This window comes from Ruegeria sp. HKCCD7303 (assembly GCF_013111185.1).
GTDB lineage: Bacteria > Pseudomonadota > Alphaproteobacteria > Rhodobacterales > Rhodobacteraceae > Ruegeria.
In genome coordinates, this window is the sequence record NZ_WVRE01000001.1 from 744,516 (window position 1) to 802,186 (window position 57,671).

Below are 57,671 nucleotides of genomic sequence, written 5' to 3' on the forward strand. Positions count from 1 at the left end.
CGGCGGGACAATCCCTTGGCCCGGGCAGTGCGCATAAAGTCCTCACCCAAAATATCCAGCAAGGCTGACCGCATAACGCGAGCGAGGATAGCCGCCTGTGGCAAGGCCAGTGCGATTGCGGGCAGGGTCAGCGAATGCAATCCGGCCCATACGCCGTTGCCCCAACCGACAAACCCGCCCGCGTTGAACCAGCGCAGGTTGATGGCGAAGATCAGCACAAGCATCATCGCAAACCAGAAATTGGGCACGGCAATGCCCAACTGAGTGGCGCCCATTACCGCCAGATCCCCCGGCTTGCCCCGGCGGGCGGCGGCGTAGATCCCGGCGGGAAACGCGATCAAAGTTGACAGTGTCAGCGCGTAAAGTGCCAGCGGCAGCGATACCCATAGCCGGTCTGCGATCATCTGGGACACCGGCGTGCGGTACGTGTAGGACGTGCCAAAATCCCCCACCAGCATTCCGCCGACCCAGTTGAGATACCGGTGCACTTTTGACCCGTTCAGGCCCAGCTCAGCCCGCAACGCTGCCAGCGTATCCTCTTGCGCGTTCACGCCCAGCATGAACGACGCCGGATCGCCCGGCGCGACCTCGATCACCGCAAAGATGACGACCGAGGCGACGGCTAGGCTGATCAATAGCGAAATCAAGCGTTTAAGGGCATAGCGGAGCATTGGTACCACGTTAGGGTCACATCAGTCACGGGTCCAGCATCTAAGGCACCAGAAGGTAGGCGAAAACCGCGTAGGCCACGATTGCGGCATAGCCCAAAGGATAGATCCACTTGATCGCGTAATTGTCCAGCGTCCGCGCTGCGCCTTCTTTCCCGGACACTTTGAGTTTCCGCAACGCCACATTGAACACAATCAAGGCCCCGGTCATCAGGAACATGCATTGCAGAACAAAATCCAGAAAGGTCAGATAGCCCAGCTTAGGCAAATCTGCCGAGATCGCCCAGTTGAATGCAACAAAGACCAGCAGATTGCCGCCCGCAATCTCGATCCTGCGGCGGTATTCATCAAGGAAGAACAGCGCCCAGCCGACCGAAATCAGAACCAGCATCGGCAAGAATACCCTAATGACGTAGTAGGTCAGGTGCCGGTTGCCTTCGAAGACAAGCGCGACCTGATCGCTTTCCCTGCCGGACAGACCTGTGACCTTGGTTGCTTCCAGACGTGCATTGTCCAAAATCCACTCTTCTTCGCCCAACAAATCGCCAAGTCCCGAATAGTCCTCGAGCGGGCGGTATTTCACGTAGTCAGAGGGAAAGATTGATACGACCTCGAAGTGAAACTCCTGCGTGTCGAACGGGTATTTGCGGAAATCAAAATGCGGTGCCTGTAATGTCAGCGATGATTTCTCAACGTAAACCACGCGCCCGTCGTACCGCAGGGACGCCGCAGATTCGTGTATCCACTTGTTGGACTGCTGGTTGTGGATGACGAAGGCGGGCAAAACGGTGCCGATGTCGGCGGCATGATCCGCCAGATCCGGCGGGCTGAATACTCGGATCTCGCGCCCGATCTCGGCTTGATCAAAAGCCATCGCGGGATCCGTCCATTCGACCCGTAAAACCACGACAGCGCCATAGTTTTCCGCCTTTTGGTCGACGCTGGTGATCTGGTCGATGCGGATGCCTATGCCCACCTCAAGCGGGTTCTCCGGTGTGCCGGTCAAGGCGTCCAACCGCCCACCCAACACGTTTTGCGCCGCGGCCATGTTCGGCGCATTCGACACAAGGCCAATGGCTAGCAAAAGAAGGTAAAAACCACGAAACACGAACATAACAAGAGACACCCGAAAAGAGCGTAACACCGGGGCCGCGCCAGACAGCCCCGGTAGAAATCTTATTCAGACCAACTGATCTGTGTCAGGTCGATCGCCGCAGTGGGTGCGTTTGCCCACAATCCTTGCACACCGGCCTTTGCGACGCCCAGCTTGGCCAATTGGAACAGATAGCCGTTTACATAATCGGTGGAGATCAGACGCTGGGCCTCACCCAGCAGTCGTGTGCGTTCATCGGGATCAGTGGTGGCGTTCAAAGTATCCATCAGCGCCTGAAAATCAGTGCTTTCATACTGAAAGTAATAATCTGGCCGCGCATAAATTCCGATATCCATGGGTTCGGTGTGGCTGACAATCGTCAGGCCAAAATCCTTGCCCCGGAACACCGATTCCAGCCATTGCGCCCATTCGACATTGATGATCTCGGCTGTAATGCCGACCTCGGCCAGTTGCGCGGCAACGATCTCACCGCCCCGGCGTGCATAAGACGGCGGCGGCAGGTGAAGCGTAGTTTCGAACCCATTCTCAAAACCGGCCTCGGCAAGCAGCGCCTTTGCCTGTTCCGGGTCATAGGCAGACTCACCAGTCAAATCGACATAGGCCGGATGATGCGGTGCAAAATGGGTTCCAATCGGCGTGCCATAGCCGAACATCGCACCATCGATAATCGCCTGCCGGTCGATGGCATGAGCCATGGCCTGCCGGACAAGAATGTCGTCAAACGGCGGCTGTTTGTTGTTGGTGGACAGGATCGTCTCACCCTCGGTTGTACCAACCAGAACCTGAAAGCGCGGATCGGCGTCGAATTGCGGCAGGTTTTCCGGCGCAGGGAAGTTGTCAAATACGTCCACATCCTCGGCCATCATGGCCGCAAAAGCGGCGGTTGGATCCGAGATAAACTTGAATGTAGCAGTCTCTAACGTGGGCTGATCGCCCCAATAGTCGCGGTTGCGGTTCAGCGTGATGCTGTCGCCCTGAACCCAGTTGCCAAAGGTGTATGCCCCGGTGCCAACTGGGTTGGTCTTGATGTTTTCGATGCTGTCGGGCGCGACAATGACCGCATCCCCCCAAGCCAGGTTGAACAGGAAATTTCCGTTCGGTTCCGAAAGAGTGACTTTGACAGTCAGCGGATCGACAACCTCAACGCTTTCAATCCCAGCAAACAATGCCTTCTGGGCGTTCGCGCTGTCTTCGGCGGTGGCGCGATCAAGGGTGAACTTGACGTCCTCGGCGTCCATAGTTGTGCCGTCATGGAAGGTCACACCATCGCGCAGTCTGAAGGTATAAACCATACCATCGTCAGAAATCTCCCAGCTTTCAGCTAGGCCGGGCACGACCGAGCCATCGCCCATGAACCGGGTCAGTCCTTCGAAAATGTTTGTATAGACCACCGAGTCAATGGCCTGCGCCGCCGCGCTGGTGGGGTCCAGATGCGGGGGTTCAAGCTGCATCGCGATGGTGATGTCCGATTTGGCAAAAGCCTGCGTGGCAAGCAGACCAACGCCCACCGCCAGGGTCGACGCAAACGTCCTGAACATGAATTTTGTCATGTGAACTCTCCCTACTGAAACTGGTTGTGCCCTTGATTTCAGGGCCGTTTTATCAACAGTTTTCCTGTAAACCTGAGGTCAATCAAGGGAATGTTCGCGCAACCGGGGTTTCTTTGGACCTATCCGGTCTGCTATGCCGCACTGCAACATAATACCTGCAGGAGCGACACATGAGCGCCACCGCCCGCAAGAAAGCCCCGAATGCCGAGGATATTCGCGCCCGAAAAGGTGGCGCGCCTCTGGTCTCGCTGACCGCCTATACCACGCCCATGGCACGTCTGATGGATGCGCATTGCGACTTTGTTCTGGTGGGTGACAGCGTTGGCATGGTGCTGCACGGCCTGGAATCTACCCTTGGCGTCACGATGGAGATGATGATCCTGCATGGGCAGGCCGTCGCGCGCGGTCTGGACAAGGCCATGATGGTCATAGACATGCCCTTTGGCAGCTATGAGCATTCTCCAGCCGATGCCTTCCGCAATGCCGCGCGCCTTATGGCAGAAACAGGTGCTGGGGCCGTGAAGCTGGAAGGTGGTGTTGAAATGGCAGAAACCATCCGATTTCTGGTCAAGCGTGGTATTCCGGTGATGGCCCATATCGGTCTGACCCCGCAATCGATCAACACGCTGGGTGGCTACAAGGTACAGGGCCGTGACGGACAGGCAGAAGCAGTCATGGCCGATGCCCATGCCGTGGCCTCGGCTGGTGCGTTTTCAGTCGTTCTAGAGAAAGTTCCACAAAAGTTGGCCGACCAAATCACCGAAGAGGTTGCGATTCCGACCATCGGCATCGGTGCCTCGGCTGGATGTGACGGGCAAATTCTGGTCGTGGACGACATGGTTGGCTTTTTCACCGCCTTCAAACCCAAGTTCGTCAAACGCTATGCCGAGCTCGGCCCACTGGCCGAAGCTGCCATAGCAGAATACGCCGCCGACGTGCGTGCAAGGACCTTCCCGGCAGACGAACATGTCTTTTCCGACCAGGCTCCGACCAAAGGACCTAAGGCATGACAGCACCGATTTTGCGGTCTCTGGCCGAACTGCGCGCCAAAACCACCGAATGGCACCGCGATGACGAAATGATCGGCGTGGTTCCCACCATGGGTGCGCTGCACGAGGGGCATTTATCGCTGGCACAGGCCGCGAAAGAAGGCTGCGACCGGGTCATCGTGACGATCTTTGTGAACCCCAAGCAGTTCAACAAACCCGAGGATCTGGCAAATTACCCCCGCACTGAACATGAAGACGCCAAAAAACTGGCTCCCTACGAGGTGGACGCGATCTATGTGCCGGACCCGCAGGAAGTCTATCCTGAAGGCTTTTCCACCACGGTTTCTGTCTCTGGCCTGACCGACATGATGGAAGGCCCCTTCCGACCGGGGCACTTTGAGGGCGTGGCCACGGTTGTCGCCAAGCTGTTTCTGCAAACCCAAGCGGATCGAGCCTATTTCGGGGAAAAAGACTACCAGCAGCTTTTAGTTGTCCGCCGCATGGCGCGCGATTTGGACATCCCCGTTGAGGTTTTTGGCTGCCCGACCGTGCGCGAACCCTCAGGGTTGGCAATGTCTTCCCGTAACCTTCTGCTCTCATCTGACGGGTTGAAGATCGCGGAACATATGCACAAGGTCATGCGACAAGTCGCCCAAAACCTGGCGGAGGGCGGTGATTTCGCAACCTTGGCGCAAGATGCCAAAGCGCGCTTGCTGGCCGCCGGATTTTCCGAGGTTGAATACATTGATCTCCGCTGCGCCGAGACGCTGGAAAGCCTGCCCAATGCCAACAGGCCAGCCCGCCTGTTCGTCACTGCATGGGCGGATGGCGTCCGTCTGATTGACAATATCCCGGTCGATTCAGCCTGATTTCTGCTCTGGCCCCTACGCCGTTGTTTGCGCTAAAGTCCCGCGAAACGAGACCGGGGGAGAGCGGACATGACCTATATTCTGGCAATCGATCAGGGCACGACATCTTCGCGCGCCATTCTTTTTGACGCACAAATGCAGCCGGTAGGCACCGCACAACAAGAGTTTCCCCAGCACTTCCCACAGGAAGGTTGGGTTGAACATGACCCCGAGGATATCTGGTCCAGCGTTTTGCATGTGTGCCGCGAGGTGATGGAGACCACCGGCATTTCCGCCAATCAGATTGTCGGGATCGGGATCACCAACCAGCGTGAGACGACCGTCATCTGGGACAAACACACCGGCAAAGCGATCCACAACGCCATCGTCTGGCAGGACCGCCGCACCGCCGACATCTGCGCCCGCTACAAACAAGCCGGATGCGAGGATGACGTCACGGCCCAAACCGGCTTGTTGCTGGACCCCTATTTCTCGGGGACGAAGGTCAAATGGTTGCTGGATAACGTCTCTGGCGCCCGCGACAAGGCCGAAGCCGGGGATTTGCTGTTCGGCACGGTCGACAGTTTCCTGATCTGGCGGCTGACCCAGGGCCGTGTTCATGCCACCGACGCCACCAACGCCGCGCGCACCCTGTTGTTTGACATTCATAAAGGCACATGGAGTACCGAGATCTGCGATCTGCTGGATGTGCCGCTGAACCTTTTGCCCGAAGTGCGGGATTGCGCCTCGGACTTTGGCTCCACTGCGGAGTTCGGTGGCGAAATACCCATTCTGGGCGTTGCGGGTGACCAGCAAGCCGCCACCATCGGGCAGGCATGTTTCCAACCCGGCATGATGAAATCGACCTATGGCACGGGCTGCTTTGCGCTTCTGAACACGGGTGCACAGCCAGTTGAATCGAAAAATCGCCTGCTGACGACAATTGCCTATCAGTTGGACGGTCAGCGCACCTATGCGCTGGAAGGGTCGATCTTTATCGCGGGGGCGGCGGTGCAGTGGTTGCGTGACGCGCTACAGATCATCGAGTCGGCCCCTCAAAGCGGGGATCTAGCAACGCGGGCGGACCCGAACCAACACGTAATTCTGGTGCCTGCCTTCACTGGGCTGGGTGCACCCTATTGGAAACCCGATTGCCGTGGTGCGATGTTTGGTCTGACCCGCAACTCGGGTCGGGCCGAGATCGCTCGCGCCACGCTGGAAAGCATTGCCTTTCAAACACGAGATTTGTGGCATGCAATGCAAGGCGACTGGGGTGCCGAAACCAACGTGACTCTGCGTGTCGATGGCGGGATGAGCGCTTCTGACTGGACCATGCAAGGTTTGTCCAACTGCCTGGGCGCACCAGTGGACCGTCCGGTGATGCAGGAAACAACTGCGCTGGGTGCTGCATGGCTGGCCGGGATGAAAGCCGGAATTTTTCCGGATCAGGCCGGTTTTGCCGAAACATGGGCGCTGGACCGTCGCTTTGAACCGACGCAAGTGCAAGACGAACGCGACGCAACTTACGGCCGCTGGCAACGTGCCGTACAGGCCGCAATGGCGTTCTAGCTGTGGTCTTTCAACAAGCGCTGTTTCTGACGTGACCAATCCCGCTTGGCCTGAGTTTCCCGCTTGTCGTGAATCTTCTTGCCCTTGGCGATCCCGATCTTCAGCTTGGCCCGGCCCTTGTGGTTGAAGTACAGAACCAGCGGCACCAGCGTCATTCCTTTGCGCTGGGTCGCATTCCACAGGTTCGACAATTCCTTGCGTGACACCAGCAGCTTGCGGCGTCGGCGTTCTTCGTGCTTAAACACTTTGGCCTGTTCGTAGGGCGCGATGTAGCTGTTGATCAGCCACAGTTCTCCATCATCGACCGAAGCGTAGCTTTCGGCGATGTTCGACCCGCCTGCGCGCAGGGATTTGACCTCGGACCCTTCCAGGACGATACCGCACTCGATATCCTCTTCGATCGCGTAATCGAAGCGAGCGCGCCGGTTTTCGGCGATTATCTTATAATTCGGGTCTGTCTTCTGTTTGGCCATGACGCGTTGATTTAGGCGGCTTGCGCCGACCTTGCAAGGCAGGGTTTTCCCAACTGCGTCACGATTTGGCAGAAATGATCAGATCAGGGCCAAAAATCGTGTCAGCATATTTGTGCAGATAGATCTTGAGCCATGGCGTGAAACGATCCGGATGGCGGGCCACTTCGGCCAGAAGATCGTGATAATCGATCCAGCGAATGTCCATGACTTCGTCCGGGTTAGGCTCGATTTTCAGTGGGCCGCGAACATGGGCCAGAAAGACGTCGACAACTTCGTTCTCGACCATGTTGTTGCCCACATCTGCATGGTACTCCAGACGGTGCCGGTATTCTGGATAAAGACCCGTTATCCCAAGTTCTTCGCGCAGACGTCGCACGGCACAGGTTGACGAGCTTTCATCCCAATCCGGATGCGTGCAGCAGGTGTTCGCCCAAAGGCCGGGCGTGTGGTATTTGCCCATTGCGCGACGTTGCAGCAGAATTTCCGTTCCGCGAACAACAAACACGGACACAGCCTTGTGCTTGAGCCCTTTTTCGTGCGCTTCGAGCTTGTCCACAGGGGTCAATTGGCCATCGACCCAGGCCGGGATCATAATTCCCATCTGTCCTCTCCCGTTGCCAATCCGTCTGCCCGGCGCTGGTTTGAATTTAGCTGCCATCTGAACAGGCTGGCTGTACGACGCGATTTGACATCTCCCGTCAGTACCAAAGTGGCTTCTATTCACTTGGGTATCAATCGCACCAAAGGCCGCAGGGGCTGCGGCCTTTAGTCCATGTGCTTTAGCACCGTGCGTTAAGGCTTATTCGCCTGAAACGCTGACGATATAGGCATAGACGTCTTCAGCACCTTTTTTCAGCTTGAAGGTCATTTTCGACTTGGCAGCAGTGTCATCCAGATAAGATTTCAGGAATGCTTTGGGATCTTGCGAGTATTCGACAAAGGTCGTCTCGTCCCAAACCAGGCCTTTTTCCCCTGCGGCAACGATGCTGTCACCGTATTTGAAGCCTTCATATGTCCCAGCCGTGCGGCCCGCGATTCCATACAGGTTGGGCCCAGTCTTACCGCCTTTGACAATCACTTCACCTTCCGGGTCAGCGATCAGGTGGCAGGACTTGCATTTGTTGAAGGCTTTCTTGCCGGCTTCGGCATCGCCTTCAGCATAGGCGGGCAGTGCCAGAAGGCCGACAATTGCGGTAGCGAGGATGCGATTCATAGCTTGTGCTCCGATACAAAATGGCTGCACCGAATGGACCTTCGGCGCAAAAAAGAGTCAACGCGCAGATTGCCGCGCGGGCTTACTGTGCCACTGCGACAAAAGGGATGTCCTTAACTTATGTCATGTACCTCGGACCAGCACGGCAAAAGGTCGCCCGCTGCCGGAGTCGCCAGGTACACCGCCCGCGCAATAGCCCGCGCCAGACAAACCGAACCTGCATGACCGATGCGCCCCAGTTCAGCTTCGGTTGATAAGGGTCGAACACCGGTGCTGGCGGCAAAAACCAGATCGCCGTCGCCCGGTGTGTGGGCGGGCACAATCGCACGCGCAATGCCGTCATGGGCGGCAACGGCCATCCTCTGACATTGGGGCTTGGTCAAGGCTGCATCGGTTGCGACGATGGCAATGGTCGTATTTGTCTTAGCCGGGTCTGCAGATTTCATCGCCTGCGCCTTGAGGCTTGCTTGCGGAGTACCAAGAGCGGCATTGGTATCAGGCCCTAAACCGCCAAATTCGTTGCCGATTTCAAAAGGTGCCGCCCAGAAATGTTGATCACCCGGTGTGGTCACACTGCCCAACGGATTGGCTGCAACCAGCGCGCCAACAGTGATGCCACTGTCCAGAATTAACGAAGCAGAGCCCAGCCCGCCCTTTTGCATCGCAGCCAAAGCTCCGGTTCCCGCACCTACTGAACCGAGATCGAAGCGGTCCGAAGCCACCTCGAACGCTGTGCGACCCAGGGCACGATAGGGGTTGTCCTCCCAGTTTTTGTCACCACCGTTGAGCAGGTCAAACAAGATCGCCCCGGGAACAATGGGAACATTAACGTCACCTACTGGAAACCCTCGTCCCATTTTGCGTAGTCCGTCCGAGACGCCGGAACAGGCGTCCAGGCCAAAGGCAGAGCCGCCAGACAACACAATCGCATCCACATGTGTCACAGCTTTGTCTGATGCAAGAAGTTCGGTTTCGCGCGTTCCGGGCGCGCCGCCCATCACGTGGACCGAAGCCACAAACGGAGCCTGCGCTGTCAAGACTGTCGCGCCGGATTTCAGCGTGTCGTCCTGCGCGTTGCCGACCATCAGGCCGGGGATATCGGTGATCAGGTTTTTGGGTCCGGGGGTCATGCTTGGCCTTAAGGTTGAGGCCGAAAAGCGCGCAAGCGCGCTGCCTCCGGCGGAGGTATTTTGGGCCAGATGAAGAACGGATCAGATACAGCGGCCACCGTCAACCTCAAGTGCTGTACCGGTGATCATACTGGCCTCGTCCGAGCAGAGGAAACAGGCGGCATTGGCCATGTCTTCTGGTGTGGAAAAGCGGCCCAGTGGAATTGTCGACAGGAACTTGGCGCGCATCTCGGGCGTGTCTTCGCCCATGAAGGATTTCAGCAGCGGTGTTTCTCCGGCCACAGGACAGATCGCGTTTACACGTACACCGGTCGGGGCGAGTTCAACAGCCATGGTCTTGGTTGCCGTGATCATCCAGCCTTTTGAGGCGTTGTACCAGTTCAGGTTGGGACGCGGGGATAACCCAGCCGTTGAGGCCACGTTCAGGATCGCACCCGCCCCGCGCGCTTTCATCGCCGGGACAAACGCGCGGGCGGTCAGATAGACCGATTTCATGTTTACATTGAACACTCGGTCGAAATCGTCTTCGGCGACATCTTCGAGCGGGGTCGGCAAATGCGTGACACCTGCATTGTTCACCAGAATGTCCAGATTTTCGAACTGACGCCTTGCGGTATCTGCCATGGCTTGAACCGACGCGCCGTCTGCAACGTCAACATGGTGTCCGATTGCCTGTTCACCCAGGGTATTTGCAAGATCCAGCGCCGCTTCGCCATTGATATCCGCAATCATGACGCGCGCGCCTTCTTCGAGGAATTTTTGCACGATCCCTGCGCCGAACCCGGATGCGCCACCGGTTACGATTGCGGTTTTTCCCTCCAGCCTCATGGCGTTATCCTCCTGCCTGTCAGGGGCAGAGTAACAACGCATCGAAAAGATGCCAGATCATTCTTCCGAGACCTTGCCCCGCAGTGCTTTAACGTCGCCGCGCGCCTTCTTGGCCGCCAACCTGCGCTTGACCGACCCATAGGTCGGCTTGGTTGCGATGCGCCGTTTGGGTTTAACCAGCGCGCGGGTGATCAGTTCGGCCAGCCGTGCGCGGGCAATTTCACGGTTACGCGCCTGAGAACGGGTTTCTTCACATTGGATAATGATTGCGCCCTCTTTGGTCCAGCGCCGCCCGGCCAACCGTTTCAGCCTGCTCTTGACCGGATCCGGCAAAGAGGGAGAGCGCGCGGCTTCGAACCGCAGTTCAACTGCGGTCGAGACTTTGTTGACGTTCTGCCCACCGGGTCCGGAAGAGCGTACGAAGCTTTCGGTCATTTCCCAGTCTTGCAGGATGATATCGTCGGAGATGCGCAACATGGGCCGGACCTTACAGGGCACGGATGGAAACAGAAAGGGCCGCCCCTTTGGGACGGCCCTTCGAAAGTTCAGGAGGTCGGGTCGGTTAGATCAATCGACCAGCCGGAGCGAGCGCTCCGCCAAGGGCTGCCCTAGCAGGCTTTCCCCCCGGTTGTTCCGACACCTCTCTCCAATCTCTTTCTTGACACTGGATCACCTCCTTTTCTATCTGTTGCGGTTAACTTTGAGCCTGACACAAGATGCGCCATTCTCAAAGCACTTTTTTACGCAGCCTGTACGGCGGTCAGCCGGGCAACAATGACTTTGAACGGGATCAAAGCAATCAGCGCCAGCGACAGCTTCACCAACCAGTCCGCAAAAGCCAACGTCACCCATAACGGGGCCATTGGGCCGGACAACATGAACGGCACAGGCTCCCACGCCCAGTTGATTGCGGCGTCGGCGTTGGCTCCGAAGAAGGTGACAGAGGCCGAGAATGCGATAGTGAAGAAGATGGCGGTATCGAGCGCCGAGCCCACCAGTGTCGATACCAAAGGCGCGCGCCACCAGCGGCCACCGCGCATGGCGTTGAACACTGTGACGTCGGTCAGTTGCGCGATCAGGAAGGCTGTGCCCGAGGCGACTGCGATCCGCAGTGGAACGGCGGCGTATTCAAACCCGTCGCCTTGCAGCATGATCTGGCTGCCGATCAGCGAACAAATGATGCCGGTGACAAACCCGGCGAACACGACTTTGCGGGCTGGTCCCACGCCATAGACGCGGTTCATGATGTCCGTGACCAGAAAAGCCAGCGGATAGGTGAAAGCACCCCAGGTCAACAGACCGTCAAGGATCAGAAACTGGACCAGGATGTTTGAGGCCACAACAATGGCGGCCATGGCAATGATGCCGGGAATGTAAGCGCGTTGCATGTTTTGATGCCCGTTTTGACAAGGTAGCGGCGACTTGGCCAAGGGACCGTCCCAAGGCAAGCCGTGCGTTTAGACCCTTGGAGGCCGCGAGTCAATCGGGCAGCAGATATTCCACCAATTCGGTCCGCTGCAGGGCCAGAAAGTTGTCATCCGAGATCATCGTAGCCCGCAAACGGCCTTGACCGTCGCGCCAGACTGACACCCCTTCGAGATTGTCATGTATGCCAGCTGCGGTTTCGAACAGGGTTTCTTCGGCGCTGAGAACGTCATCCGTCACCTCCCATCGACGCAGCCGAGAGCGGAACCCGATGAATCCAAGCTTACGCTCCAGCAGATAAAATTTCCCGTCCGGGCCGAAATCAGCGCCGACTGGTTTGAAACCCTCGCGTTGTGGCAATACAAAAGGGATCGACCATGCATCGCCATTCCAACGGTAAACCGGGATGTCCCCGTCAGCGGTACGGTCTTTTTCCGGGATCGTGTAAAGCCAGCCGCGTGCATCAATGGCAAGACCTTCGAACGACCCGTTGTCGGCGAGGTCGTCAAACTCGGGCAACCGAGGCAAAACTCGCGACCTTGCCCCCCGTGCTGCATAATACGCGACCCGGTGCACCCCTTCGAACGAGATGTAAACTCCACCACTTGGCGCCAATGCGAGCCCTTCGGAGTCGCCGACACCACCCTTCATGATGTGCCCTTGGCTGGATAAGATCCGCCACTGATCCAAAACACGAATGTTGGTGATCCGACCACTGTCCCGTTCTATTTGCGCGGTCGCCATCCTGGCCCGGTCGCTCAGCACCAGAATTTGCTGACCATCATCCGAAACCTGCAATGCCGAGAACCCCCCGAACCAGGTTGCCGGATCACGCCACTCAAAGCTGTGCAGATACGTGGCGGACTTGATCTCGACCGCGGCGACTGCCGTAGCCACAAACAGAAAGGCGGTTAGTTGGATTGCAAAACAGCTGCGCATTGTTGTGGTAAATCGGCCAGAACATACTCCCGGCGTTTCTTGGGGGCTGGGGCGTTTGGATCAGGTGGCGGCGGATTGAGGATGTTGTTTACCCATTCTTGCGCCTGTGCGCAGCCATCGCCCTTGGGTGGCGGGTCTTGGTTGACGCAGCCTTTCGATCCACGAGGGCATTTCAGACGGACGTGAAAATGATAATGATGCCCCCACCATGGTCTGATCTTGCGCAGGTAGGCACGGTTGCCTTTTTCGTCGTTGCACATCTGCACCTTGGCACCGGGAAACACGAAGATGCGCGCAACGCGCTTGTCTTTTGCGGCCTCGCGCAAAACTGCATGGTGCTGTTTCGTCCAGTTCCCGTTTACAAAGGCACCGTTCGCGCGTCGCAACGAAATGGACGAGATATTCTCGCGCGCTTTGCGGCTGAGGCGCAAGTTGTTCCCCGGCAGCATCCAGATATCGATATCCAGACCCAACTGATGAGACCGATGGCCCGACGTCATCGGACCACCCCGTGGCTGGCTGATATCCCCGATATAGAGACCATTCCAACCCGGCTGTCGCGCCGCAAACTTGCTGAGGTCCTTCACGTAATCAATCGCCTCTGGGTGCCCCCAATTGCGGTTCCGAGACAGGCGCATGGCCTGCCACGTTGGTCCGGTTTCCGGCAATTGCACCGAACCGGCAGCGCATCCGCGCGAATAACTGCCGAAGGCTGCTGCTTTTTGTTGTGAACTGACCTTTTGTGCCCCAAACAACTGCTTTGCCAGAGGCTCTGCCGCCGCTGTGCTCGCAATAGTAAGCGCGGCCAAAATTATCAAAAAACGCTGTATAATCATCTGCTCTGATCCCCTTCCGGTCTGACCCAGCGCATCAGGAATAGCCCTAGAATAAACAACAGAATGATCGGTGACACCCCCAGACGCGCACTGCCGGTTGCGGTTGTTGCAATCCCGATCATCAAAGGTGCAGCAAAAGCAGTCGCGCGCCCTGACAGGCCATAGAGACCAAAGCTTTCGACCGGCGTCTCCGGATCTGTGTGGCGTACCATCATCGAGCGACTGGCCGATTGCAGAATACCGCCCGTACCACCGATCAACACACCGCAGCCGAAGAAAACGATATCCGGCAAGCTTGACCCTTCTTCGAGCTGGATGCCGTAGATTTGCGTCCGATCCATCATGACCACAGTGGCGCATACGAATATCAGAACCCAGATCGCAACGATGATCACGGGTTTGGGGCCGTATTTCCTGTCCAGCTTGCCGCCGACCCAGGAAAATGCCGCCGCTGCCAAAACGCTGACAATCCCGAAGACGCCGATCTTGATCAAATCCCACTCAAGCACGAGCCGCGCATAAACACCGCCAAAACTGTAAAGCCCGTTCAGCGCATCGCGGTAGAACATCGACGAGCCGAGGTAGCTGGCCAGACTGACGCGATGACGCAGGTTAGACACTGATTTCGCCAGTAGCCGCAGCGCTTCACCCACACTGCCCGTTTTTTCACTTGGTGCGTCATCGCGCACCCACAGGAAGTAGGGCACCATAAACAGAATGAACCAAGCAGCCGTAAACGGGCCGACAAAACGTGTGCCTTCTCGGGTCGCCGCATCAAGACCCAAGGCTGGCTCCATCCCGATCAGTGTCTTCCCGTTCGCCTGTTCAACAAACAGCGCCAACATGATGGCCAGCGAGATCAGGCCGCCAAAATAGCCAAACGCAAAGCCCGAGCCCGAAATCTCGCCCACTTCACTGTCGTCGCCCAGATCGGGCAGCTGCGAGTTGATGAAGATCAGCGCATATTCCGCGCCAACAAAACCAAGCCCAAAGGCCGACAGCATCAGCCACATGTTCGAGCCATCCGGCATCGTATACCACAACGCGCCGGACCCAACCGCATACATGACCGAAAACGCAAAAATCCACGGAATACGGCGCCCCGACACATCCGCCATCGCCCCCAACAATGGTGCACCGAAAGCAATGATCAGCCCCGTAATCGTCAGGCAGTTCGCCCAGACCGTCTGTGCCTGCGCGGCTGCGGCTTCGGCATCCAATCCACTGTTGGCATAATATCCGGCGGCCACCCCGGCGAAGTATGGGCCAAAGACAAACGTGACCAGCAGGGTGTGATATGGCTGACTGGCCCAGTCAAAGAACCACCAGCCCCAGATGCGCCTGCGTTTGGAAATCTCTGCCATCTCTGCCTCTGTTATTGTTGTGTTTATAAGACGGGGGTTTGGGTCAATTCGCAAGCGTTGAGTGTCAGGCACTTGCTCTTTGCCGCTGTGGTGCTTAGGTCTCGGCGAACAAGAAAACGGAGAACCCATGCTGTCGCTGATCCAAATCCTGCTGCTGATCCTGGACGTTGTCTGGTTCATCATTCTGGCCCATGTGATCATGAGCTGGCTGATAAACTTTCAGGTGCTCAACTTGCACCAGCAACTGGTTGCGCAAATCTGGTACGGGTTGAACCGCATATTAGAGCCTATTTACGGCCCCATCCGTCGCATCCTGCCCAATATGGGCGGGCTGGATCTAACACCTTTGGTGGTCCTGATCGGGGTCTATGCGCTGCGGATCATCCTGATCAACAATGCACCCTATTTCTACTGACCTCTTGTTCACCAAATCTTAGTATGTGATTGTCCTGTCTTAAGAGCAGACAAACCTTAAAACAGGGCAACCCCGCAGATGTTCGACTCCGCACCCCTGCTGCGAGATGTCTTTGGATTCGATGACTTCCGCCCCGGACAGGAAGAGATTGTCGATTCCGTGACCGCCGGCGAAAACGTGCTTGCGATCATGCCGACCGGGGGCGGGAAATCCCTGTGTTATCAACTTCCTGCCTTGCTGCGCGACGGGGTGACGGTGGTGATTTCACCACTGATCGCCTTGATGCGTGATCAGGTGCGCGGACTGCAGGAAGCCGGGGTTGAAGCCGGGGCACTGACCTCGGGCAACACACCCGAAGAGACCGACGCGGTGTGGGAAGCCCTGGAAGCTGGGCGGCTTAAACTGCTTTACATGGCGCCTGAACGTCTGGCCGCCGGGTCGGCGTTGGGCATGCTGCGCCGGATCAATGTCAGCCTGATCGCCGTGGACGAGGCGCATTGCGTCAGCCAATGGGGTCACGATTTTCGTCCAGATTACCTGCGGATCGGTGAACTTCGGCGCGCGCTGAACGTTCCTCTTGCAGCCTTCACCGCCACGGCGGATTCAGAGACGCAAGACGAGATTGTCGAAAAACTGTTTGACGGCATCGAACCGCGCAAGTTTCTGCGGGGTTTTGATCGGCCTAACATCCATCTGGCCTTTGCAGCCAAGGACGGGCCGCGCAAACAAATCCTCGATTTTGCAGCCGCACGCAAAACCCAATCCGGCATCGTCTATTGCGGCACCCGCAACAAGACCGAAGTGTTGGCTAAGGCTCTGCGCGACGAAGGGCACACAGCCTGCCACTATCACGGTGGCATGGACCCCGAGGATCGTCGCATCGTCGAAACCCGCTTCGCCCGCGAGGACGGTCTGATAGTTGTGGCCACCGTGGCCTTTGGCATGGGCATCGACAAACCCGATATCCGTTGGGTGGCCCATGCTGACCTGCCCAAATCCATCGAGGCCTATTATCAGGAAATAGGGCGCGCGGGCCGTGACGGAGGCCCTGCCGAAACGCTTACCCTGTTCGGCCCTGACGATATCCGCCTTCGGCGATCGCAGATCGACGAGGGGCTGGCCCCGCCCGAGCGTCGCATGGCAGATCATGCCAGGCTGAATGCTTTGTTGGGCTTGGCCGAAGCGCTGGAATGCCGTCGTCAAACCTTACTGGACTATTTTGGTGAACAGGCTGCGCCCTGTGGCAAATGCGACCTGTGCGACACCCCGCCCGAGGTCTTCGACGGCACCACCCCCGTCCGTATGGCCCTTTCCTGTATCCTGCGCACCGAGGAATGGTTTGGCGCGGGCCATCTGATCGATATTCTGCTGGGGAACGAGACCGACAAAATCCGCGCGCGTCGTCACGACGATCTGTCCACTTGGGGCATCGGCAAAGACTGGTCGCGCCCTCAGTGGCAGGCGATTTTCCGGCAGATGATGGGGCATGATCTGGTCCGCCCAGATCCAGAGCGCCACGGTGCATTGCGCATGACCGAAGCTGCCAAGCCGATCCTGAAAGGCGAGGCGCAGATTAATCTGCGCAAAGATACGATCCGAAAAGCCACGCGCCGACCCGCAGTGAAAGCCATGGTATCCGAAGAAGACGCTCCGCTGCTGTCGGCACTTAAAGCGAAACGCCGAGCACTGGCTGAGTCTGCGCGCGTGCCGGCCTATGTCATCTTCCCAGACCGCACTTTGATCGAAATGGCTGAAAACCGACCCACAACACTGGATGACATGGCTCGAATTGGCGGCGTTGGTGCCAAGAAGTTGGAACGCTATGGCGACACTTTCCTTGAAGTCATTGTAGGCGCGGTCGAGGCCGTTCACCCTGCGCGGCGCAAACTGGCCGGGCGCGATCAGGGTGAGATCTATGACCGTTTACTCGAAGTGCAATCTCAGTTGTCGCGTGGTCCCGAGGGGATTGATAAGCCACTGACCTGTTCTGCCTCGCAACTGGCAAAGGTGGCGCAAATGCGCCCCGATGACCCACGCGGGATCGAGACGGTGCTGGGTGATCGACGTCACGAAAGGTTTGGCGCTGCCTTTCTGGACGTGCTGCGTGAGGCGGGCTAGTTCGTTTTACGTTTCAATCGTGTCAAAAGACGCTGCCTCTCCCTATGGTCGACCGCGCCTTTCGACAAATGCTCTTTTGGTAACACGCAAAACGACCTAGATACACCAAAGCAGGTAAGGAAAGAGGGCGGATATGCTGGTAGTGATTTCCCCGGCCAAGCGGCTGGACTGGGCAGAGCGGGATGTCGCGGTCACACAACCCGACTTTCAGGATGACGCGATCCGGTTATCTAAAACAGCCCGCAACCTGACACTTCGCGATCTGAAAAAGTTGATGAACCTGAGCGACGATCTGGCACGCCTGAACCGCGACCGCTATCGCACCTTTTCGGATACGCCCGAGGCCGAGGCCACGCGCCCTGCCGCGCTTGCTTTTGCTGGCGACACTTACCAAGGGCTTGAGGCCAGTTCTCTAGATGCCGAGGAACTGGCGTGGGCCCAGGACCACTTGCGCATTCTGTCAGGGCTGTACGGTGTGCTGCGCCCATTGGATGCGATTCAGCCGTACCGGCTGGAGATGGGCAGCAAGCTGAAAACTCGGCGCGGCAAGAACCTGTATGAATACTGGGGCAACCAACTCAGCAAAACGCTGAATACCCAAGGAGCAGAGATTGGAAGTGACTTTCTGATCAACTGCGCCAGTCAGGAGTATTTTGGCGCGGTTGACTTGAAAGCGCTGAAACTGCGGGTCATCACACCGGTGTTTTTGGAAGACAAGAACGGGACCCCGAAGATCGTAAGTTTCTTTGCCAAAAAGGCTCGCGGTGCCATGGCGCGATATATCGTTCAGCACCGTCTGACCGACCCAAAGGCCCTGCTGGAATTTGACACTGGTGGGTATGAATACCGTCCTGACCTGTCTGAAGAGGACAAACCGGTCTTTGTCAGGCCCTATACAGCCTGAACATCATTGAAACACCTGGTCGCGGTTGCGGCCACGGAAGGAAGCGAGGGGCCAGCCCCTCGCGCTCCCCGAGGTATTTTTAGCCAGATGAAGCAGGATCCTGTTTTTGATCGCAGCGGTTTGTGATGAACTCTTCGGGTTCGGATTTATCAACAGGTCTCACGTTACTGGGTTGGTGGTTCAAGATCATCTGATGAATGAGGGTTTTGTGCAGCGGTTTGGTCAAATAGTGGTCGAGTCCTGCCGATAATATCCCCTCATCGTCCCCAGCCATCGCGTGCGCGGTCAGGGCAACGATCGGGACGTGTCGGCCGGTTTCAACTTCGAGCCTACGGATTTCGGCAGTGGCTTGTTTGCCGTCCATCTTGGGCATTGAAATATCCATGAAAATCAAGTCAGGCTCGAACTTCTGATAGATATCAACCGCCTCAAACCCATGAGATGCAAATCGTAGGTCAATGTTCAAAGTCTTGAGCATCTTTTTCAGGATCAATTGATTAGTGCGGTTGTCTTCGGCTGCAAGAATCTTCATTCGCCGGAGCGTTTTTGATCCGGAATCCTTTTTATTAGACTCTGACTTTGTCTGCTGCGGCGCTCGATCAGATTGCGGTGAGGCTTTCAGAGTCATCAACCTGGCATACAGCTCTGATCGGGGAATGGGTTTCTGAAGAACGCCACTTACGAGGTCGCGCGCCGGATGGGCGTGGATCAATGCGGGATTTGCGGACATCACAATGATCGGCAAGTCACCCCATCCCCGATCCTTGAGTGAGGTCGCAAGGTCCAGCCCATCCATGTCAGGCAGATCATGGTCACTCAGCACCAATTCTATCTGATCATTCATCAAGGACAGCGCCTCTCTGCCCGACGCGCAGACAGTCACTTCAGCACCCAGCTGGCCTAGCTGTTTCGCCAGAATTGCCCGGTTTACGGCCAGATCTTCGACCACCATCACGTGTTTGACGCAATCTGCCAGATTCGGCGGCTCGGGTTGCTTGCCTTCGGCGGTGGGCAGAGAGATGCGAAACCCGAAACAGGACCCAAGCTCCAGTTCGCTTTCCACCCAAACAGTGCCGCCCATAATTGAAATCAGCCGTTTTGTGATAGCCAAGCCCAGCCCTGTACCTTCGAATTGGCGGTTGCGCTCGTCTTCAACTTGATTGAACTCGCCAAAGATGTGACTGATTTTTTCAGCCTCGATACCGATGCCTGTATCTTCGATGGCAACATGGATGTCGCAGGTCTGTTTATCCGGGTGGGGCACACCCGTGACCCGGATTAGAACATGCCCTTCGGACGTGAATTTGACCGCGTTGCCAACCAAATTGGTCAGAACCTGTCGTATCCGTCCGGGATCACCAACAAACAGAGTGGGCAGGAACAGGTCGTAATCCACCAGTAGTGTCAGGCCCTTGTCGCGCACACTGGGTTGCAAGAGCATCGCAACCTCGAGAATGCAGCGTTCCAGATCGAAATGTTCGGGATGAAGAACAAGCTTGTCCGCTTCGATCTTCGAGTAGTCCAACACGTCATTGATGATGACCAGCAAGGCTTCACCCGAATTGCGGATGGTGTTGACGTACAGACGCTGTTCTTCGTTCAAAGGGGTTTCGTCCAACAGCTCACTCATCCCGACGATACCATTCATCGGCGTGCGGATTTCATGACTCATGTTGGCCAGAAATGCTGACTTTGCGCGGTTGGCCGCCTCGGCACGCTCGCGCGCGGCTGTCAGTTCGGTCTCATGCCGAACCGACGCCGTGATGTTGAGCGCAAGACTAACCACGTCACCACCATTTCCCCGCTGGTCAATCAGGCGGATGTATTGCCCGTTCCACAGTTGCAGTACGATGGGCGGAGGATTAGCGCGTTTCCAGCGTGCCTGCATCCTGGCGCGCCACGCATCAGCCGTGTCATCGCCGATGTCGACAATGCCTTCGGTTGTCAACAATTCTAGAATGCGGGGATATGTTATCCCAGGCAACACCTCATCCAAACCGTCAAAAACACTTAGATAAGCGGTGTTGGCTCCGATCAATCTGCCATCGCCGTCGAAAAAGGCAAACCCGTCCTGAATGGTTTGGATAGAATGCCACAAACGGCGTTCAGCCACCTCGATCTTGGCATTCGCGACGGTCAGGTCGGATTTGACCTTCTCATTCTCGTCGCGGACGGTTTCAACCTCGGCCTGAGTCTCACCAATGCGTTTGGTCAATGCCATCGCATGCTGGCCCAGTTTACGGTTGGCCGCCGAAAGCTCGGCCTGTTTCAAGGCCAGCATTCGTTCGGCCGCCAGACGTGCGCGCCGTTCCTGTGCCAGTTTGTGTGCAAGACTCATGGTAATCGATTCCGGGACGTTCCGGTCCCACCATCGCGGCAGAGAATGAAAAACTGTTTAAGCCGTTGCGTGACAGGTACGCGCCATGCAAGGTTGAGCACAAAGAGGAGGGCAACATGCACCGCTTTGTTTTTATTTCAATAACTTATATCTTTTCACTCTTGATACTGCCCGTCACCGCTCTGGCGCAGAACGCCGTGCCTGACTTCCGCTACATAACCACCCGGGACACGGACTTTTATGGGTCAGATCTGGATGCTCTGTTCGACACAGATCTGAAATCATGCATTCGGGCATGCTCGGCCAATGATCGCTGCACTGCTTTCACCTATAACACGCGATCCGATGCCTGCTTTCCCAAGGACGGGGTGACCCGGCAGGAGGCGTATCAAGGGGCGCTTTCCGCGCAAAAGGTAACGACCTCAGAACAGGCTCTGAAATTGGGCAAAACCCGTGCGGCAGCGTTGAGCGTTCTGGGTTCTGCTGATTTGAAGCGGGCGACAGATCAGGCGCGCAACCTGGGATTCCTGCATCCTGCCGGCGGTTACGACCTGAAAGCTGTGTTGGACGCAGCGCGTAGCGCGGGCAGTGCGACGCAAGCGATGCAATGGACCGGCGTTGCCGTGTCTCTCAGCGATGCGCCGGACCTGTGGGTGGAATACGCGCGACTATTGCTGATTATGAACCCCTCGGGCTGGAGCGAACGACGGGATTTGCGCAATCGTGCATTGAACGCTGCGATCAATGGCTATCTGCGCGCCGAGACCCCGGGCACCCAGATTATGGCTCTGATGACTATGGCAAATGCGCTGGAAGAAGTTGAGCGCGGGCGTGACATGGTTCCAGTGCTGCGCCTGGCCGAGCAAGTGCAACCGCGCGAGGATGTGTTGGCCGCACTCGACGATGCCATTGCAAAATATGGCTTCCGCGTTGTCGATAGCTCGGTCGAAAGCGATGCTGCCGCCCCCCGGATCTGTGTTGAGTTTTCCGAACCCCTGGTCAAGGCCGGCGTGGACTATGATCCGTTTGTGCAGCGTGGCGATGTCGGGTTGGTCGTACAGGCTGAGGATAAACAGCTTTGCGTCGACGGGGTCGCGCATGGCCAGCGATATCGCGTGACACTGCGGCAAGGGTTGCCAGCTGCCTCGGGTGAAGTACTGAACCGAAACGTTGAACTGACCCATTACGTGCGCGACCGAACGCCTTCGGTTCGCTTTCCCGGGCGCAGCTATGTCCTCCCGAAATCTGCGGATGCGGCTTTGCCGGTCGAAACGGTCAACGTCACCGAGCTGGATCTGATCCTGCGGCGGATCAGCGACCGGAACCTGTTGCGAGCCGTGCAACAGGACTTCTTTGGCCGTCCGCTCAGCGAATGGCAGGAAGAGGAATTCTCGGACCAGATTGCCGAGGATATCTGGACCGGCACTGCCGAGGTATCCAATCAGTTGAACCAAACCATGACGGCGCGCCTTCCTATGGCAGAGGCCATCGCTGGTCAGTCTGCAGGCATCTATGCGCTGACAGCCCGTGTTCCGGGGGCTGATCCTTATGACGACCCCGGCGCGACGCAGTGGTTTGTGTTGTCTGATCTGGGGATCAGCACCGCGCTTGGCACCGATGGGCTGCACGTAACGGTGCGCGGCCTCAGCGATGCGGCACCGCGTCAGGACGTCGAGGTTTCGCTGGTCACAAATGCGAACGCGGTCATTGCAACCGCGCGGACCGATGAAACGGGCTATGCCAGATTCGATCCAGGCCTGATCCGCGGAAAAGGGGCCAGTGCGCCTGCCTTGGTGATGGCCTCTGCCGGAGACAGCGATTTCAGCTTTTTGTCCCTCACCGATCCCGCCTTTGATCTGTCGGATCGCGGCGTTGAAGGGCGCGCGCCTGCGGGGCCGGTTGATGTCTTCCTGACCACGGATCGGGGTGCCTATCGTGCCGGAGAGGTCATCCATGTCACCGCGCTGTCCCGAGATGGTGAAGCACAGGCCATTGAAGCGTTGCCACTGACCGCGATCCTGTATCGTCCGGACGGGGTGGAATACCGTCGGTCTGTCTCGGACGGGGGCATTGCCGGGGGGCATGTCTTTGCTTTGCCTGTCGCCATCGACGTACCGCGTGGAGCATGGAAGATTGAGATTAAATCTGATCCCAAAGGCGAGGCACTGGCGCGTCAGACGGTACTGGTCGAGGATTTTCTGCCTGAACGTATCGATTTCGATCTGACCCTACCCGACGCGCCCTTGCGGCCCGGCGATAGCCCACCGCTTTCCATAGATTCGCGCTATCTGTTTGGTGCGCCGGGATCTGACCTGAGCATTGACGGACAGGTCATCGCGCGCGCCGCGGACACCGTTCCGGGGTACGAAGGTTACCGCTTTGGCCGCTACGATGCTGAGGCCGTGATCAAAAGCACTTATTTCGGAAACACGCGCACGGATGCGGCGGGACAGGCCACCGTGGCCGTCGAAATTCCAGTGTTAGAGACTGAAGGAAAGCCCATTGAGGCTGAAATCATCGCACGATTGACCGATGGCTCTGGCCGTCCGGTTGAACGTCGCCTGTCTGCTCCGGTTCTGCCACCGCAGCCGGTGATCGGTGTCAAACCTTTGTTCGAACAGGTTGTTCCCGAAAGTACCGAAGCGGCGTTTCAGATCGTCGCGCTCGCCCCTGATCTGAGCCCGAGTCCGATGCGTCTGCGTTGGACTCTGAACCGGGTCGAGACGCGGTATCAGTGGTATCAGCTGTACGGCAACTGGAATTGGGAACCGACAACCCGCCGCACACGCATTGCCACCGGCGAAGTTGACATCTCGACAGATCCTTTGACACTGGCGCAGCCCGTGGATTGGGGCCGTTATGAACTGGTCGTCCAGCGCATCGACGGCACATATGCCGAAACCGCTGTCGATTTCTATGCGGGCTGGTATCAGGCCGCGGATGCGTCAACCACACCAGACCGGCTTGAGATGTCGCTGGACCGTGACAGCTATCGCGCAGGCGATACCGCGCAGTTACGGATCGTCCCGCGCATGGCGGGCGTCGCCCAGATCGAAATCCTGTCGAACCGGCTGATCCATCGCCAAATGGTGGACGTGCCGGAAGGTGAAACCGTAATCCCGATCGAAGTGACCGAAGATTGGGGCGCGGGGGCTTATGTCACCGCCACGGTCATCCGCCCGATGAACGTCGCAGCAGGTCAAAACCCGGCGCGTGCGATGGGCGTGGCACATGCCACCATTGATCCAGCAGATCGCAAGCTGGAAGTCGTTATTGATGTGCCCGAGGTCACATCTCCACGGCAAACGCAAAAAGCCCGTGTTAGGGTCGAAAATGCCTCGGAGAATGACCCTGTCTGGCTAACACTGGCTGCAGTGGATGTGGGCATTCTGAACCTGACTGGATTCGAAAGCCCGGATCCGCAGGAATATTACTTTGGGCAACGTCGTCTTGGCGTGGATCTGCGCGACGTTTACGGGCGCCTGATCGACGGCATGACCGGAGCGATGGGTACCGTCCGTTCCGGTGGTGACGCCGACAACGGCATGCGCCGCCAATCCCCGCCTCCGACGCAAGACTTGATGGCTGTGTTCAGCGGCCCGGTTCAAGTCGGCCCGGACGGAGAGGTTGAGGTGGACATTCCCCTACCCGCCTTCAACGGCACTGTCCGATTGATGGCTGTCGCGTGGTCACCCAAAGCGGTCGGGCAGGCCGAAGCCGATATGATCGTCCGCGATCCGGTGGTCGTCACCGCCAGCCTGCCCCGTTTCCTTGCCCCCGGCGATCAAAGCCGAATGCGGCTTGAGATCGTTCATGCCGATGGCACACCCGGGGACATGGTACTTGGTCTGACGGCTTCCGGTGGATTGAAACTGGGTGAGGCACCGACCAACTTTGTGTTGGAGAACGGTGGCAAGGCGATCTTTGACATCCCCGTCACAGCCAGCGTTGTTGGCGATCCCGAAATCAGTGTCTCGATCACCACACCGGACGGGCGCGACTTGTCGCAAACCCTGCGCATGCCCATACGTGCCAATGATCCGGTGATTGCACAGACAAGACGTTTCGCGTTAGGGGCCGGGGACAGCTTCCTGTTTTCACAGGACGTATTTGACGGGTTCCAGCCCGGTTCGGCCAAGGCCATCTTATCCGCCGGAGCTTTGGCAAAGTTCGACACGCCCGGTCTGTTGGATCAGTTGAACCGTTACCCCTATGGCTGCACGGAACAGATCACCAGCAAAGCCCTGCCGCTGCTTTATCTGTCATCCGTCGCGCAGGCCTCGGGGCTGGGGGACGGTCCGGTGGTGGATCAGCGCATCGCAGAGTCCATTCGCAGCATCCTGACCCGTCAGGCAGCCAATGGTGCCTTTGGCCTTTGGCGTGCAGACAGTGGGGATTTCTGGCTGGACGCTTACGTGACGGACTTCCTGTCCCGTGCGCGCGCACAGGGATACCCTGTGCCGGATCGCGCCTTTGCGCAGGCCATGGATAACCTACGAAATAGGGTCAACTACGCGCCAGATTTCGACGAAGGCGGTCAGGATATTGCCTATGCCCTGATGGTTTTGGCACGAGAAGGCGCGGCATCGATGGGTGATCTGCGCTACTATGCAGATGTCAAAGGGGATGCGTTCGACACCCCATTGGCGGCCGCACAATTGGGCGCAGCACTTGCATCTTACGGCGATCAGACCCGGGCGGACGCGATGTTCAACCGCGCCGCTCGCATGTTGGAACAGGTCCCCGATGAGCAGGAAGATTACTGGCGCGCGGATTACGGCACGCACCTGCGGGATGCGGCAGGTCTGTTGACTCTTGCCGTGGGCGCGGGCAGTGAGGCCGTCAATCGCGACGCACTGATCCAACGTGTCAGCGCCGGTCGCGCGCCATTGTCCACGCAAGAGGCCACGTGGTCTCTGCTGGCGGCACATGCGTTGGTGTCTGATCCGACTGGATCGGGCTTGACCGTCAACGGCTCTCAGGTGGCTGGTCCGTTTGTGCAGGTTCTGCAATCTGGTCAGGCGGATGAGGTCAACATCACGGCAAGTGACGGCCAAGCCACGGACATCACCCTGACAGTCACCGGGATTCCTGAGGTTCCGCCAGAGGCGGGTGGCACCGGTTATTCGATCGAACGGCAATATTACTCGATGGATGGCGATCCGATTGACGCCAACAGCTTTGAAACCGGCGAAAGGTTTGTCACGGTTCTGACAGTGACCCCGTTCGAAAGCGGCGGGGCGCGGCTGATGGTCGATGATCCACTTGCCGCCGGGATCGAAATCAACAACCCCAGTCTGCTGCGTTCAGGCGATGTGCGTTCGCTTGACTGGCTGGACCTGTCTGAGGCAACTCATACCGAGTTCCGTTCTGACCGTTTCCTTGCTGCGGTTGATCTGTCCGGCGGTGAAACGGTAACGCTGGCCTACGTGGCGCGCGCTGTTACGCCGGGTATCTTCCATCATCCTGCGGCCTCAGTTGAGGATATGTATCGCCCGCAGAATCGGGCACGCACAGCGACCGGTCGGGTTGAGGTTCATTGATCAGCTTTGCAACATATCAATGCCCGGGTGGCTGTCGTGCCTAGGCCGTCGCGTCTGCTGCTTGCACTGGTCGGTGCCCTCTATTTGACGGCGCTGGCACGGGATGGCGTTGACCAATGGGTCGACGCCACCGTTTTACCACCTGTTCTGGCCGAAACCTCGGTTGAGATACGAGATCGGAACGGAGACCTCCTGCGTGCGTTCCCGGTTGAGGATGGCATCTGGAGACTGCAGCCAGGCACAGTCGATCCAAATTTCACCTCCATGCTGATCCGGTACGAGGATAAGCGGTTTCGGAGTCACCACGGTGTGGACCTGATAGCGTTGCTGCGGGCAGCAGGGCAAAGCCTGTGGAATGGGCGTAAGGTATCGGGTGGGTCTACGCTGACCATGCAGGTCGCGCGGCTGATTGAGGACGGGCCGACGGGACGTTGGAGCGGTAAAATCCGTCAGGTTAGGGTCGCATTGGCGTTGGAGCGGCAACTGACCAAACAGCAAATCCTAAGCCTCTATCTGACACATGCGCCTTACGGCGGTAATCTGGAAGGTATCCGCGCCGGCACCCGTGCGTGGTTTGGCAAAGAGGCAGCCCGGTTGACCCCGGCGCAAGCAGCGCTGTTGGTTGCTCTGCCGCAATCTCCAGAGGCTCGACGCCCGGATCGCCAGCTACACGCAGCCCGAGAAGCACGTGACCGGGTTCTGCGCAGGCTTGAACGTCATGGCGTCCTGACAGCCGCTGAAACACGCGCAGCTCTGACGGAGCCCCTGCCGGATCGGATGAAACCATTTCCGCGCCTGGCACCGCATCTGACCGATCGTGTAAAGCGGCAAACACCCGAAACAAGCGCCTTTGATCTAACCCTTGATGCCGGGTTACAGGCCCGGTTGGAAGCTATAGTCATGCAGGCCGCCACGCGCGCCGGACCACGCGTGTCTGGCGCTCTGATCGTGGCCGATCATCGCAGTGGCGAGGTTCTGGCCTCAGTCGGGTCCGCCGGGTATCAGGATGCCCGACAGGGGTTTGTGGATATGACACAAGCACTGCGGTCGCCTGGATCGACCCTGAAACCTCTGGTTTACGGGCTGGCCTTCGATCAGGGACTGGCCCATCCCGAAACTCTGATCAGCGACAGCCCCGTAATGTTTGGCCGCTACGCCCCGCGCAATTTTGATGGGGCATTCCGTGGCGATGTCCGGGTACGGGACGCCCTGCAATTGTCGCTCAACATTCCGGTCGTGCGTCTGACAAACGCGCTGGGGCCAGCGCGTATCATGGTGGCATTACGCTTGGCCGGATCAGAACCGCGCCTGAACGGTGGCACGCCCGGCTTGGCGATCTCATTGGGCGGTGTGGGGTTAAGTCTGCACGACCTTGTACAAATCTACGCCGCTCTGGCAGGCGGTGGACAAGGCCCGATTCTGCACCACGATGCCTTGGGGGATACGCTGCAAACCCCGCGCGTTATGTCAGAAACCTCTGCCTGGCAGGTTGCCGACATTCTGGCCGGGCTTTCACCACCCGCAGGCGGCGCGACAGGGGCGCTGGCCTACAAAACCGGCACATCTTATGGTCACCGAGATGCCTGGGCCATCGGCTTTGACGGTCAGCACGTCATTGGGGTCTGGTTAGGTCGTGCAGATGGAACGCCCGTTCCCGGCGCGTTCGGAGGCGATCTTGCCGCGCCGCTTCTGGCCGAAGCCTTCAGCCTGCTGAAACCCGCGCTTACCCCGCTGCGCCCGCCGCCGCCCTCGACCTTGTTGGTGGGCGCTGCGCAATTGCCCCAACCCTTGCAACGTTTCCGACCTCGCACGGCGGCTTTCCAAAATGATCACTCCGCTCCGAATCTGCTATTTCCGCCTGAAAGCGCCGTGTTAGAGACACTTGGAGCACCCCTAACGGTCAAACTACGCGGGGGTGTCGCGCCATTTTCAGTGCTGGCGGATGGCGTGCCCGTGCTGACCGGACAGCGGCAACGAGAGTTCGAAATCCCCAATCCGGGGGCCGGTTTCACCTCGCTTGTTGTGGTGGATTCGCAGGGCCAATCGGACCGGGCCGCAATCAGGATTGATTAGCGCCGCCCCTCGCGCAGCCAACCGCCCAGCAGGAACCCTCCTGCCAGTAGCAAAACCAGCCAAGGGGGCAGCAGACCGGCCTGCGTAACATCCCGCGTCTCGTAGGCATCGCGCGGGGTCAGACCGATCCAGCCCCGACCAGCCGCAGGACGCCCTGCGCGTACGTTGCGGATTGATGGCAAACCGTCTTCCAAACGGATCACGCCACCCCGCATACTAGCCAAGGTCGGTTCCAAAACATCATCGGTTGCGATGGTGCGTTCAAACTCTTTCGGTGCGGCGGGGCCAAGGCCAATCACGGCCATATGGTCGCCTTCCTGCAACCGGTACAGACCGATCTCAGGCCCATAGTATTGTGCTTCGAACCGGCCCGGAGAGACCTCTTGCAAAGTGATCTCTAGTGTCTCACCGTTTGGACGCGTTACCGTAACCGGCCCGACCTCGTCTTCCAGCGTCTGGCGAATGATGCGCATGGATTGACCGTTCGCCTCGGCCCATAACGCTTCTTCCTCCAGTTCGGGTTCCTTCATCATCCAATGAGCCAACCTGCGCAGCAGCTCCAGCTGCGGACCGCCACCTTCAAAGCCGCGACTCCACAACCAAGCGTGGTCGGATGCCAGCATCGCAACGCGCCCCTCGCCAACACGGTCCAGAACCAGCAGTGGCCGTTCTTCGATGCCAGTCATCAGAACCTCGCCCGAGCGGTGGTTCACGTCGATCTGGCGCAACCAAGCCCCCCAATCCTCGGAATCGCCCAGATTGGTTGTTACCGGATGCCGTTGCCCCAAGTCGCTGACCATCGGCACATACCGTTCCTCGAACACCCGTGCCGAAGGCTGCGCCGGCAAGATCGGTGCTAAAGGAGATCGGAAGATACTGTCGGCACTGGCGAAATCGGGACCAGCGGCGATCAGAACCGCGCCCCCGTCATTGATGTAACTTGTGACATTGTCCAGATAGATCGCAGGTAAGATGCCACGCCGCTTGTAGCGGTCGAAGATGATCAGATCGAAATCGTTGATCTTTTCCAGAAACAGTTCACGCGTTGGAAAGGCGATCAAGGACAGCTCATCGACAGGCACGCCATCCTGTTTCTCAGGCGGGCGCAGAATGGTGAAATGCACCAAATCGACCGAACTGTCGGATTTCAACAGGTTACGCCATGTGCGCCCACCGGGGTGCGGTTCGCCCGAGACCAGCAAAACACGCAGACGATCCCGAACGCCATTCATCTGGATCAGCGCAGTGTTGTTGCGATCAGTTAATTCACCCTCGGCCTGCGGAACAGAGAACTGGATAACGTTGCGCCCGCCATGGGGCAGCGTGATGGGCAGTTCTACATCACGACCAATGGGAACACTGAACTGCTCCGGCGCGCCGCCATCGACCGAAATCTCTAGTGGCGCAGTCGCCGCGCCCGCAGGTGCCGCACCACTGTCTTCCACCCGAAGGGTCAATGTGACCGGCTCGCCAATAATGGCAAAGGCCGGCGCATTGCGGACGATAAGCCTGCGATCCCAATCACTTTCGCGCCCGGTTTGCAGAAGGTGCATCGGTGCAGGCAGGTCCGGGGCCTGATCGACATCGTGCACAATCCCGTCCGACACCACCAGAATGCCAGCGATCCGAGCGCGGGGTTCTTCGGCCAATGCCTCATTCAGAGCCGCCATGATCTGCGTGCCCTCATCCCCATCCCCGTCGCCAACCTGAATGCGGCGCAGTTCCGTGTTGTTGCGCGCCTCAATCTCAGCAGCAAGTGCCTCGGCTGCCTGTGCAGTTTGTTCAGCCCTGTCCGTAAGCGTCTGGCTGGCGCTTTCATCCTCGATCATCAGGACGATATCTGTCAGCGGTGCGCGATCTTCGATCTGATAGACCGGGCCGGACAGAGCCGCCAGAACCACCAAAGCCGCCAAACCCCGCAGCGCCCAACCCGACAAGCCACGCCACAGGGCCAACACAACCCCAGCCACGGCAATCGCACCCACAGCGGCCAAAATAGGCCAAGGGATCAGTGGGTCGAATATGACGGTTCCGGTCATTGTCCTAACCTGTCCAGAAGGGCGGGCACGTGGACCTGATCGGATTTGTAATTCCCGGTCAGCACATGCATTACCAAATTGACACCAAAACGATTGGCCAACTCGCGCTGACGTTCCCCGGCATAGCCGCGCCCGACAGGCAGCAGGGCCTGCCCATTGCGATCCACAGCCCAGGCCCCAGCCCAATCATTACCGCCGATAACCACCGGAGTCACATTGTCGTTCAGGTTGCGGAACGGCATCCCTTCGATCTGTTCCGCGTCCAGTGGCGCAGCTTCCACCCAGACTTCCGTGCCAGAATAACGGCCCGGGAAATCCTGCAACAGATAGAACGTTCTGGTCAGGACGTGATCACGTGGAATCGGCTCTAACGCAGGGATATTCAGCGGTGCAGCCAGTTGCTGCAACTTGCGGCCATTCGGGCTGGACGCGCCGAAGCCAGCGATATCCGCGTCACGTGTGTCGAACAGGATCATCCCACCCGAGCGCAAATAGGCGTTCAGTTTCGCATAGGCTTCGGCGGAAGGTTGAGGCTGGCTCGGGGAAATCGGCCAGTAGAGCAGCGGGAAGAATGCGAGCTCATCACGTTCAAGGTCCACACCTATGGGGTCGGCCGGTTCGACGGAGGTGCGATAAAACAAGGTTTGCGCCAATCCTCGCAGACCGGCCTGCGCAATCTCGTCCACCTGCGCGTCGCCAGTCAGCACATGGGCTAAGACAAGTTCATGCGTCGCTGCCAAGGCGAACTCAGTGTCCTCCGGCGTCTGCGCCTGAACCTCGGGCACCAGCAGAAACGCCGCCAGAACCCCAGCAGCAGCACGCGCCAAGCCCAATCGGCCAGACAAAGCCAGCGACGCAACCACGTCGATTGTGAGCAAGATCAAAGCAAGGCTAAGCAGCAGACCCGACAGCGGCGTTTCAGTGCTGGCCTCTTGCCCCTTGATCGGCACATTGGCAGGCCAGACCACCGGACGAAGTTCAGTATCCTCGGAAACAACGTTCAGCGCCAGTTTCTGTTTGCCACTTTCATATAGACCCGGACGCAAATCCGGCCCGATCTGTCCCGAAATCAACTGCACACCGTCCACACCAGCCAAAGTGCCAGCGTCTGACAATGTGCCAAACCCGTCCATGATCTGCACTGGCTCCCACGTGGTGCCTTGCAACTGCGTCTCTTGCCGAGACTTCGCAGCAGAGGCCACGGCCAGACGATCCAGCATTTCGACAAACAGACCCGAAAGCGGCAGGCTGGACCATTCCGCATCGGCGGTCACGTGGAACAGCACCACCTGCCCCAATCCCAGCGCTTTGCGCGTCACCAAAGGTGTTCCATCTGACAGCGAAGCAATCACGCGATCCGCAAGATTAGGGTCTGGTTGGGCCATTACCTGAGTCGAAACAACCACATCGCCTGGGATGTCCAAACCATAGAACGGTGAATTCTCGGGGAACGGAGCCAAGGTCTTGGCCTCACCCCAGCTCATCGCTCCACCGACAGATCGCCCGCCGCTGCGCAGCCGCGCGGGCAACAGGGTGTCTTCGGTATCCCGCCCCAGATCGCTGGCTGCCATGCGCGGACCGGCAAACCGCAGCAGCAGGCCGCCCTGTTCGACCCATTCGATCAGACCGGTCTCTTCCGCATCCGACATCTGCGCGACATCCGACAGAACGATCACATCTGGGTTCGCAGGCAGAACCTCAAGCAGACCCCCATCGACAAAATCCGCCGTGGGGATCAGAACCTGTGTCAGATAATGTAGGGGCGACAACAGCTCCAGCCCTTCACGGTTCAGGGTTCCGGCAATCAGCGCAACCTCGCGACGACGCAAGCTGTCATCGGTCAGAGTCACAGTCCCGGCGGATCTTTGGCCCTGAATTTCGAAACGCGTGATGCGCGCGCGCAATTCCGACGGCAGTGCCAGTTCGATCTGCGCCGTGGTTTCCCCGGCATCTAAGGTCAGGTCTACCGAATGCAGCACCCGCGCCGTGCCTGCCGGATCACGCCCCTGCGCCAGAACCGTCACCCGCTCTTCCGGGCCGGGTCCCGCGCGTTGCACGGTCAGTTGGATAAGACCGTCTTGGTAGGCCGCGGGCTGGATCGCAATGGGCCTGGATGCCGCCTGATACACCGTCACATCACCACGTGCCTGCACGGCAGAAACCAAACTGGTATGCTGGGTATAGTCCAAACGGTCGCTAAACCAGTGAGTGTCAAAGCCGCCATCAACTGCATCCAAAGCGGCAATGGCTTGCGAAATCTGATCTGCAGTCGGTTGCCAAGGGTTCGGAGTCAGACCAGGAAGACGCCCACGCCATGCTTCCGCCGCTTGAAAAACAGGTGTTTCCGGCTCGGTCAAACGTATTATGGCAACCGTGCGACCCGCGCGTCCGGCCTCGGTCAGTTGCGTGTCAAGCTGATCCAGCGTGGCCGACCAGCGCGTGGCACCGGCCCAACTGGCATCCAGCACCAGTAGAAGCGGCCCTGTGCCAGTCTCATCACGCGAGGGGTTCAGAACTGGCCCGGCCAGGCCGATGATGATGGCTGCCGCCGCAAGCATCCGAAGCAGCAACAGCCACCATGGCGTACGGTCGGAAACACTTTCGTCATCCTTCAGCCCCAACAACAGCGTAACCGCCGGGAACATCCGGCGGATCGGTGCGGGCGGTACAGCGCGCAGAATCAGCCACAGAATCGGCAGGGTTAGAAGACCCAGCAAAACCCATGGCGCGGTAAAGCCTATGCCCGCAAGAACCGTCATCGCGTGCCCCCATCCAAAGCTCGATAAAGCCACAATAGAGCCGCTTGTGCACTATCACCCGTATGATGCAGGCCCAGTTGCCAGCCGGTTGCACGGCACAACTGCGTCAGGGCATCCTTGCGGCGCGCAAGACGTGCCAAATAGCGGTCCCGCAACTCAGCCGCCTTGAGGGTTTCGTGCCGGACAGATCCTCCGACGCTTTCGAAAATGGTGCGCCCGCGATAGGGAAATGTCTCTTCGCCCGGATCAAGTACTTGCAGCACCACACCGCGCACGCCACGGTCAGCCGCTTTGGTCAGGGCCAATTCAACTTCGTCCATGGGGCCAAGGAAATCCGAGATAAACACGGCGCGGGCATGAGGAATCATGGCACGGTGTTCAGGCGGGGCGTAATCCGTTTGATCATCTTCAGACCAGGCTTGCGCCAAACGGATGATCTGCGCGTTGCCGCGCCGGGGCGGCAAGGTTGTACCTGTAAGGCCGACACGTTCACCGCCGCGTACCAGCAGGATCGAGGTTGCCAGCCCCAACAGCCGGGCGCGATCCGCCTTTGTCGGCAGCGATTTGTCAGACGCGAACCGCATGGAAGCACCCTGATCGACCCAGAGCATCACCGATTGCGCGATCTGCCATTCGCGCTCGCGCACAAACTGCTGATCCCCCCGCGCTGAACGGCGGTGGTCGATCATCCGGCGGCTATCCCCGATTTGCGCGGGGCGGTATTGCCAGAAATCATCGCCCATACCCGAGCGCCTACGCCCGTGATCGCCCAACAGGACGGTCCCGGCCAAATGCTCGGCCCGCGCCAAAAGCGGCGGCACCCGGGACGCTTCGGCCTCGGATCTTTCGCGAAGGGTCAGCGCAGCATTCACGCCGCAGCCTCGGTGCGGATCAGACCGGCAGCCGTCGAGTCAATCAGCTCGGCAAGGCTGTCACCGCGCGCCCGCGCCGCAAAGTTCAACGCCATCCGGTGGCTCAGCACCGGGCGCGCCATGTCCAGAACATCCTCGGCATTCGGAGCCAACCGCCCCTGAAGCATCGCACGCGCGCGCACTGTCATCATAAGCGCCTGCGCCGCGCGAGGACCGGGGCCCCAAGCCACGGTTTCTGAAACGCGTTCGGACGCGCCTGCTTCTTCGGGGCGGAACGCGCGAACCAGATCAAGGATCAGTTCGACCACCGATTCACCCACCGGCATCCGGCGCAGCAGGACTTGGGCCGCCAACAGGTCTTCCTTGCTGAAAATCTGGTGCGCGTCTTCCTCTTCCACACCCGTCGTGGCCAGCAGAATATCACGTTCGGTCTGCCGATCCGGGTATTCGACGTCGATTTGAACCAGAAAACGGTCCAACTGCGCCTCGGGCAGCGGATAGGTCCCTTCCTGTTCGATCGGGTTTTGCGTGGCCAATACGTGGAAAGGCGTCCCAAGCGAGCGGTCTTCGCCTGCCACAGTTACCGTGCGTTCCTGCATCGCTTGCAGCAAAGCCGACTGAGTTCGCGGGCTGGCGCGGTTGATTTCGTCAGCCATCAGCAGCTGGCAAAAGATCGGGCCAGAGATAAAACGGAAATGCCGTGAACCGTCATCGGCAGTATCCAGAACCTCGGACCCAAGAATATCTGCGGGCATCAGGTCGGGCGTGAACTGAATGCGGTTGCCGTTCAAGCCCATCACGGTCGAAAGCGTTTCGACCAACCGCGTTTTTCCCAGCCCCGGCAAACCGATCAGCAGGGCATGACCACCGCATAACAGCGCGGTCAGAGTCAGATCCACGACCCTTTCCTGCCCGATGAAGCGGCGGGTGATCGAGGCCTTGGCCTCTTGCAGCTTGTTTTCCAGCGCTTCGATCTCGGCTACGAGGTCGGCAGGTTCGGTCATGACTTTCCCTTCCGTGGACTAATATGATTGAAGTGTATCGCGCTACGAGGAAATGGCAAAAGCAATGAGCGGACAAAAACCTGTGAAACCGTCGCCGGATGGTCTGGCTGCATCAGTCAAAGCGGCCAAAACCAAGGGTTTACCGCCCGTTCACCTTTGGAATCCCCCGTTTTGCGGCGATCTGGACATCCATATCGCAAAAGATGGCACCTGGAGTTATTTAGGCTCGCCTATCAACCGTTTCGAGCTGGTGAAGCTATTTTCCTCAATTCTTAAGAAAGAAGATGGGAAATACTACCTCGTCACACCGGTCGAGAAGGTGGGAATCACTGTTGAAGACGCCCCATTTGTCGCCGTGGATTTTGATCGTGAAGGCGAAGGCGAGCAGCAAAACCTGACCTTTACAACTCATGTAGGCGATCATGCTGTTGCAGGTTCAGATCATCCGATCCGGATCGTTATTGACCCGGTGACAAGCGAACCTTCACCCTACATCATGATCCGTTCCGATCTTGAAGCACGCATAGATCGCAAAAGTTTCTACCGCCTGGTCGAGATTGGCACCCACCATGACGGCTGGTTTGGCGTTTGGTCAGGCCAGGAATTCTTTGGGCTGATCCCGTCAACCGACCTTGGCTGATCCTCGGGACTGTCGAGGCGCACGATCCTGCGCTAAAACAACGGCCACAGCAACAACACCCGCGCCCAGCGCGCGGGTCCAGTTCCAGTCATCCCCCAGCATCAGCATGATCAGCATCACGTAGAACGGTGCGATGTTGATGTGGAACGACGCCAATGCAACGCCCAGTTTACCAACCGAAGCGATGAACAGAACCTGGCTGAGCCCCATGGCAATCAGTGCATAGATCACAAGCATCCCAACTTGCTGCGCATCAACTGACGTACGCGGCATCACGTCCATACCCATTTGCGCAGAAACAAAACACAGAGCACTGGCCATCAGCAATCCGCCGGTAAACGTGATCGTTGTGCGGCCGATCTGGCTGAGCTCGGGAAAGTCCCGTGCCGTCGCCATGCTGGCCCAGCAATACAGACCGGTTGAAGCGATTGCGCAGACTGCGCCCAGCCCCAGTTGTGCCGGTGAACCGGCGCTTGTTGCTATCAATCCACCTACAATCGACACCAAGACACCAAGGGCAAAGTTCCACTTTAAACGGCGCGTGCCCGCCGCAAGTTCCAGCAATGTTGCCGCCAGCGGAGCACAGGACGCAATGATTGCAACGGTGACGGGATCTGTCAGTTTCTGTGCAAGGATCAACAGGAACATACTGATCCCGAAACCGAACCCGCCGATGATCGTCGCCCGACCCCATTTGGCCCTCAGTACGCGGCTGGGCCCGTCCAGAATGAACCAAAGCGGTACCATCACAGCCACGGCCATTGCCAGACGCGCAGCTAGCAGTGCGACAGGTGGCCAACTTTGCAACAGGATCTCAGCGGCAGGGAAACCCGCAGCCCAAGTCATCATCGAAGCCACTGCCAGACCATTCCCGGACAGGACCGAGTTACGGCCAGCAGGCAAAGAAACTGCCGCCCCGCGCACGGGTTCAGGGCTCATGGCCATGAGTTTAGACCTTTTTGTTGGTTCAGCGTGAAAAATGATTCGCTGCTACTGCCCGACTGTCCCTGATCCTTTGTCCATGATCTGGCCGATTTTCGACAACTTGTCGTTTTCAGTCCCTTCCCCGAAAACCACTCGACGGTTAGGGTCGAGCTGTCACTACCGAAGATCTCTCATGCCCAGATTTGCCGCCAACCTGTCGTTGCTCTTTACAGAACTGCCTTATCTCGACCGGTTTCAGGCCGCTGCTGATGTGGGATTCACTGCTGTTGAAATCCTGTTCCCCTATGACATAGCCGCTAAAGAAACCCGCCGCGCCTTGCTGGCCAACGGGTTGGAATTGATACTGATCAACGCCCCACCCCCTAATTACACGGGCGGCCAACCCGGTTTCGCCGCGGTCCCGGGGGGCGAGGCCCGGTTTCAGTCGGATATCCGCCGCGTTCTGCGTTATGCGGACATGCTGCGCCCCGGATTCATTCACATCATGTCAGGGTACGCCTCGGGGTTGGACGCTCTGTCGTGTTTTGTTCAAAATCTGCAATGGGCCGCTGATGCTGCGCCTCAACAGCAGTTCACGATTGAACCGCTCAACTCGGTGTCGCAGCCTGAATACTTCCTGAACGACTACGATCTGGCAGCTGAGGTTCTGGATCGTGTTAATCGCCCGAATGTCGGCCTGCAATATGACAGCTTTCATGCTCACATGATCCACGGCGACGCGCAGGCCGTTTGGGATCGATTTCATCGCAGGGTGGTCCATGCCCAGATCGGCGCTGCCCCGGATCGGTCTGAACCAGGTCGGGGACCTACGGATTTCCAAAGCTTGTTTTCGGCTATGGATGCCGCGGGATATACGGGTTGGGTGAGTGCCGAATACACACCTTCGACATCGAAAACCTCCGACAGTCTTGATTGGATGCAGCCCTAGTACTGGCATTTCACAGGCAAATGCTGCAGATCAAAGGCAATGCGACCTTCAGGATACCCGCCATGATTCCAGCCCGCTATGCCCGCGCCGTATTCAGCCTGATCATGTCCGGCCTCATGTCCTGCATCGTCACAGGGATCGCAACAGTGAAAGCCATTGGTTTCGGCCCCAGCACATTCGGAGATTGGTTGGCATCCTGGGCTTTTTGCTGGCCGATAGCCTTCACCGTAATTCTTCTGTTTGGCCCAACCGTGCAACGCATGGTGAACCGCATGGTCAAGCCACAAGACTGACCCGCGACGAAGATGGCCCGCCGGGCCGGATGCGGCGCATCGCTAATGCGCCTCGGCCCAATTTGCGCCTTGCCCGGCATCCACACTCAGCTTGACGTCCAGCTTGATTGCCGGATCCGAGGCACCCTCCATCACGTCGCGTGCCACGCCGATCACCTGATCCACTGAATCTTCCGCCACTTCGAACAGCAATTCGTCATGCACCTGCAACAGCATTTTGGCCGGCAGGCCGTTGATCGCCTCCGGCATCCGCACCATGGCCCGTCGGATCACGTCTGCCGCCGTACCCTGAATGGGCGCGTTGATCGCCGCCCGCTTTGAGAACCCGGCATGAGGTCCCTTGGCGTTAATCTCGGGCGTGTGAATCTTGCGCCCGAACAGGGTCTGGACATAGCCATGTTCTTTGGCAAAGGCGACGGTGTCATCCATATAGGCTCTAATGCCGGGGAAACGCTCAAAGTATCGGTCGATGAAGCCCTGCGCCTCGGCCCGAGGGATGCGCAGGTTCCGCGCCAGACCAAAACCTGAGATGCCGTAGATCACACCAAAGTTGATCGCCTTGGCCTGACGGCGAATATCGGGGGTCATCTCATCCAGCGGCACGTCGAACATCTCGGATGCCGTCATGGCGTGAATGTCCAGCCCGTCCGAGAATGCCTGTTTCAATGCCGAAATATCCGCAATATGCGCCAGAATCCGCAATTCGATCTGACTGTAGTCGAGGCTGACCATGACATTACCCGGCTCGGCGATAAACGCCTCACGAATGCGTCGCCCTTCCTCGGTCCGCACCGGGATGTTCTGAAGGTTCGGATCGGTCGAGGCCAAACGTCCGGTATTCGCCCCGGTGATGGAATAAGACGTGTGCACCCGCCCGGTATCCGGGTTGATATGGGTCTGCAGCGCGTCCGTGTAGGTCGATTTCAGCTTGGACAGCTGCCGCCAATCCAGCACCCGGCGCGGTAGTTCGTGTTCAGTCGCAAGATCTTCCAGAATGTCCGCCCCGGTCGAATATTTCCCGGTCTTCCCCTTCTTTCCGCCCTCAAGACCCATCTTGTCGAACAGAATCTCACCCAACTGCGCAGGTGATCCAACGTTGAAAGTCTCACCCGCCAGCTCGTGAATTTCAGCCTCTAACCCGGCCATTTTCTGCGCGAATGCGTTGGACATGCGGCTGAGCACATCGCGGTCCACCTTGATGCCATGCATCTCCATCTCGGCCAAGACAGGCACCAAGGGGCGTTCCAGCGTCTCATAGACGGTCGTCACTTGGACCTGATGCAGTTGAGGCTTGAACAGCTGCCAAAGACGCAAGGTGATATCCGCATCTTCGGCGGCATAGGCCGTGGCCTCATCAATTGGAACCTTGTCGAAGGTGATTGCGGATTTGCCCGAACCCAGCAGCGGCTTGATCGGGATTGGCGTGTGGCTCAGGTAGCGCTCGGACAGAGTGTCCATCCCATGCCCATGCTCGCCGCCATGCATCGCATAAGACATCAACATCGTGTCATCGATCGGCGCAACTTTGATCCCATGGCGCGCAAAGATCTTGGCATCGTATTTCATATTCTGCCCGATCTTGAGGATCGACGGATCCTCAAGCATCGGTTTCAGCTGGGTTAGAGCCTGATCCAGTGGCATCTGCCCCTCGGCCAATGCATCCGAGCCGAACAAATCGTCCGCCGCACCGTCCCGATGGGTCAGGGGGATATAGCAAGCCTCACCAGCCTCAACACATAGCGAGACGCCGACCAGATCGGCGATCATTTCATTCAGACCAGTGGTTTCGGTATCGACAGCGACCCAACCGCGTTCATAAGCCTGATCGATCCACTTTTGCATGGCCTTGGCGTCGCGCACACACTCGTATTTCGACGCATCAAACGGAATAAGCGCTACCTCTGGTTCTTCAGCCGCAGGGGCAGGCGCGTCAACAATCACCGGAGCTTCGGCCCCCAGCTTATCTGCGATCCGCTTGGTGAGAGTGCGAAACTCCATCTCGGCCAGGAACCCCAGAAGGGTTTCGGCATCGGGGTCCTTTACTTCAAGATCGTCGAGGGTGAAGTCCAGCGGCGTGTTTTCGTCCAATTGCACCAGCTTTTTGGACAGCTCGATCTGGTCTCGTTTTTCCATCAGCGTCTGGCGGCGCTTTGGCTGTTTGATCTCTTCCGCGCGATCCAACAAGGTTTCCAGATCGCCATATTCATTGATCAGCAGGGCCGCCGTTTTCACGCCAATCCCAGGGGCACCCGGCACATTGTCCACCGAATCCCCGGCCAAAGCCTGCACATCGACCACCCGTTCAGGGCCAACACCGAATTTTTCGATAACCCCATCCCGGTCGATGCGCTTGTTCTTCATCGCATCCAGCATCTCAACGCCGTCGCCGACCAATTGCATCAGGTCCTTGTCGGAACTGACGATGGTCACACGGCCTCCGGCCTCACGCGCCTGAACGGCCAGCGTGGCGATGATGTCGTCAGCCTCGTACCCTTCAAGCTCTTTGCAGGCGATGTTGAAAGCCTTTGTCGCCTCGCGCGTCAGGGGCATCTGTGGACGCAAGTCTTCGGGCATCGCCTCGCGGTTGGCCTTGTACAGATCGTAGAGATCATTCCGGAACGTGTGCGAACCTTTGTCGAAGATCACCGCGACATGGGTTGGAGCATCTGGTCCGGCGTTTCCCTCGACATATTTCTGCAGCATGTTGCAGAAGCCCGAGACCGCCCCGATCGGTAATCCGTCGGATTTTCGATTCAGCGGAGGCAGCGCATGATAAGCCCTGAAAATAAAGGCCGATCCGTCGATCAGATGCAGATGACACCCTTTTCCGAAATTGCTCATGCGCGCTCTCCCTGTCGGTCAGTGATGGTTCTGCCACAGGGGCAGGCGGGTGACCAGTCAGGAACGTGCGTTACCCACCAAAGAGACCGCTGAAAACGTCCGAGAAACTGTTCAGCAGCGCCATGATCACCAGAACTCCGAGGAAGGCGAAGAAAGCGAAGGCGAAGAACTGGAACAAGATTGCGCCGATGCCGACTGCGACACCCGCAATAGCCGGACGCATCCGTTCATGACGCAAAATGCCAATCACCGAGACGACAATTGCCAGCCCGCCCAGCATCGCCACGCCAATTTGAAGGTAATCGTCCAGGTCGCGGGTTTGGGCCACGGGTGCAGGCTGCTCCAGCCCGGCTGCGGCGCGCAGGGTGGATTTGCCAAGCTCTGCCGCCAGTTCACCCAATGAAACGCCGGTGGACTGTTGCGGCGCGAAAGGACCGGCCCAGAACACAAACAACGCGGCGAACAAAGCCATTGCCGCAAGGAAAAACCCGATCCAACCAAAAACCGGGTTGGCCGTGTCAGTGGCAGTCATGTCGGTCATCACACTCACCTATGATGGTTGCACCAACGCACTACCATGAAAATCGCGGCGAGATTTGGGCGAAACCCGGTTAGGGGGGCAATCAGCCCTGCTCTGTGCCCTTCAGAACATATTTGCAGTCGCAATAGGGGCACTCGACCCAGCCGGTATCTTCGGGGATTTGCAGCCACACGCGCGGATGCCCCAACGCACCTTCACCGCCATCACAGGCAACACGGGTGGTTTCGACGATCTTGGTTTCCGGCGCTTCGATGGTCACGGCTGGCGATCCTTCTTCGGTTGTCGGCCTCGCGGGCATGTACTAGGTGCGTTTATGAGCGATGAGCAAACCGGGGGCAAGAGCCACATGAGCGATGCGGCAATCAGGATCAAAGGGCTGCGCAAAACCTATCGCAGCGGCAAGGGCCAGCCCGAGAAACACGCGCTGAAAGGCATTGATCTGACCGTTCCGCGCGGGTCGGTTTTTGGGCTGTTGGGGCCGAACGGGGCAGGAAAATCGACACTCATCAACATTCTCGCCGGGCTGGTTGTGAAATCCTCGGGCCATGTATCTATTTGGGGATTCGATCAGGATCAGAACCCGCGCCAGTCGCGTTCCGCCATTGGCGTGATGCCGCAAGAGCTGAACCTGGATCCGTTCTTTTCCCCACGTGGAGCGTTGGAGGTTCAGGCCGGGCTTTATGGCGTGCCAAAGGCGCAGCGCCGCAGCGATGAGATTCTGGAACTGGTGGGTCTCAGCGCCAAGGCCGAGGCGTATGCCCGCACGCTGTCGGGCGGGATGCGGCGGCGGCTTTTGCTGGCCAAGGCGCTGGTGCATCACCCGAAGATTCTGGTGTTGGATGAACCCACGGCAGGTGTGGATATTGAACTGCGTCAGATGCTCTGGACCAATGTGCGCAAACTGAATGAACAGGGCATGACCATCATCCTGACCACGCATTATCTGGAAGAAGCGCAAGAGATGTGCGACGAGATCGCCATCATCAACCATGGCGAAAAGATCGCACAGGACAGCACCGCCAACTTGCTGGGTCGGATGGACAGCCGGACGATGGTGATCGTTCCGGACAACCCTGTGACGAAACTGCCTGCAACAGAAGGGGTCGAAGCCGCGCTGCGCGACGATGGCAGCCTTGTGCTGCAATATCAGGGCAATCAAACCAGCGCCGAGCAGGTGCTGGAAGCCGTCCGTGCCGTGGGTATCCGTATTCGTGACGTGCGTACCGAGGAAGCCGATCTTGAGGATGTGTTCCTTGCACTGACTTCGTCGCGCGCCGAGGAACCTGCAGACGATCAGGACCAGCCGCGCCGGGGAATGCACCGCGTTAAGCTTTAGGCGCGGTCGATCCGCGCCTGATAGCAGTTGTTTCTGGCCGAGCGGACATGGATATAAGCGATATCCGGTCTAGCAAAGATGCCCTTCACCGCTGCGCCGATCTGCTCCATGGGCGTGATCGCCCCGGTGCCATAGACGATCCTGTCATCCGCACCATAGCCCTTGATCAAATAGTCAGGAGAGGTGGTCAGAATCTCGGGCATCTCTTCCCCCTCATGCCGCTCGCACGGTTTAGCACACAGAAAGATCGGGCCGGTTTCCGCATACGGATGCGTCTCTAAAAAGGGGCGATGGGCCAATATCAGCATCTCTTCGCCTTCGGGAATGTTCTGCAGGCAGTGGCGGCATGGATTGCCTGCACCAGTCGAAACGGCGTGTTCGGGCGTTGCGCCATAAGCATCCGGACCACCGGCCTGAAGGGCGCGTACCTCGTTGGTGGGTAATGCAGTAATTTTGAACATATCGGGCCTCCTTTTTTGCCGACCCTGCCGATCTGATCGATCTCAAGCGACCCGTTTCCTGCGCAAAGGACTCGAAAAAGAACAAAACGTGAATATAATAGTGACTCGCCATGTATGCCGAGCTGTCGATCACATCGAACTTCACCTTCCTCACCGGGGCCTCGCACCCCGAGGAGTATATGGAGCGTGCCGTCACCCTGGGCCTGCCCGCTATTGCGATTGCCGATGACAACTCGGTCGCCGGGATTGTCCGCGCCCACACCCAGGCGCGCGAGATTGCCCGCAAGGTCCGCGAACGGCTGGAGTGGGAAGCGCAGAGCACCTCCATCGGCCCACCCTGCCCTGACCACATCCCCAAACCGCCCTCGTATCCGATTCACGCAGTGCCGCGCCTGATCCCAGCCGCGCGGCTGATCTTTACCGACGCACCTACCGTCACCGCCTTGCCGCTGAACCGACAGGGTTGGGGCAACCTATGCCGTATCCTGTCCACTGGCCGCCTGCGTGCCGAGAAAGGCGACTGCATCCTGCACCTGTCCGACCTTTTGGAGTTTTCCGACGGCCTCCACCTGCTGCTCTGGCCACAAGCGGACCGATCCCAAGGCGGCGCGAGCGCATGGAGGACACACGCGCAACAACTGACGCGCCGCTTTGCCGGGCGGATAAACCTGTTGATGCACCCTCGATACGATGGCGCAGACAGCGCATATTTCTCTTTGTTAGAGACTGAATCAAAGCAACTGGGCATCCCCACACTCGCCAGTGCCACACCGATGATGCATCACGGGGCCCGTCGTAAGCTGGCCGACGTTCTGACCGCCATCCGCCTGCGCCGTAAGGTGGATGATCTGGGCCGCGAGGCATTGGCCAATGGCGAACAGCGCCTGCGCTCCGAGACCGAGATGTTGCGCATCTTTAAAGGTCACGAGGGCGCTGTTGCCCGCGCCCATGAGCTGAGCGAGCAACTCACATTCTCGCTCGACGAGCTGCGCTATGAATATCCCAGCGAGGGCAGCGAACAGGAAACTCCGACCCAACGCCTGCACCGTTTGGCACATGAGGGGTTGAAATGGCGCTATCCGGCAGGCGCGTCAGAGAAAGCTCAGAAGATGTTGGCCCATGAGCTCGCCCTGATCGGCAAACTGAAATATGAACCCTATTTCCTTACCGTTCGCGACATCGTCCATTTCGCCCGATCTCGGGGCATCTTGTGCCAGGGGCGCGGCTCGGCGGCCAATTCGGTGGTCTGTTTCTGCCTCGGCATCACCGAAGTCAGCCCCGAGATGGGTACGATGGTGTTCGAACGCTTTGTCTCTGAGGCGCGCGATGAACCGCCCGACATTGACGTGGATTTTGAACACGAACGCCGCGAAGAGGTGATCCAGCACATCTATGATCGTTATGGTCGCGAACGCGCGGGGCTGTGCGCCACGGTCGTGCACTATCGGGGCAAGCGGGCCATTCGCGAGGTCGGCCGTGCTATGGGGCTGACCGAAGATACGATCTCGGCGCTGTCCTCGCAGCTTTGGGGTTTCTTCTCGACCGTCGGGCTCGAGGCGCACCGGATGCGCGAGATCGGCCTCGACCCCGAGGACCGTCGCCTAAAACAGACTCTAATGCTGGTGTATGAAATTGACGGCTTCCCCCGTCATCTATCCCAGCACGTCGGCGGCTTTATCATAACCGAGGGGCGTTTGGACGAACTTGTTCCCATCGAGAACGCCACGATGGAAGACCGCACGGTCATCTGCTGGGACAAGGATGACATCGACTCGCTTGGCATCCTCAAGGTCGATGTTCTCAGCCTTGGGATGCTCACCTGCATCCGCAAGGCATTCGATCTGATCGGTCAACACCACCAGACCAGCTATACACTAGCAACCCTGCCGCCCGAAGATCCGGTGATTTATGACATGCTGTGCAAAGCCGACAGTATCGGCGTGTTTCAGGTGGAATCACGTGCGCAGATGAACTTCCTGCCCCGGATGCGGCCACGCAATTTCTATGATCTGGTGATCGAGGTCGCCATCATCCGCCCCGGCCCCATTCAGGGCGACATGGTTCACCCCTATATCCGCCGCCGGAACGGAGAGGAGGAGGTCAGCTTCCCCTCGGACGAACTGGGTGAGGTGCTGGGTAAAACGCTGGGCGTACCGCTGTTTCAGGAACAGGCGATGCAGATCGCCATTGTGGGTGCGGGTTTCACCCCGGAACAGGCCGATCGGCTGCGACGGTCGCTTGCAACCTTCAAAAAGCATGGCAATGTCAGCGAATTTCGCGCGCTATTCCTGCGCGGAATGAAGCGCAACGGGTATGATGACGAGTTTGCCGAGCGCTGCTTTTCACAGATCGAAGGGTTTGGGTCCTATGGCTTCCCTGAAAGCCATGCGGCCAGCTTTGCCTTGCTGGTCTATGCCTCGGCCTGGATAAAATGCCACCATCCCGGGATTTTCGCCTGCGCGCTGCTGAACTCACAGCCCATGGGGTTCTATGCGCCCGCCCAGATCGTACGCGATGCGCGCGAACATGGGGTGCAGGTGCGCCCGGTCTGCATCAATGCCAGCTTCTGGGACAATGTGATGGAGCCTGACGGCCATGGTGGGCTGGCCCTGCGGTTGGGGTTCCGTCAGATCAAAGGCCTCAGCGAGGAAGACGCCAGCTGGCTGACCGCTGCGCGCGGCAACGGCTACCATCAGGTCGACGATGTGTGGCGTCGCGCGGGTCTGGGGCCGTCAGTGATCGAACGCCTGGCCGAGGCCGATGCCTTTGCCGCCTGCGACCTGACCCGGCGCGAGGCCTTGTGGCAGGCCAAGGCGATTGCAACCGCCAAGCCCTTGCCCCTGTTCTCGCAAGATCTGGAAGGTGAGGCGCTGGACGAACCCGAAGCCTATCTGCCGCAAATGACATTGGGTGAGCAGGTGGTCGAAGATTACGTCGCCACCCGTCTTAGCCTGCGGGCGCATCCGGTGGCCTTGCTACGGCATATCCTGACGCCCGAGCCGCGCGACAAAACCACGCCTGTTACATGACAGCTGAAGGGGATATTGCCCGGGACAGAGTCGAATTTGGTGACCTCATGACCAGACCCACCCTGCCGCCGCGCTTTCCGGCGACACCCCACCAGATCAATGCGCAGGTTCACGCCTTCTATGCCCGCGTACGAGAAGACGCTGTGCTGGGTCCGGTCTTTGCCAACCATGTCACCGACTGGCCCGCGCACGAGGACAAGATCGCCGCGTTCTGGCGCAACGCCATCTTGTTTGAACGCAGCTACGACGGCAATCCACAGCGGGTCCATATAGAACGGCCCGATGTGAAACCCGAGATGTTTGCCCACTGGCTGGACCTGTTCGAAGAGGTTGCAACCCAGACCTTGCCGCCCGAAACCGCAGTCCCTTGGGTCGCGCTGGCCCGACGTATCGGCGTGGGGATGAAGGCTGGCGTGCAATCGGCCCGTCAACCCAAAGACGCGCCACCGATCCTGCGTTGATCCCTCTGCATGGCGGCTTTGTCATGTTAGCGGTAAAATAGGGACTATGCGGACCGCAAAAATGGGGTTACTCAGGGGCAAGACAGCCCCTTTGCGCTGCGACGGCACAGTGCCACCACACCGACATCGCCCGAGGCCATATCGATGAGCACTCAAAACACCACCCTCAGGGGCCTTGGTTTCGCGTTTGCGGGATTCGCGGTCTTTGCCAGCCACGACGCGCTGATCAAGGTGCTGGGCGGGACGTATTCGGTGATGCAGATCATTTTCTTCGCCACGCTGTTTTCCTTTGTACCGATGGCGGTGACGATCCTGACCGACCGGACCACGGGCAACTTCCTGCCGCACCATCCCTGGCTGGTGCTGCTGCGCTCGGCCCTGATGGTCACATCCATGGTCTGCGCCTTCTATTCGTTTTCGGTGCTGCCACTGGCCGAGGTCTATTCGCTGCTGTTTGCTTTCCCCCTGTTCGTTACGGTTCTGTCGATCCCCATATTGGGGGAGGTCGTCCGCGCCCAACGCTGGGCCGCCGTCGTCGTTGGTCTTATCGGCGTTCTGATCGTCCTGCGCCCCGGCACGACGGACATCACCCTCGGTCACCTTACCGCCCTGACAGCTGCGTTTTGCAGCGCGTTTGGCTCTGTTCTGGTGCGAAAGATCGGGAATGAGGAACGTTCGGCCGTGCTCATCCTCTATCCGATGCTTCTAGCCATCGTGGTGATGAGCCTTGCGCAACCTGCCGTCTATCAGCCGCCCTCGCTGCTGCATCTGGCTATGATGGCGCTGGTTGGCGTGTTCTCGGTCATCGCCCAGCATTTGATCATCCTCGCCTACCGTGCCGCGCCTGCAGGGGTCGTGGCCCCCAGCCAATACAGTCAGATCATTTGGGCCACACTGTTTGGCATGATCTTCTTTGGTGAACGCCCGGACGGCTGGGTCGCGGTCGGGGCCAGTGTCATCATTGCATCGGGTGTGTTCGTGGTGTGGCGCGAGAGCCGGGCCAATACTTCGTCGGTCAACACGCCAGTATTGCGAGTGCGGTCTCCGCGGTCGGATACGGGAGCAACGAGGCCGGGGGGCTGAAGCAAGGCTTCAACTGTCCTTACACCTGATCTTGAGACCCCCGTTGATATCACCTTCTTCAAAGCGGCCAATGGCGCGGACCAAATCGCCTAGCCTTTTGTGGCCGTAAGTGCGAGAGTCGAAATCCGGATACATCTTACCAAGTTGGCTACCCACAAAGGAAAGACTGGCCCACCCGTCCGCCTCGTTTGTGTTCAACACAACATTCCGGATCAATTGATACGCATGGTTCAATCCATGTTTCGATTTTGCGTCTTTGTTTTCTTTTGAAGTATTTGCTCCGCACTCCGGCTTGTGGATGTTTTCAATGTAGATAAACCTGTTGCAAGCATTCACGAACGCTTTGGGAGCCTTTCGTTCTTCACCAATGCCGAATACCTTCAACCCCTGCTCGCGGATGCGGCTGGCCAAGCGGGTAAAGTCACTATCGGATGATACCAACACAAACCCACTGAACCGACTGCTGTGCAAGATATCCATAGCATCAATGACCAAGGCAATATCGCTGGAGTTCTTTTTGGACGCATTGGCAAATTGCTGTTGGGGAACAATTGCGTATTCCGCCAATGATCCAGAGCTCCATCCCTGCGGCGACCCGTTCGAAAAATCTCCGTAGATCCGCCTTAGGCTTGCCTCGCCCAAAGTGGCGATTTCTTCAAAAATCTCCGGCGCGTGTTTTGCCGGTACATTCTCTGCATCAATAAGGACCGCCAAGCGATCCATGCCTGCTGTTGTCACTGTAATTCCTCAAAACAAAACTAATTCGCATTGCGGAATGTAGTAACAAAAAAGGGCGAGCAAAAGCCCGCCCTTTAAGATTATTTGAGTTTTATCAGTACACTACAACCGACCGGATACTCTCACCCTTATGCATCAGGTCGAAGCCGTGGTTGATGTCGTCCAGACCCATGGTGTGGGTGATCATCGGGTCAATCTCGATTTTGCCTTCCATGTACCAGTCGACGATCTTGGGCACGTCGGTCCGACCACGTGCGCCGCCGAAGGCTGTGCCGCGCCATGACCGGCCGGTGACCAGCTGGAACGGACGGGTCGAGATCTCGGCCCCAGCAGGCGCCACGCCGATGATGATCGATTCACCCCAGCCTTTGTGCGCCGATTCCAGTGCGTCGCGCATCACGCCGACGTTGCCGGTGGCGTCAAAGGTATAATCCGCGCCGCCCTTGGTCAGGTTGACCAGATAGGGAACCAGGTCGCCTTCGACCTCTTTGGGGTTCACAAAATCGGTCATGCCGAATTTCGTGGCCATCTCGACCTTCGATGGGTTCAGGTCAACGCCAACGATCTGATCCGCCCCGGCCAGACGCAGACCCTGAATCACGTTCAGGCCAATGCCACCCAAGCCGAACACGATGGCCCGGCTGCCGATTTCGACCTTGGCGGTGTTGATCACAGCGCCGATGCCGGTGGTGACGCCGCAGCCGATATAGCAGATCTTGTCGAAAGGCGCGTCTTCACGCACTTTGGCCAGCGCGATCTCGGGCAGAACCGTGTGGTTCGAGAAGGTCGAGCAGCCCATGTAATGCAGGATCGGATCACCATCCAAAGTCGAGAATCGCGAGGTCCCGTCGGGCATCAAGCCTTTGCCTTGGGTTTCCCGGATCGCCTGGCACAGGTTGGTTTTGGGATGCAGACAGTATTCACACTCGCGACATTCAGGAGTGTAAAGAGGGATCACGTGGTCACCCGGCTTCAGGCTGGTGACGCCGGGGCCGACCTCAACCACGATGCCTGCGCCTTCATGGCCCAGAATGGCCGGAAACAGGCCCTCGGGGTCGGCACCCGACAGGGTGAATTCGTCTGTATGACAAATGCCGGTGGCCTTGATTTCCACCAGTACCTCGCCCGCCTTGGGGCCTTCGAGATTCACATCCATCACTTCCAAAGGTTTGCCCGCCTGAACGGCGACGGCGGCACGGGTGCGCATATCACTGTCTCCCTGTCTTCTTTGACCCGACCCTGCGTCAATTGCAGGGTGTTTTCAACTGTGCTTTCATGACAGACTTGCTAATTGTTTGATATTGCAGAAACGACATTGCCGGAATGAGGAACGCCAATGCACCGATTTATCCCGATTCTGATCCTTCTGGCCGCCTGCGCCGAGACCCCTGCCCCCGAAGAAGCACGCCTTGCGCCCGAGAACGCGCCGGTTGATCTGGCCTTTTGTCAGGGCGAAGCATTTGCCGACTCGGTAGGCCAGCCGGTTTCGTCCATTCAGGCCGATTTGCCGGAACGCACCCGCGTGTTGGGGCCCGATGACATTGCAACGCAGGATTACCGGATCGACAGGCTGAACGTCTTTGTAAACGGGGCCGGTGTTATTCAGCGCCTGACCTGCGGGTAAGCGTGGACTCGGGCGTTGATTCTCAGATAAGAACAAAGTGGGAACATTTTGATGTCTGCCGATGCCAAAACGCCGAATACTTTCACTGTGGTTTCCCCGTCTTGGGGCTGAACGGCTGATCCGCGCCGCGCGGGGGCTGCATGCCGGGCCGTTGGCTGTGGTCACTGAGCAGTCGAACATGCAGGTCATTACCTCATTGAATACTGAGGCGCAGGCCGCCGGGCTGCGTGTGGGCCAGCCCGTGCGCGATGCCCATGCCATGTGCGCCAGCCTGATCACACGGCACCGCAACGCCCCGGCCGAGACTGCGTTTCTAACCGCGCTGCGCCGCTGGGCGGGCAAGTTCAGCCCTTGGGTGGCCGAAGAAGCTCCGGATGGGCTGATCGTTGATCTGTCGGGTTGCGCGCATCTGTTTGGCGGGGAAGAGACGCTGCTGAGCGTGCTGGAAACCGACTGCGCTGATATGGGCCTCAGCGTACAAATGGGCATTGCCGACACGCTGGGCGCAGCCTGGGCTTTGGCACGCTATGCAGGTCAAGAGGCCACATCCGACCGCAATGGCGACGCCATCAGCCAAGAGGCCCGCGCCACCCGCGCCCGGGCAGGCAAGCGGCGACACTGGACCAAAGGCGGGGCTGCACCACAAGTGATGGCCCTGGGTGGTGGCGCGCGTATTGCAGCGCCGGGGCAATCCTATGGTGCGCTCAGCCCCCTGCCCATCGCGGCGCTGCGACTGGACGACCCGGTTGTGACGCAGTTGAACCGGCTGGGCCTGCGCCGGATCGGCGATCTACTGGGCCAGCCGCGCGCGTCGCTGGCGCGCCGCTTTGGGCGCGGGCTGGTGCTGCGGCTGGATCAGGCCATGGGCAGCGCACCCGAGCCGGTCTCGCCCGCGCGTCCGCCGCATCAGTTCGCGGTGCGCATGACGCTGCCCAATCCGATCGGTTTGATCGAGGATGTGATGGCTGCGGTTGATCGGGTGCTGCCCACGCTCTGCGCCAAGCTGGAGGAGAAAGGGCGCGGGGTGCGGACATTACGGCTTGAGGCGCACCGTGCTGATCAAGCCGCCGAGATCATCGAGGTCGGCCTGGCCCGCCCGACCTATGACAAACATCGTATTCGACCTTTGTTAGAGATGAAAATCGACAAGATCGATGCAGGCTATGGCATCGACATGCTGCGGCTTGAAGCGATCCAGACCGAGCCCATCCACGCCCGCACCATCGCCGGTCATGCCGAGGCACGCCGCGTGGCTCGTAACCGGCTTGAGGGCAATACAGCCGTGGATGACCTGATCGGCAAGCTGGGTGCGCGTGTTGGGCTGGAGGCGATCACAAGACGGCACCCGGCCGCCTCTCATATCCCCGAGAAAACGGCACAGACGCTGGCGGCTGCATGGTCGGAACCCGCGCGCGACTGGCCTGCACCGCCGCGCCCCCGGCCCTTGCAGATGTGGCAGCCCGAGCCGGTGATGGCACCGGAAACCCCAGATGTCCCAACCGCATTCCGCTGGCGCGGACGCGACTGGCAACTGGCTCAGGCCACCGGCCCGGAACGGATCGCACCGGAATGGTGGCTGGATGACCCCAACTGGCGCAGCGGCGTGCGCGATTACTGGGTGGTGGTGACGGAACAGGGCGAACGCCTATGGCTGTTCTACGGGCACGGAGGCACCATGTCTGCAGGCTGGTTCTGTCAGGGACAGTTTTGTTAGAGTCTATTTTCCGCGATAAACCAGCAGATCCGGCAGGTAGTCAATCAAACGAATAAACCACGAGAATGGTGCCGGGAAATCGGTACGGAACCGGCGGCGCGACATCGCTTTGACCACGCGCTCTGCCGCGTCCTCAGCTGTCATCAGCATCGGCATCTTGAAACTGTTCTTGTCGGTCAGGCGGGTCTTGATGAAGCCGGGATTGACAATGCGCACCGTCACACCGGTGCCCGCCAGATCATGCCGCATCGTTTCGGCCAGCGAAATCAGCGCCGCCTTGCTGGCCCCATATCCGATAGCGGCAGGCAAACCGTGATATCCGGCCAGCGACCCGATCAGAGTGATCTCTCCTTGACGCGCCTGAACAAAGCCCGGAACCGTTTCACCTAATACCCGCAACGCCCCCGAATAGTTCACATCGCTAATCCTGAGCGAAGCCTCGGTATCCCATTCGCCCGAGCGCATGGGCTCGTAAGCGCCTGCATTGTAAACCAGACCGTCGATCTGACCTGCCTCGGCCACGGCATTGCGTACAGAGTCTAAATCGGTCACATCACACGGAATCGCGCGTGCATTTGGAAGCTTGGAACAGATTTCATTCAAACGCGCGGCGTTGCGTGCAGACAATATCAGATGCGCGCCCTTACCGCTCAGTGCCTCGGCCAAGGCACGGCCCAAGCCTTCGCTTGCGCCGATGATCCAATAGGTTTTTCCGTCAAAGCTGCTCATACCCGCGCCGTTTCGTTGAAGTTACACTTTTTACGGCCCTACACCCGCAGTGGATCATAGGGTGACGCAAGTAAGCGGGCGCTGAAACCCGAAGTCACAAGATAGTGCATCTGTTAAAAACTTCTATCCGGATTGATCCAGCACGGCATACCCTGCGTATCTCATTGTAAAATGTCACATAACGAGGCTGGAATGTTCGACGAAACCCGAGGTGTACGGAAGAAAATTGCGATCGTAGGTGCAGGCGTTTCGGGTCTCTCTGCCGCGTATTACCTTTCAGAAAACAACGACGTGACGGTGTATGAAGCCGAACCCAGGCTGGGTGGTCATGCCCGCACGGTGATGGCTGGCAAAAACGGCGACCAGCCGGTCGACACCGGCTTTATCGTTTTCAACTACGCAACCTACCCTTACCTGACGCAGCTTTTTGACGAGCTGAACGTACCCGTCACCAAAAGCGAAATGAGCTTTGGCGCGACCATCGACAATGGCCGCATCGAATACGGGTTGAACAATCTGCGCACGCTGACGGCGCAGAAACGCAATCTGGCGCGCCCTGCCTATTACAAGATGATTGCAGACATCATACGCTTCGGCAAAGAAGCGCCCGAGGCCGCCAAGGACGACGACACAACGATTGGTGAACTGGTCGATCAACTGCGTCTGGGTCACTGGTTCCGGCACAACTATCTGATGCCCATGTGCGGCGCGATCTGGTCCACGCCGGTTGAGTTCGTAGATCAGTTCCCGGCCCGTTCGCTTGTGCAGTTCTTCCGCAACCATGCGTTGCTGGCGAGTGGGCGTGCCAATCAGCATCAATGGTATACAGTCAACGGCGGTAGCATCGAATACGTCCGCCGCATAGACGCCGCTCTGCGCGCACGTGGCTGCGACATCCGACTGGCCGCCCCGGTTCAACACGTTCATCGCGACGACATGGGCGTCAGCGTCACCAGCCAGGGGCATACGGATCAATTCGACGAGATCATCCTGGCGACCCACTCGGACCAGTCCCTCGCCATTTTGGGCGAAGGCGCAACCCCGGCCGAGGCCGCAGCTTTGGGCGCGATCCGCTATCAACCCAACACCGCCATACTGCACTGCGACCAACGCCAAATGCCCAAGCGGCGCGCGTGTTGGTCCAGTTGGACCTATCGCTCGCAAGCCGGAAATGTGGGCGTGACATATTGGATGAACAGGCTTCAGAACATCCCGGACAGCGATCCCCTGTTTGTGACGCTGAATGCTTCATCAGAAATTCCCGCGGACAAAATCTATGATCAGGTCGAATTTGCCCATCCGGTATTCGACAAAGCCGCCCTGAAGGCACAAGGGCAAATCCGCGAGATGCAGGGACAGAACCGAACTTGGTTTGCCGGTGCTTATAACCGGCACGGATTTCACGAAGACGGGATTGCCAGCGCGATGCATGTCGTTGCGCAAATTAATGGCACCCCGCAAACCATCGGAGCTGACAATGGCATTTCTGGGAAAGACCCGGCCATCCCCGTGGCCGCCGAATAAGGGAATTTTGCGTGCAGCGTTACTGACCGTGGCGCTACTGGCCCCATCAGCAGCGCTGGCATCGCCCGTGAACGAAGAGTTGAAGGACGCGCAACTGCGTGGCTCAGCGACTTTTCGATATCTGGGTCTGCCGCTCTATGACGCCAAACTCTATACCCCCGGCGGCGCTCCGTTTAGTTGGAGCGAAGACATCGGCCTGCAACTGACCTACCGCAAGAACTTCAAGAAGAAAGCGCTGGTCAACTCGACCCTGGACGAGATGGACCGGATCGGACGCTCTGCCCCGGTACGCAACCAATTGGACCAGTGTTTCAAAGCCGTGACCAAGGGGGACAGCTTTCTCGCGGTGTCCAACGGGCCGGATAACGTAAGCTTCTGGCTGAACGGGCAAAAAACCTGCACTATGTCCTATCCGGGCATCAAGCGTAGTTTCATGTCCGTGTTTCTGGGGGACAACACGCGATCGGCGTCGTTCACGCAGAAACTGCAGGGGCGCTGATGCTTTATCCTCGGGTCAGCCTGTATGCGCTGATGCTCGCTGCGGCGGGCATCCCGCTTTATATCCACCTGCCGCGCTTTGCGGCGGTGAATTTAGGTATTGGCCTGGGTGTAATTGGAACTGTTCTTCTGGTGATCCGCCTTGTTGATTTGGTTCAGGACCCGTTGATTGGCTGGGCAATCGACAAGTGGCCAAAGGGCCAGCTTGTATTTGCCTCTCTAGCGGCGTTGGGGTTGGCGGTCGGTTTCCCTTTGCTCTTTAGCTTGCCGCAGGGTGTCAGTGTCGCCGCGCTGATCGCGGTTTTGATCCTGCTGTTCTCGGCTTACAGCCTGGGAACCATCCTTTTGTACGGGCGCAGCGCAACTTTGGCGAAACGTCCAGACCCGCAAGAACTGATGACCTTGGCCGCCTTTCGCGAAGGCGGGCAACTGACCGGCGTGGTCATCGCTGCCAGCGCTCCAGCGCTTTTGGTTGCATTTGGCGCGCAAGCCCAAGGCTATCCTGCTTTTGGAGTGTTTCTGGGGCTGCTGTCAGTTCTGACCCTGCTGCTGACTATTCCGATCTGGAGGCGCACGCCAATCACCGGCACCGGTCTGTCTTTTGCAGGGCTGGGTCAGGCCGGAGGGTTGCGCCTGCTGGCGCTTGCCCTGGTTAACAGCCTGCCCGTAGCCATCACCTCGACCCTGTTTTTGTTTTTTGTTGAAGATCGGTTGCAACTGCCGGGCAAAGCAGGCCCGCTGTTGATCCTGTTCTTCCTCAGCGCGGGCGCAAGCGTGCCGCTTTGGGCCAAACTCTCCAACCGGATTGGCCCGAAACAGACTCTGATGATTGCCATGCCCCTCTCAATCGCAGGGTTTATCGGTACCGCCACCCTGAGCGCTGGGAATCTAACCGGGTTTGCCGTGATCTGCCTTGCCTCGGGCGCTGCCTTAGGTGCGGATATGGTCGTGCTGCCCGCTATGTTCTCGGTCGTCTTGACCCGGGCCGGGCTGAACGCCTCTGCGGCGTTTGGCATCTGGTCTTTCGCAGGCAAGCTTGGCCTCGCCCTGGCTGCCTTTTTCACCTTGCCACTGCTGGAACGCAGCGGCTTCACCCCCGGTCAAGCCAATTCTGCTGTCGCGCTAGAGACACTCAACCTTGCTTATGCGGTGCTGCCCTGCATCCTCAAGCTCGGCGCGTTTGGAATGGTCTTGACCCTGCCCACCGAGGTCACAAGCAAATGAACGCTATCGCCATCATCCTGCTGGTCCTTTTGATCGCAGTTTTCATCCGCGCCCGTCTGCTGAGCTTTCGCGCGCAATCTCCATCCGACTACTCGGGAACCGGACCTGCCTTTTCACTGAAAGAGCATCTGAACGGAGAAATCCTGTCCGAAGGGCTGATTTATGGCCCCAATGGGAAGATGTCGAACAGCTTTGTCGCGCGCATGGTCGGCGAATGGAGCGGAAATTCGGGCACGCTGTCGGAATACTTCACCTATTCCAACGGCAAACAGATGAACCGAAAGTGGTATCTGACACTGGGCACCGGCAACACGTTCACCGCAACGGCGGACGATATCGTCGGTGAGGGTCAGGGCGTCATCTCAGGCTCAACCGTCAAACTGACCTATCGGATCATCCTGCCCGAAGATGCGGGGGGGCACACTTTGGACGTCACAGACTGGATGTATCTGACGGAACACGGCGTCATCATGAACCGATCCGAGATGCGCAAGTTCGGCCTCAAGGTTGCTGAACTGGTCGCTACGATGCGCCCTGCTCCCGATGTGAAAACCACGCACGTGCCAGGTGCAAACGGGTATGATGCGACATCCGAAGGGAAACCATTGCAATGAGTGTGTTCCGTACCCTTCTCACCTTTCTTGCCATAGCAAGCCTTGCGCTTTTGGCGGCCTGTTCCAGCAAGCCGAAGGTGCCCAAGACCTTCTTGTCCGACCGGCAACTGAACCTCGAAGAGTTTTTCGAAGGCAAAACGGTGGCTTATGGTCAGTTTCAGGACATTTTGGGCAATATCCCCCGTAGATTCACCGTCGATATCGACGGGACATGGGATGGTGAAACCCTGACGCTAGTCGAAGATTTCGTTTATGACGATGGCGCCACCGAACAGCGTATCTGGACGCTGACGAAAACCGGTGAGGATACCTGGACCGGTACAGCCCCCGGTGTGTTGGGCACCGCCAGCGGGATTGAGCGCGGAGATACGTTCAATTGGAAATACAAGATCGACCTGCCGATCAAGGACGGGACGATGCGCGTCAAATTCGACGATTGGATGTGGTTGTTGGATGATGATCGGCTTCTTAATCGCGCTTACGTCTCACGCTATGGCGTACGTCTGGGCGAAGTGATCCTCTTCTTCGAAAAGCGATAGCCGAAGCTGGATCAACTGGTCTTCCGGAATCAGTAGAAAATAAACTCGTCTACCGGGGCTTGCACTGTTCGATTTGTACTGCCGTTCCTGTTCATGCCTGACCCATCCGGAACGGTTCCGTCAGGAGGAACTGTGTTCTCCAAATTAAGACGCGCCCGCTCAATCTGGCCCCAAAGGAAAAACAGACCATCCCGTTTGCCCACCATACCTGCAGGCACACTCGCCCGCACAACACGTTTTTTCGCCTGTCGCATTTGCGCTCTCACTGCCCCCGGTGTTGACCACCTTTTCCAAAAACCTATCGGGTTTGTAAGTTGAAAGCAATTTTACATAGGCAAAATAGCGCCCGGCGGCCTCTCCGACGTGGTCCTGGTACGAAAGCACCATTTAAAGGACCATTTGTTTTTGTCCTTACATGGGAGCCCAACGGGGTCTACCGAAGGTTGGAGGCCTCACGCAGCGATGGACCGATGGCGCAAAACCGCATTAGTAATAGGTTCGTGGCTGTACGAAATTCGCGCACGACCCGCAAAGGCTTAACGATCGCGCCTGACCCGCTTTCAAGAGACTCAAATCACGCCCAAGTCGCACACGCAGCTTGGTGAGCCATACATATAGGCCCGGTCGTCTTCGCACCAAACCCGCTTACTGAACGCCTTAATTTTAAAAAAGTGGTGAGCCGTGCAGGATTCGAACCTGCGACCCACTGATTAAAAGTCAGAAGCACTTCAGGGTGTTACCGTAATCGCCACCAATCTCACCTCATCGCATTCAGTTGCAAAACCCCCTTCAAAAATTACACTTTTGCTCTCCATCTCGGTTGTCCCCTGAGTAAATCGCGTCTAATCTGGTCGCAATCAATATCACTCAATCTCGGGGATTTTGTCCCCCATGAGTC

At 58.3% G+C, this 57,671-nt stretch carries 49 protein-coding genes and 1 tRNA gene (1 of these 50 only partly in view); 22 read left to right on the top strand and 28 right to left on the bottom strand.

The window, feature by feature from the left end; genetic code table 11:
* From GS630_RS03250 to GS630_RS03260, 3 genes are all read right to left on the bottom strand, one after another.
* Nucleotides 1–671, bottom strand: partial view of an ABC transporter permease gene (locus GS630_RS03250; protein WP_171620245.1) — the 5' portion only. It extends 277 nt beyond the left edge of the window; the window shows 671 of its 948 coding nt (coding positions 1–671); it begins with the start codon at nt 669–671; its stop codon lies off the left edge, out of view.
* A 40-nt stretch (nt 672–711) separates the two neighbouring features.
* Nucleotides 712–1,782, bottom strand: coding sequence for a hypothetical protein (locus GS630_RS03255; protein ID WP_171620247.1), 1,071 nt, complete (start codon nt 1,780–1,782; stop codon nt 712–714).
* Nucleotides 1,783–1,844: 62 nt separating this feature from the next.
* Nucleotides 1,845–3,332 (bottom strand): ABC transporter substrate-binding protein, encoded by a 1,488-nt coding sequence (locus GS630_RS03260; RefSeq protein WP_171178340.1) that lies wholly within the window; start codon nt 3,330–3,332, stop codon nt 1,845–1,847.
* A 170-nt stretch (nt 3,333–3,502) separates the two neighbouring features.
* Here GS630_RS03260 and panB point away from each other — a divergent pair, with 170 nt between their 5' ends.
* The 3 genes from panB (at nt 3,503) to glpK (ending at nt 6,738) form a co-directional block, all read left to right on the top strand.
* Entirely contained in the window at nt 3,503–4,342 is an 840-nt protein-coding gene (gene panB / locus GS630_RS03265; protein ID WP_171237933.1) for a 3-methyl-2-oxobutanoate hydroxymethyltransferase, read from the top strand.
* Entirely contained in the window at nt 4,339–5,190 is an 852-nt protein-coding gene (gene panC, locus GS630_RS03270) for a pantoate--beta-alanine ligase (protein ID WP_171178343.1), read from the top strand. Before panB ends, panC begins: the two co-directional genes overlap by 4 nt.
* Before the next feature lie 69 nt (nt 5,191–5,259).
* Nucleotides 5,260–6,738, top strand: coding sequence for a glycerol kinase GlpK (gene glpK / locus GS630_RS03275; protein WP_171620249.1), 1,479 nt, complete (start codon nt 5,260–5,262; stop codon nt 6,736–6,738).
* On the opposite strand, the gene smpB is transcribed toward glpK, so the two are convergent.
* The 10 genes from smpB to GS630_RS03325 form a co-directional block, all read right to left on the bottom strand.
* Nucleotides 6,735–7,211: an SsrA-binding protein SmpB gene (smpB, locus tag GS630_RS03280; protein WP_171178347.1), complete on the bottom strand. Its 477-nt coding sequence runs from the start codon at nt 7,209–7,211 to the stop codon at nt 6,735–6,737. The genes glpK and smpB overlap by 4 nt on opposite strands.
* 58 nt (nt 7,212–7,269) lie before the next feature.
* Nucleotides 7,270–7,812, bottom strand: a complete 543-nt coding sequence (gene idi, locus GS630_RS03285) for an isopentenyl-diphosphate Delta-isomerase (protein ID WP_171234754.1) — start codon at nt 7,810–7,812, stop codon at nt 7,270–7,272.
* A gap of 198 nt (nt 7,813–8,010) precedes the next feature.
* Nucleotides 8,011–8,424 carry a cytochrome c family protein gene (locus GS630_RS03290; protein ID WP_171093120.1) on the bottom strand — a complete coding sequence of 138 codons (414 nt, stop codon included), beginning with the start codon at nt 8,422–8,424 and terminating at the stop codon, nt 8,011–8,013.
* A gap of 113 nt (nt 8,425–8,537) precedes the next feature.
* Nucleotides 8,538–9,554: a P1 family peptidase gene (locus GS630_RS03295; protein ID WP_171620251.1), complete on the bottom strand. Its 1,017-nt coding sequence runs from the start codon at nt 9,552–9,554 to the stop codon at nt 8,538–8,540.
* Nucleotides 9,555–9,635: 81 nt separating this feature from the next.
* Entirely contained in the window at nt 9,636–10,382 is a 747-nt protein-coding gene (locus tag GS630_RS03300; RefSeq protein WP_171620253.1) for an SDR family oxidoreductase, read from the bottom strand.
* 57 nt (nt 10,383–10,439) lie between these two features.
* Nucleotides 10,440–10,859, bottom strand: a complete 420-nt coding sequence (gene arfB, locus GS630_RS03305) for an alternative ribosome rescue aminoacyl-tRNA hydrolase ArfB (RefSeq protein ID WP_171620255.1) — start codon at nt 10,857–10,859, stop codon at nt 10,440–10,442.
* Nucleotides 10,860–11,122: 263 nt separating this feature from the next.
* Nucleotides 11,123–11,770, bottom strand: a complete 648-nt coding sequence (locus GS630_RS03310) for a queuosine precursor transporter (protein WP_171234750.1) — start codon at nt 11,768–11,770, stop codon at nt 11,123–11,125.
* Between the two features lie 91 nt (nt 11,771–11,861).
* Nucleotides 11,862–12,746: an esterase-like activity of phytase family protein gene (locus tag GS630_RS03315; protein ID WP_171620257.1), complete on the bottom strand. Its 885-nt coding sequence runs from the start codon at nt 12,744–12,746 to the stop codon at nt 11,862–11,864.
* Entirely contained in the window at nt 12,719–13,582 is an 864-nt protein-coding gene (mepA, locus tag GS630_RS03320; protein WP_171620259.1) for a penicillin-insensitive murein endopeptidase, read from the bottom strand. The genes GS630_RS03315 and mepA overlap by 28 nt, the downstream gene beginning before the upstream one ends.
* Nucleotides 13,579–14,946: an MFS transporter gene (locus GS630_RS03325; protein ID WP_171620261.1), complete on the bottom strand. Its 1,368-nt coding sequence runs from the start codon at nt 14,944–14,946 to the stop codon at nt 13,579–13,581. Before GS630_RS03325 ends, mepA begins: the two co-directional genes overlap by 4 nt.
* Nucleotides 14,947–15,073: 127 nt before the next feature.
* Between GS630_RS03325 and GS630_RS03330 the strand changes: the two genes are divergently transcribed.
* From GS630_RS03330 to yaaA, 3 genes are all read left to right on the top strand, one after another.
* The gene (locus GS630_RS03330; RefSeq protein WP_171178365.1) at nt 15,074–15,361 is read left to right on the top strand and encodes a YggT family protein; all 288 of its coding nucleotides are present in this window, start codon (nt 15,074–15,076) and stop codon (nt 15,359–15,361) included.
* Between the two features lie 78 nt (nt 15,362–15,439).
* The gene (gene recQ / locus GS630_RS03335; protein WP_171234748.1) at nt 15,440–17,479 is read left to right on the top strand and encodes a DNA helicase RecQ; all 2,040 of its coding nucleotides are present in this window, start codon (nt 15,440–15,442) and stop codon (nt 17,477–17,479) included.
* 133 nt (nt 17,480–17,612) lie between these two features.
* Nucleotides 17,613–18,383, top strand: coding sequence for a peroxide stress protein YaaA (gene yaaA, locus GS630_RS03340; protein WP_171620263.1), 771 nt, complete (start codon nt 17,613–17,615; stop codon nt 18,381–18,383).
* Nucleotides 18,384–18,462: 79 nt separating this feature from the next.
* Here yaaA and GS630_RS03345 read toward each other — a convergent pair whose 3' ends face one another.
* Complete coding sequence (locus GS630_RS03345) at nt 18,463–20,721, bottom strand: response regulator (RefSeq protein ID WP_171620265.1); 2,259 nt, start codon at nt 20,719–20,721, stop codon at nt 18,463–18,465.
* Between the two features lie 116 nt (nt 20,722–20,837).
* Between GS630_RS03345 and GS630_RS03350 the strand changes: the two genes are divergently transcribed.
* Both GS630_RS03350 and pbpC read left to right on the top strand, forming a co-directional pair.
* A complete protein-coding gene (locus GS630_RS03350; protein ID WP_171711866.1) occupies nt 20,838–26,264 on the top strand; it encodes an alpha-2-macroglobulin family protein in 5,427 nt (1,808 codons plus the stop codon).
* Nucleotides 26,265–26,300: 36 nt separating this feature from the next.
* The gene (gene pbpC, locus GS630_RS03355; RefSeq protein WP_371809133.1) at nt 26,301–28,337 is read left to right on the top strand and encodes a penicillin-binding protein 1C; all 2,037 of its coding nucleotides are present in this window, start codon (nt 26,301–26,303) and stop codon (nt 28,335–28,337) included.
* On the opposite strand, the gene GS630_RS03360 is transcribed toward pbpC, so the two are convergent.
* From GS630_RS03360 to GS630_RS03375, 4 genes are read right to left on the bottom strand one after another with little or no spacing between them, the layout of a single operon-like run.
* Nucleotides 28,334–30,376, bottom strand: a complete 2,043-nt coding sequence (locus GS630_RS03360) for a hypothetical protein (protein WP_171178375.1) — start codon at nt 30,374–30,376, stop codon at nt 28,334–28,336. The two genes, pbpC and GS630_RS03360, sit on opposite strands and share 4 nt — an antisense overlap.
* On the bottom strand, nt 30,373–33,135 hold the full coding sequence (locus GS630_RS03365; protein ID WP_171620269.1) for a DUF4159 domain-containing protein: 2,763 nt from the start codon (nt 33,133–33,135) through the stop codon (nt 30,373–30,375). The genes GS630_RS03360 and GS630_RS03365 overlap by 4 nt, the downstream gene beginning before the upstream one ends.
* A complete protein-coding gene (locus GS630_RS03370; RefSeq protein ID WP_171711868.1) occupies nt 33,132–34,007 on the bottom strand; it encodes a DUF58 domain-containing protein in 876 nt (291 codons plus the stop codon). Before GS630_RS03370 ends, GS630_RS03365 begins: the two co-directional genes overlap by 4 nt.
* Entirely contained in the window at nt 34,004–35,011 is a 1,008-nt protein-coding gene (locus tag GS630_RS03375; RefSeq protein WP_171178382.1) for a MoxR family ATPase, read from the bottom strand. Before GS630_RS03375 ends, GS630_RS03370 begins: the two co-directional genes overlap by 4 nt.
* Before the next feature lie 64 nt (nt 35,012–35,075).
* Here GS630_RS03375 and GS630_RS03380 point away from each other — a divergent pair, with 64 nt between their 5' ends.
* Nucleotides 35,076–35,651: a DUF1285 domain-containing protein gene (locus GS630_RS03380; protein ID WP_245222881.1), complete on the top strand. Its 576-nt coding sequence runs from the start codon at nt 35,076–35,078 to the stop codon at nt 35,649–35,651.
* On the opposite strand, the gene GS630_RS03385 is transcribed toward GS630_RS03380, so the two are convergent.
* Nucleotides 35,634–36,596, bottom strand: a complete 963-nt coding sequence (locus GS630_RS03385; protein ID WP_171620271.1) for a DMT family transporter — start codon at nt 36,594–36,596, stop codon at nt 35,634–35,636. The two genes, GS630_RS03380 and GS630_RS03385, sit on opposite strands and share 18 nt — an antisense overlap.
* A 172-nt stretch (nt 36,597–36,768) precedes the next feature.
* On the opposite strand from GS630_RS03385, the gene GS630_RS03390 reads away from it, so the two are divergent.
* Together GS630_RS03390 and GS630_RS03395 are read left to right on the top strand one after the other, a co-directional pair.
* Nucleotides 36,769–37,524, top strand: a complete 756-nt coding sequence (locus GS630_RS03390) for a hydroxypyruvate isomerase family protein (protein ID WP_171620272.1) — start codon at nt 36,769–36,771, stop codon at nt 37,522–37,524.
* Between the two features lie 62 nt (nt 37,525–37,586).
* Nucleotides 37,587–37,817 carry a DUF2798 domain-containing protein gene (locus tag GS630_RS03395; protein WP_171620274.1) on the top strand — a complete coding sequence of 77 codons (231 nt, stop codon included), beginning with the start codon at nt 37,587–37,589 and terminating at the stop codon, nt 37,815–37,817.
* Nucleotides 37,818–37,859: 42 nt separating this feature from the next.
* On the opposite strand, the gene polA is transcribed toward GS630_RS03395, so the two are convergent.
* The 3 genes from polA to GS630_RS03410 all read right to left on the bottom strand — a co-directional run bounded on the left by polA (nt 37,860) and on the right by GS630_RS03410 (nt 41,458).
* Nucleotides 37,860–40,658: a DNA polymerase I gene (polA, locus tag GS630_RS03400; protein WP_171620276.1), complete on the bottom strand. Its 2,799-nt coding sequence runs from the start codon at nt 40,656–40,658 to the stop codon at nt 37,860–37,862.
* A gap of 70 nt (nt 40,659–40,728) precedes the next feature.
* The gene (locus GS630_RS03405; protein WP_171178392.1) at nt 40,729–41,199 is read right to left on the bottom strand and encodes a hypothetical protein; all 471 of its coding nucleotides are present in this window, start codon (nt 41,197–41,199) and stop codon (nt 40,729–40,731) included.
* A gap of 82 nt (nt 41,200–41,281) precedes the next feature.
* Nucleotides 41,282–41,458 (bottom strand): zinc-finger domain-containing protein, encoded by a 177-nt coding sequence (locus tag GS630_RS03410; protein ID WP_170533977.1) that lies wholly within the window; start codon nt 41,456–41,458, stop codon nt 41,282–41,284.
* Nucleotides 41,459–41,545: 87 nt separating this feature from the next.
* Between GS630_RS03410 and GS630_RS03415 the strand changes: the two genes are divergently transcribed.
* Nucleotides 41,546–42,535 (top strand): ABC transporter ATP-binding protein, encoded by a 990-nt coding sequence (locus GS630_RS03415; RefSeq protein WP_171711886.1) that lies wholly within the window; start codon nt 41,546–41,548, stop codon nt 42,533–42,535.
* Here the strand turns inward: GS630_RS03415 and GS630_RS03420 are convergent.
* Nucleotides 42,532–42,996 (bottom strand): DUF1203 domain-containing protein, encoded by a 465-nt coding sequence (locus tag GS630_RS03420; RefSeq protein ID WP_171234736.1) that lies wholly within the window; start codon nt 42,994–42,996, stop codon nt 42,532–42,534. The genes GS630_RS03415 and GS630_RS03420 overlap by 4 nt on opposite strands.
* Nucleotides 42,997–43,106: 110 nt before the next feature.
* Here GS630_RS03420 and GS630_RS03425 point away from each other — a divergent pair, with 110 nt between their 5' ends.
* The 3 genes from GS630_RS03425 (at nt 43,107) to GS630_RS03435 (ending at nt 47,569) form a co-directional block, all read left to right on the top strand.
* Entirely contained in the window at nt 43,107–46,025 is a 2,919-nt protein-coding gene (locus GS630_RS03425) for an error-prone DNA polymerase (protein WP_171620278.1), read from the top strand.
* A 47-nt stretch (nt 46,026–46,072) separates the two neighbouring features.
* The gene (locus GS630_RS03430; protein ID WP_171620280.1) at nt 46,073–46,486 is read left to right on the top strand and encodes a group III truncated hemoglobin; all 414 of its coding nucleotides are present in this window, start codon (nt 46,073–46,075) and stop codon (nt 46,484–46,486) included.
* Nucleotides 46,487–46,630: 144 nt separating this feature from the next.
* Nucleotides 46,631–47,569 carry a DMT family transporter gene (locus GS630_RS03435; protein ID WP_171178398.1) on the top strand — a complete coding sequence of 313 codons (939 nt, stop codon included), beginning with the start codon at nt 46,631–46,633 and terminating at the stop codon, nt 47,567–47,569.
* Nucleotides 47,570–47,578: 9 nt separating this feature from the next.
* Here GS630_RS03435 and GS630_RS03440 read toward each other — a convergent pair whose 3' ends face one another.
* Together GS630_RS03440 and GS630_RS03445 are read right to left on the bottom strand one after the other, a co-directional pair.
* Nucleotides 47,579–48,292 (bottom strand): NYN domain-containing protein, encoded by a 714-nt coding sequence (locus tag GS630_RS03440; RefSeq protein WP_171620475.1) that lies wholly within the window; start codon nt 48,290–48,292, stop codon nt 47,579–47,581.
* 109 nt (nt 48,293–48,401) lie between these two features.
* Nucleotides 48,402–49,514 (bottom strand): S-(hydroxymethyl)glutathione dehydrogenase/class III alcohol dehydrogenase, encoded by a 1,113-nt coding sequence (locus tag GS630_RS03445; RefSeq protein WP_171093067.1) that lies wholly within the window; start codon nt 49,512–49,514, stop codon nt 48,402–48,404.
* Between the two features lie 129 nt (nt 49,515–49,643).
* On the opposite strand from GS630_RS03445, the gene GS630_RS03450 reads away from it, so the two are divergent.
* Together GS630_RS03450 and GS630_RS03455 are read left to right on the top strand one after the other, a co-directional pair.
* Entirely contained in the window at nt 49,644–49,931 is a 288-nt protein-coding gene (locus GS630_RS03450) for an I78 family peptidase inhibitor (protein WP_171178403.1), read from the top strand.
* A 61-nt stretch (nt 49,932–49,992) separates the two neighbouring features.
* On the top strand, nt 49,993–51,645 hold the full coding sequence (locus GS630_RS03455; RefSeq protein ID WP_171178405.1) for a DUF6504 family protein: 1,653 nt from the start codon (nt 49,993–49,995) through the stop codon (nt 51,643–51,645).
* 3 nt (nt 51,646–51,648) lie between these two features.
* Here GS630_RS03455 and GS630_RS03460 read toward each other — a convergent pair whose 3' ends face one another.
* Nucleotides 51,649–52,374 (bottom strand): SDR family oxidoreductase, encoded by a 726-nt coding sequence (locus GS630_RS03460; protein ID WP_171178408.1) that lies wholly within the window; start codon nt 52,372–52,374, stop codon nt 51,649–51,651.
* 192 nt (nt 52,375–52,566) lie between these two features.
* On the opposite strand from GS630_RS03460, the gene GS630_RS03465 reads away from it, so the two are divergent.
* Genes GS630_RS03465 through GS630_RS03485 form a run of 5 tightly spaced genes read left to right on the top strand, consistent with a single transcriptional unit; the run spans nt 52,567 to nt 56,773 of the window.
* Entirely contained in the window at nt 52,567–53,898 is a 1,332-nt protein-coding gene (locus GS630_RS03465; protein WP_171620282.1) for an NAD(P)/FAD-dependent oxidoreductase, read from the top strand.
* Nucleotides 53,899–53,905: 7 nt separating this feature from the next.
* On the top strand, nt 53,906–54,397 hold the full coding sequence (locus tag GS630_RS03470) for a hypothetical protein (protein WP_253285892.1): 492 nt from the start codon (nt 53,906–53,908) through the stop codon (nt 54,395–54,397).
* Nucleotides 54,397–55,620, top strand: coding sequence for an MFS transporter (locus GS630_RS03475; RefSeq protein ID WP_171711869.1), 1,224 nt, complete (start codon nt 54,397–54,399; stop codon nt 55,618–55,620). The genes GS630_RS03470 and GS630_RS03475 overlap by 1 nt, the downstream gene beginning before the upstream one ends.
* Nucleotides 55,617–56,234, top strand: coding sequence for a DUF3833 domain-containing protein (locus GS630_RS03480; protein ID WP_171620284.1), 618 nt, complete (start codon nt 55,617–55,619; stop codon nt 56,232–56,234). The genes GS630_RS03475 and GS630_RS03480 overlap by 4 nt, the downstream gene beginning before the upstream one ends.
* On the top strand, nt 56,231–56,773 hold the full coding sequence (locus GS630_RS03485; protein ID WP_171178419.1) for a DUF3833 family protein: 543 nt from the start codon (nt 56,231–56,233) through the stop codon (nt 56,771–56,773). Before GS630_RS03480 ends, GS630_RS03485 begins: the two co-directional genes overlap by 4 nt.
* A gap of 29 nt (nt 56,774–56,802) precedes the next feature.
* Here GS630_RS03485 and GS630_RS03490 read toward each other — a convergent pair whose 3' ends face one another.
* On the bottom strand, nt 56,803–57,027 hold the full coding sequence (locus tag GS630_RS03490) for a hypothetical protein (protein ID WP_171620286.1): 225 nt from the start codon (nt 57,025–57,027) through the stop codon (nt 56,803–56,805).
* 418 nt (nt 57,028–57,445) lie between these two features.
* Nucleotides 57,446–57,532 (bottom strand) — tRNA-Lys (locus GS630_RS03495).
* Nucleotides 57,533–57,671 lie beyond the last annotated feature (139 nt).

Excerpts from the sequence above, each read along its gene's own strand:
- GS630_RS03255 (WP_171620247.1), bottom strand. The coding sequence starts at position 1,782 with ATGTTCGTGTTTCGTGGTTTTTACCTTCTTTTGCTAGCCATTGGCCTT.
- GS630_RS03260 (WP_171178340.1), bottom strand. The coding sequence starts at position 3,332 with ATGACAAAATTCATGTTCAGGACGTTTGCGTCGACCCTGGCGGTGGGC.
- panB (WP_171237933.1), top strand. The coding sequence starts at position 3,503 with ATGAGCGCCACCGCCCGCAAGAAAGCCCCGAATGCCGAGGATATTCGC.
- panC (WP_171178343.1), top strand. The coding sequence starts at position 4,339 with ATGACAGCACCGATTTTGCGGTCTCTGGCCGAACTGCGCGCCAAAACC.
- glpK (WP_171620249.1), top strand. The coding sequence starts at position 5,260 with ATGACCTATATTCTGGCAATCGATCAGGGCACGACATCTTCGCGCGCC.
- smpB (WP_171178347.1), bottom strand. The coding sequence starts at position 7,211 with ATGGCCAAACAGAAGACAGACCCGAATTATAAGATAATCGCCGAAAAC.
- idi (WP_171234754.1), bottom strand. The coding sequence starts at position 7,812 with ATGGGAATTATGATCCCGGCCTGGGTCGATGGCCAATTGACCCCTGTG.
- GS630_RS03290 (WP_171093120.1), bottom strand. The coding sequence starts at position 8,424 with ATGAATCGCATCCTCGCTACCGCAATTGTCGGCCTTCTGGCACTGCCC.
- GS630_RS03295 (WP_171620251.1), bottom strand. The coding sequence starts at position 9,554 with ATGACCCCCGGACCCAAAAACCTGATCACCGATATCCCCGGCCTGATG.
- GS630_RS03300 (WP_171620253.1), bottom strand. The coding sequence starts at position 10,382 with ATGAGGCTGGAGGGAAAAACCGCAATCGTAACCGGTGGCGCATCCGGG.
- arfB (WP_171620255.1), bottom strand. The coding sequence starts at position 10,859 with ATGTTGCGCATCTCCGACGATATCATCCTGCAAGACTGGGAAATGACC.
- GS630_RS03310 (WP_171234750.1), bottom strand. The coding sequence starts at position 11,770 with ATGCAACGCGCTTACATTCCCGGCATCATTGCCATGGCCGCCATTGTT.
- GS630_RS03315 (WP_171620257.1), bottom strand. The coding sequence starts at position 12,746 with ATGCGCAGCTGTTTTGCAATCCAACTAACCGCCTTTCTGTTTGTGGCT.
- mepA (WP_171620259.1), bottom strand. The coding sequence starts at position 13,582 with ATGATTATACAGCGTTTTTTGATAATTTTGGCCGCGCTTACTATTGCG.
- GS630_RS03325 (WP_171620261.1), bottom strand. The coding sequence starts at position 14,946 with ATGGCAGAGATTTCCAAACGCAGGCGCATCTGGGGCTGGTGGTTCTTT.
- GS630_RS03330 (WP_171178365.1), top strand. The coding sequence starts at position 15,074 with ATGCTGTCGCTGATCCAAATCCTGCTGCTGATCCTGGACGTTGTCTGG.
- recQ (WP_171234748.1), top strand. The coding sequence starts at position 15,440 with ATGTTCGACTCCGCACCCCTGCTGCGAGATGTCTTTGGATTCGATGAC.
- yaaA (WP_171620263.1), top strand. The coding sequence starts at position 17,613 with ATGCTGGTAGTGATTTCCCCGGCCAAGCGGCTGGACTGGGCAGAGCGG.
- GS630_RS03345 (WP_171620265.1), bottom strand. The coding sequence starts at position 20,721 with ATGAGTCTTGCACACAAACTGGCACAGGAACGGCGCGCACGTCTGGCG.
- GS630_RS03350 (WP_171711866.1), top strand. The coding sequence starts at position 20,838 with ATGCACCGCTTTGTTTTTATTTCAATAACTTATATCTTTTCACTCTTG.
- GS630_RS03360 (WP_171178375.1), bottom strand. The coding sequence starts at position 30,376 with ATGACCGGAACCGTCATATTCGACCCACTGATCCCTTGGCCTATTTTG.
- GS630_RS03365 (WP_171620269.1), bottom strand. The coding sequence starts at position 33,135 with ATGACGGTTCTTGCGGGCATAGGCTTTACCGCGCCATGGGTTTTGCTG.
- GS630_RS03375 (WP_171178382.1), bottom strand. The coding sequence starts at position 35,011 with ATGACCGAACCTGCCGACCTCGTAGCCGAGATCGAAGCGCTGGAAAAC.
- GS630_RS03380 (WP_245222881.1), top strand. The coding sequence starts at position 35,076 with ATGAGCGGACAAAAACCTGTGAAACCGTCGCCGGATGGTCTGGCTGCA.
- GS630_RS03385 (WP_171620271.1), bottom strand. The coding sequence starts at position 36,596 with ATGGCCATGAGCCCTGAACCCGTGCGCGGGGCGGCAGTTTCTTTGCCT.
- GS630_RS03390 (WP_171620272.1), top strand. The coding sequence starts at position 36,769 with ATGCCCAGATTTGCCGCCAACCTGTCGTTGCTCTTTACAGAACTGCCT.
- GS630_RS03395 (WP_171620274.1), top strand. The coding sequence starts at position 37,587 with ATGATTCCAGCCCGCTATGCCCGCGCCGTATTCAGCCTGATCATGTCC.
- polA (WP_171620276.1), bottom strand. The coding sequence starts at position 40,658 with ATGAGCAATTTCGGAAAAGGGTGTCATCTGCATCTGATCGACGGATCG.
- GS630_RS03405 (WP_171178392.1), bottom strand. The coding sequence starts at position 41,199 with ATGACCGACATGACTGCCACTGACACGGCCAACCCGGTTTTTGGTTGG.
- GS630_RS03415 (WP_171711886.1), top strand. The coding sequence starts at position 41,546 with ATGAGCGATGCGGCAATCAGGATCAAAGGGCTGCGCAAAACCTATCGC.
- GS630_RS03420 (WP_171234736.1), bottom strand. The coding sequence starts at position 42,996 with ATGTTCAAAATTACTGCATTACCCACCAACGAGGTACGCGCCCTTCAG.
- GS630_RS03425 (WP_171620278.1), top strand. The coding sequence starts at position 43,107 with ATGTATGCCGAGCTGTCGATCACATCGAACTTCACCTTCCTCACCGGG.
- GS630_RS03430 (WP_171620280.1), top strand. The coding sequence starts at position 46,073 with ATGACCAGACCCACCCTGCCGCCGCGCTTTCCGGCGACACCCCACCAG.
- GS630_RS03435 (WP_171178398.1), top strand. The coding sequence starts at position 46,631 with ATGAGCACTCAAAACACCACCCTCAGGGGCCTTGGTTTCGCGTTTGCG.
- GS630_RS03440 (WP_171620475.1), bottom strand. The coding sequence starts at position 48,292 with ATGGATCGCTTGGCGGTCCTTATTGATGCAGAGAATGTACCGGCAAAA.
- GS630_RS03445 (WP_171093067.1), bottom strand. The coding sequence starts at position 49,514 with ATGCGCACCCGTGCCGCCGTCGCCGTTCAGGCGGGCAAACCTTTGGAA.
- GS630_RS03450 (WP_171178403.1), top strand. The coding sequence starts at position 49,644 with ATGCACCGATTTATCCCGATTCTGATCCTTCTGGCCGCCTGCGCCGAG.
- GS630_RS03455 (WP_171178405.1), top strand. The coding sequence starts at position 49,993 with ATGCCAAAACGCCGAATACTTTCACTGTGGTTTCCCCGTCTTGGGGCT.
- GS630_RS03460 (WP_171178408.1), bottom strand. The coding sequence starts at position 52,374 with ATGAGCAGCTTTGACGGAAAAACCTATTGGATCATCGGCGCAAGCGAA.
- GS630_RS03465 (WP_171620282.1), top strand. The coding sequence starts at position 52,567 with ATGTTCGACGAAACCCGAGGTGTACGGAAGAAAATTGCGATCGTAGGT.
- GS630_RS03475 (WP_171711869.1), top strand. The coding sequence starts at position 54,397 with ATGCTTTATCCTCGGGTCAGCCTGTATGCGCTGATGCTCGCTGCGGCG.
- GS630_RS03480 (WP_171620284.1), top strand. The coding sequence starts at position 55,617 with ATGAACGCTATCGCCATCATCCTGCTGGTCCTTTTGATCGCAGTTTTC.
- GS630_RS03485 (WP_171178419.1), top strand. The coding sequence starts at position 56,231 with ATGAGTGTGTTCCGTACCCTTCTCACCTTTCTTGCCATAGCAAGCCTT.
- GS630_RS03490 (WP_171620286.1), bottom strand. The coding sequence starts at position 57,027 with ATGCGACAGGCGAAAAAACGTGTTGTGCGGGCGAGTGTGCCTGCAGGT.